This window comes from Vreelandella sedimenti (assembly GCF_013416325.1).
Taxonomy (GTDB): domain Bacteria; phylum Pseudomonadota; class Gammaproteobacteria; order Pseudomonadales; family Halomonadaceae; genus Vreelandella; species Vreelandella sedimenti.
Genome location: NZ_JACCGK010000009.1, coordinates 187,703 through 232,934 on the forward strand (window position 1 = coordinate 187,703; position 45,232 = coordinate 232,934).

At 56.1% G+C, this 45,232-nt stretch carries 39 protein-coding genes (1 of these 39 only partly in view); 25 read left to right on the forward strand and 14 right to left on the reverse strand.

Annotated elements, in window-relative coordinates:
* From HZU72_RS12040 to sucD, 5 genes are all read left to right on the forward strand, one after another.
* A protein-coding gene (locus HZU72_RS12040; protein ID WP_180092297.1) for a 2-oxoglutarate dehydrogenase E1 component crosses the window boundary here: on the forward strand, window positions 1-2,260 show its 3' portion. 575 nt of this gene lie to the left of the window's left edge; only the last 2,260 of its 2,835 coding nucleotides appear in the window; the start codon falls outside the window, past its left edge; the stop codon is at window positions 2,258-2,260.
* A gap of 38 nt (window positions 2,261-2,298) precedes the next feature.
* The gene (gene odhB / locus HZU72_RS12045; RefSeq protein ID WP_180092164.1) at window positions 2,299-3,885 is read left to right on the forward strand and encodes a 2-oxoglutarate dehydrogenase complex dihydrolipoyllysine-residue succinyltransferase; all 1,587 of its coding nucleotides are present in this window, start codon (window positions 2,299-2,301) and stop codon (window positions 3,883-3,885) included.
* A gap of 125 nt (window positions 3,886-4,010) precedes the next feature.
* Complete coding sequence (gene lpdA / locus HZU72_RS12050; protein WP_180092167.1) at window positions 4,011-5,450, forward strand: dihydrolipoyl dehydrogenase; 1,440 nt, start codon at window positions 4,011-4,013, stop codon at window positions 5,448-5,450.
* A 179-nt stretch (window positions 5,451-5,629) separates the two neighbouring features.
* The gene (sucC, locus tag HZU72_RS12055) at window positions 5,630-6,796 is read left to right on the forward strand and encodes an ADP-forming succinate--CoA ligase subunit beta (RefSeq protein ID WP_180092170.1); all 1,167 of its coding nucleotides are present in this window, start codon (window positions 5,630-5,632) and stop codon (window positions 6,794-6,796) included.
* Window positions 6,796-7,668: a succinate--CoA ligase subunit alpha gene (sucD, locus tag HZU72_RS12060; RefSeq protein WP_009287300.1), complete on the forward strand. Its 873-nt coding sequence runs from the start codon at window positions 6,796-6,798 to the stop codon at window positions 7,666-7,668. The genes sucC and sucD overlap by 1 nt, the downstream gene beginning before the upstream one ends.
* A gap of 90 nt (window positions 7,669-7,758) precedes the next feature.
* Here the strand turns inward: sucD and gpgF are convergent, their stop codons facing one another.
* Entirely contained in the window at window positions 7,759-8,781 is a 1,023-nt protein-coding gene (gene gpgF, locus HZU72_RS12065) for a glucosaminyl phosphatidylglycerol flippase (protein WP_180092173.1), read from the reverse strand.
* Entirely contained in the window at window positions 8,759-9,877 is a 1,119-nt protein-coding gene (gene gpgS / locus HZU72_RS12070; RefSeq protein WP_180092176.1) for an N-acetylglucosaminyl phosphatidylglycerol synthase, read from the reverse strand. The genes gpgF and gpgS overlap by 23 nt, the downstream gene beginning before the upstream one ends.
* A 298-nt stretch (window positions 9,878-10,175) precedes the next feature.
* Here gpgS and HZU72_RS12075 point away from each other — a divergent pair, with 298 nt between their 5' ends.
* The 7 genes from HZU72_RS12075 (at window position 10,176) to rfbC (ending at window position 18,250) form a co-directional block, all read left to right on the forward strand.
* Window positions 10,176-10,592, forward strand: a complete 417-nt coding sequence (locus tag HZU72_RS12075; protein WP_180092179.1) for a ribbon-helix-helix domain-containing protein — start codon at window positions 10,176-10,178, stop codon at window positions 10,590-10,592.
* Between the two features lie 23 nt (window positions 10,593-10,615).
* On the forward strand, window positions 10,616-11,737 hold the full coding sequence (locus HZU72_RS12080; RefSeq protein ID WP_180092182.1) for an extracellular catalytic domain type 1 short-chain-length polyhydroxyalkanoate depolymerase: 1,122 nt from the start codon (window positions 10,616-10,618) through the stop codon (window positions 11,735-11,737).
* A gap of 187 nt (window positions 11,738-11,924) precedes the next feature.
* The gene (locus HZU72_RS12085; protein WP_180092186.1) at window positions 11,925-13,550 is read left to right on the forward strand and encodes a methyl-accepting chemotaxis protein; all 1,626 of its coding nucleotides are present in this window, start codon (window positions 11,925-11,927) and stop codon (window positions 13,548-13,550) included.
* Between the two features lie 901 nt (window positions 13,551-14,451).
* Window positions 14,452-15,552 carry an NAD-dependent epimerase/dehydratase family protein gene (locus tag HZU72_RS12090; RefSeq protein WP_180092189.1) on the forward strand — a complete coding sequence of 367 codons (1,101 nt, stop codon included), beginning with the start codon at window positions 14,452-14,454 and terminating at the stop codon, window positions 15,550-15,552.
* 15 nt (window positions 15,553-15,567) lie between these two features.
* Window positions 15,568-16,344 (forward strand): glucose-1-phosphate cytidylyltransferase, encoded by a 777-nt coding sequence (gene rfbF, locus HZU72_RS12095; protein ID WP_180092192.1) that lies wholly within the window; start codon window positions 15,568-15,570, stop codon window positions 16,342-16,344.
* Between the two features lie 7 nt (window positions 16,345-16,351).
* On the forward strand, window positions 16,352-17,698 hold the full coding sequence (locus HZU72_RS12100; protein ID WP_180092195.1) for an NAD(P)H-dependent oxidoreductase: 1,347 nt from the start codon (window positions 16,352-16,354) through the stop codon (window positions 17,696-17,698).
* Between the two features lie 3 nt (window positions 17,699-17,701).
* The gene (gene rfbC, locus HZU72_RS12105) at window positions 17,702-18,250 is read left to right on the forward strand and encodes a dTDP-4-dehydrorhamnose 3,5-epimerase (RefSeq protein ID WP_180092199.1); all 549 of its coding nucleotides are present in this window, start codon (window positions 17,702-17,704) and stop codon (window positions 18,248-18,250) included.
* Between the two features lie 106 nt (window positions 18,251-18,356).
* Here the strand turns inward: rfbC and HZU72_RS12110 are convergent, their stop codons facing one another.
* Complete coding sequence (locus tag HZU72_RS12110) at window positions 18,357-20,297, reverse strand: exoribonuclease II (protein ID WP_180092202.1); 1,941 nt, start codon at window positions 20,295-20,297, stop codon at window positions 18,357-18,359.
* 161 nt (window positions 20,298-20,458) lie between these two features.
* Between HZU72_RS12110 and HZU72_RS12115 the strand changes: the two genes are divergently transcribed.
* From HZU72_RS12115 to HZU72_RS12145, 7 genes are all read left to right on the forward strand, one after another.
* Window positions 20,459-21,256: an HAD family hydrolase gene (locus HZU72_RS12115; RefSeq protein WP_180092205.1), complete on the forward strand. Its 798-nt coding sequence runs from the start codon at window positions 20,459-20,461 to the stop codon at window positions 21,254-21,256.
* Window positions 21,257-21,391: 135 nt separating this feature from the next.
* On the forward strand, window positions 21,392-22,117 hold the full coding sequence (locus HZU72_RS12120) for a response regulator (protein ID WP_180092208.1): 726 nt from the start codon (window positions 21,392-21,394) through the stop codon (window positions 22,115-22,117).
* Window positions 22,114-23,613, forward strand: coding sequence for an ATP-binding protein (locus HZU72_RS12125; RefSeq protein ID WP_180092211.1), 1,500 nt, complete (start codon window positions 22,114-22,116; stop codon window positions 23,611-23,613). The genes HZU72_RS12120 and HZU72_RS12125 overlap by 4 nt, the downstream gene beginning before the upstream one ends.
* A gap of 111 nt (window positions 23,614-23,724) precedes the next feature.
* Complete coding sequence (locus HZU72_RS12130) at window positions 23,725-24,984, forward strand: ABC transporter substrate-binding protein (RefSeq protein WP_180092214.1); 1,260 nt, start codon at window positions 23,725-23,727, stop codon at window positions 24,982-24,984.
* A gap of 93 nt (window positions 24,985-25,077) precedes the next feature.
* On the forward strand, window positions 25,078-26,004 hold the full coding sequence (locus HZU72_RS12135) for a carbohydrate ABC transporter permease (RefSeq protein WP_180092300.1): 927 nt from the start codon (window positions 25,078-25,080) through the stop codon (window positions 26,002-26,004).
* Window positions 25,997-26,875 (forward strand): carbohydrate ABC transporter permease, encoded by an 879-nt coding sequence (locus tag HZU72_RS12140; RefSeq protein WP_009287309.1) that lies wholly within the window; start codon window positions 25,997-25,999, stop codon window positions 26,873-26,875. The genes HZU72_RS12135 and HZU72_RS12140 overlap by 8 nt, the downstream gene beginning before the upstream one ends.
* Window positions 26,876-27,056: 181 nt before the next feature.
* Complete coding sequence (locus HZU72_RS12145; protein WP_180092217.1) at window positions 27,057-28,178, forward strand: ABC transporter ATP-binding protein; 1,122 nt, start codon at window positions 27,057-27,059, stop codon at window positions 28,176-28,178.
* Window positions 28,179-28,274: 96 nt separating this feature from the next.
* Here the strand turns inward: HZU72_RS12145 and HZU72_RS12150 are convergent, their stop codons facing one another.
* From HZU72_RS12150 to HZU72_RS12170, 5 genes are all read right to left on the reverse strand, one after another.
* Complete coding sequence (locus HZU72_RS12150; RefSeq protein WP_180092220.1) at window positions 28,275-29,915, reverse strand: BCCT family transporter; 1,641 nt, start codon at window positions 29,913-29,915, stop codon at window positions 28,275-28,277.
* A 109-nt stretch (window positions 29,916-30,024) separates the two neighbouring features.
* Window positions 30,025-31,062, reverse strand: coding sequence for a YcjF family protein (locus HZU72_RS12155; protein ID WP_180092222.1), 1,038 nt, complete (start codon window positions 31,060-31,062; stop codon window positions 30,025-30,027).
* Window positions 31,059-32,462 (reverse strand): YcjX family GTP-binding protein, encoded by a 1,404-nt coding sequence (locus HZU72_RS12160; RefSeq protein ID WP_180092225.1) that lies wholly within the window; start codon window positions 32,460-32,462, stop codon window positions 31,059-31,061. Before HZU72_RS12160 ends, HZU72_RS12155 begins: the two co-directional genes overlap by 4 nt.
* 77 nt (window positions 32,463-32,539) lie before the next feature.
* Window positions 32,540-32,731 (reverse strand): hypothetical protein, encoded by a 192-nt coding sequence (locus tag HZU72_RS12165; RefSeq protein ID WP_022520445.1) that lies wholly within the window; start codon window positions 32,729-32,731, stop codon window positions 32,540-32,542.
* A gap of 61 nt (window positions 32,732-32,792) precedes the next feature.
* Window positions 32,793-33,662 carry a D-hexose-6-phosphate mutarotase gene (locus HZU72_RS12170; protein ID WP_180092229.1) on the reverse strand — a complete coding sequence of 290 codons (870 nt, stop codon included), beginning with the start codon at window positions 33,660-33,662 and terminating at the stop codon, window positions 32,793-32,795.
* A gap of 137 nt (window positions 33,663-33,799) precedes the next feature.
* On the opposite strand from HZU72_RS12170, the gene HZU72_RS12175 reads away from it, so the two are divergent.
* The 4 genes from HZU72_RS12175 (at window position 33,800) to HZU72_RS12190 (ending at window position 38,631) form a co-directional block, all read left to right on the forward strand.
* Window positions 33,800-34,042 (forward strand): GlsB/YeaQ/YmgE family stress response membrane protein, encoded by a 243-nt coding sequence (locus tag HZU72_RS12175; protein WP_008958536.1) that lies wholly within the window; start codon window positions 33,800-33,802, stop codon window positions 34,040-34,042.
* A 165-nt stretch (window positions 34,043-34,207) separates the two neighbouring features.
* Entirely contained in the window at window positions 34,208-36,685 is a 2,478-nt protein-coding gene (locus HZU72_RS12180; RefSeq protein WP_180092231.1) for a DUF1266 domain-containing protein, read from the forward strand.
* 95 nt (window positions 36,686-36,780) lie between these two features.
* Window positions 36,781-37,413: a C40 family peptidase gene (locus HZU72_RS12185; protein WP_208458060.1), complete on the forward strand. Its 633-nt coding sequence runs from the start codon at window positions 36,781-36,783 to the stop codon at window positions 37,411-37,413.
* A 27-nt stretch (window positions 37,414-37,440) separates the two neighbouring features.
* Entirely contained in the window at window positions 37,441-38,631 is a 1,191-nt protein-coding gene (locus tag HZU72_RS12190; RefSeq protein WP_180092234.1) for an MFS transporter, read from the forward strand.
* A gap of 179 nt (window positions 38,632-38,810) precedes the next feature.
* Here the strand turns inward: HZU72_RS12190 and HZU72_RS12195 are convergent, their stop codons facing one another.
* From HZU72_RS12195 to HZU72_RS12215, 5 genes are all read right to left on the reverse strand, one after another.
* Window positions 38,811-39,425 (reverse strand): ABC transporter ATP-binding protein, encoded by a 615-nt coding sequence (locus HZU72_RS12195; protein ID WP_180092236.1) that lies wholly within the window; start codon window positions 39,423-39,425, stop codon window positions 38,811-38,813.
* The gene (locus HZU72_RS12200; RefSeq protein ID WP_180092239.1) at window positions 39,418-40,242 is read right to left on the reverse strand and encodes an ATP-binding cassette domain-containing protein; all 825 of its coding nucleotides are present in this window, start codon (window positions 40,240-40,242) and stop codon (window positions 39,418-39,420) included. The genes HZU72_RS12195 and HZU72_RS12200 overlap by 8 nt, the downstream gene beginning before the upstream one ends.
* A 65-nt stretch (window positions 40,243-40,307) precedes the next feature.
* Entirely contained in the window at window positions 40,308-41,108 is an 801-nt protein-coding gene (locus HZU72_RS12205) for an ABC transporter permease (protein ID WP_180092242.1), read from the reverse strand.
* A complete protein-coding gene (locus HZU72_RS12210) occupies window positions 41,105-42,085 on the reverse strand; it encodes an ABC transporter permease (RefSeq protein ID WP_180092245.1) in 981 nt (326 codons plus the stop codon). Before HZU72_RS12210 ends, HZU72_RS12205 begins: the two co-directional genes overlap by 4 nt.
* Window positions 42,076-43,665 (reverse strand): ABC transporter substrate-binding protein, encoded by a 1,590-nt coding sequence (locus HZU72_RS12215; protein WP_180092248.1) that lies wholly within the window; start codon window positions 43,663-43,665, stop codon window positions 42,076-42,078. Before HZU72_RS12215 ends, HZU72_RS12210 begins: the two co-directional genes overlap by 10 nt.
* 107 nt (window positions 43,666-43,772) lie before the next feature.
* Here HZU72_RS12215 and nikR point away from each other — a divergent pair, with 107 nt between their 5' ends.
* Window positions 43,773-44,186 carry a nickel-responsive transcriptional regulator NikR gene (gene nikR, locus HZU72_RS12220; protein ID WP_180092251.1) on the forward strand — a complete coding sequence of 138 codons (414 nt, stop codon included), beginning with the start codon at window positions 43,773-43,775 and terminating at the stop codon, window positions 44,184-44,186.
* Between the two features lie 57 nt (window positions 44,187-44,243).
* On the opposite strand, the gene HZU72_RS12225 is transcribed toward nikR, so the two are convergent.
* On the reverse strand, window positions 44,244-44,726 hold the full coding sequence (locus tag HZU72_RS12225) for an FKBP-type peptidyl-prolyl cis-trans isomerase (RefSeq protein WP_071695751.1): 483 nt from the start codon (window positions 44,724-44,726) through the stop codon (window positions 44,244-44,246).
* A 176-nt stretch (window positions 44,727-44,902) separates the two neighbouring features.
* Between HZU72_RS12225 and HZU72_RS12230 the strand changes: the two genes are divergently transcribed.
* A complete protein-coding gene (locus HZU72_RS12230) occupies window positions 44,903-45,184 on the forward strand; it encodes a hypothetical protein (protein WP_180092255.1) in 282 nt (93 codons plus the stop codon).
* The last annotated feature ends 48 nt before the right edge of the window (window positions 45,185-45,232 follow it).

The following is a 45,232-nucleotide window of genomic DNA, read 5'->3' on the forward strand; positions in this document are numbered from 1 at the left end:
GTCGGTACGCAGTGCGCCTGATTTCAGTGCCGACGTGCGCAAGCACGTGTTGGAGCGTTTGACGGCCGCCGAAGGTTTGGAGAATTACCTGGCATCCAAGTATCCAGGTACCAAGCGTTTCGGTCTTGAAGGCGGCGAATCGTTTGTGCCGATGATGGACGAGCTTATCCAGCGTGCTGGCGGTTACGGCACCAAGGAAGTGGTCATCGGTATGGCGCACCGTGGTCGACTCAATCTGCTAGTCAATATTTTGGGTAAAAACCCAGCTGACTTGATTGATGAGTTCGACGGCAAGAAAGTCATCGAGCGCGGCTCAGGTGATGTGAAGTACCACCAGGGTTTCAGTTCGAATGTCATGTCCCCGGGCGGCGAAGTCCATTTGGCGATGTCGTTTAACCCGTCGCACCTGGAAATTGTCGCGCCTGTCGTAGAGGGTTCGGTGCGTGCCCGCCAAGATCGCCGTAACGACGAAGAGGGCAGTAAGGTACTGCCGATCAACGTCCACGGGGATGCGGCGTTTGCCGGTCAAGGCGTGGTGATGGAGACATTCCAGATGTCTCAGACCCGTGCTTATAAAACCGGTGGCACCGTCCACATTGTGATTAACAACCAAGTGGGCTTCACCACCTCGCATCCGCTGGATGCACGCTCTACCGAATACTGCACTGATATTGCCAAGATGGTTCAAGCGCCTATTTTTCATGTCAATGGCGATGACCCGGACGCAGTGCTGCACGCCACCCAGGTCGCTCTCGACTATCGCCAGCAGTTCAAAAAGGATGTGGTGATCGATCTCGTTTGCTATCGTCGCCGTGGCCACAACGAAGCTGACGAGCCGTCAGGCACGCAGCCGATGATGTACTCCAAGATCAAAGATCACCCTTCTGCGCGCTCGCTGTACGCCAAGCGCTTGGTTGATCAGGGCGTGCTCTCTGAAGAGTCCGCTAAAGCGATGATCGAAACCTATCGTGATGACCTCGTGGCAGGCAACCACGTTGCCAATGCCCTGGTGCAAGAGCCCAACGCTTCTCTGTTCGTTGACTGGGCGCCTTACCTGGGTCACGAATGGTCTGGTGATGCCGACACGACGTTTGATATGAAGCGTCTGCAGCAGTTAGCGGCTCGCATGTGTGAAGTGCCGGATGGCGTCGAAGTGCAGCGCCAAGTGGCCAAGATTTATGAAGACCGGCGTAAAATGCAGGCTGGTGGTTTGGCACTTAACTGGGGTTTTGCGGAAACGCTAGCCTACGCCACGCTGCTAGAGCAGGGCCACCCGATCCGGATTACCGGGCAAGACGTTGGGCGCGGTACTTTCTCCCACCGTCATGCGGTGGTGCATAACCAGAAAGATGGCACTACCTATGTTCCGCTGCAGAATATGGCCGATGGTCAGCCGCGTTTCACCATTCATGACTCCTTCCTTTCGGAAGAAGCGGTGTTGGCATTTGAGTACGGCTACTCAACCACTGCGCCGAATGACTTGGTGATCTGGGAAGCGCAGTTTGGTGACTTCTTTAACGGCGCCCAGGTGGTCGTGGATCAGTTCATCTCCTCGGGTGAAACGAAGTGGGGCCGGGTGTGTGGTTTAACCATGCTGTTGCCACACGGCTACGAAGGCCAGGGCCCGGAGCACTCTTCGGCGCGCTTGGAGCGCTTCCTACAAATGTGTGCTGAGCACAATATGCAGGTCTGCGTACCCACCACGCCCGCACAGATTTATCATCTACTGCGTCGTCAGGTGATTCGTCCGCTGCGTAAACCGCTGGTGGTGATGACACCTAAATCGCTGCTGCGTCACAAAGAAGCGATTTCGAGCCTTGAAGATCTCGCCCACGGCAAGTTCCACATGGTGCTCGCCGACCAGGCGGATTTGACGCCGGAGAAGGTCACACGCGTTGTGCTATGTGCTGGTAAGGTCTACTACGACTTAGCCGCTTGGCGCGCTGAGAATGAGCGTCATGACACGGCAATCTTACGTGTTGAGCAGCTCTATCCGTTCCCGAAAGAAGAGCTTCTGGAAGCGCTGCAAGACTATACCAACGTAGAAGACATTGTGTGGTGCCAGGAAGAGCCGCTTAATCAGGGCGCTTGGTACTCCAGCCAGCACAATATGCGTGCAGTGGCCGATATGCTGAAAGATGGCCTTGGTCGCGAGTTGAAATTTGCGGGACGTCCTGCCTCTGCTGCTCCAGCAGCTGGTTATATGTCCGTCCACACTGAACAGCAGCGCCAGCTGGTGGAAGACGCTTTTAATTTATAAGCGACCACCGGATTTAGAGAACATATAAGGGAAACGACATGGCTACTGAGATCAAAGCGCCAACCTTTCCGGAATCCGTTGCCGAAGGCACAGTGGCGGCGTGGCATAAAAAGCCGGGTGACAGCGTTGAGCGTGACGAGCTGATTGTTGAGATCGAAACCGACAAAGTGGTGCTGGAAGTCGTCGCACCGGAAGCGGGTACCCTGACCGACGTAATGGCCGAAGAGGGCGATACGGTTGAGTCAGAACAGGTGCTGGGCAAAATCGGCGAAGGCAGCGCGTCTGACAGCAAAAAAGAAGAGAAACCTTCTGGCGATGACAGCGCTAAAAAGTCTGAAGAGAAATCCGAAGAGAAATCCGAAGGTAAGAAAAAAGAGAAACAAGCCAGCGGTGGCGGCAAGCAACACGACGTAAAAGCCCCCAGCTTCCCTGAGTCAATCCAGGAAGGCACCGTGGCAACTTGGCACAAAAAAGTCGGTGAAGCGGTGAAGCGCGATGACGTGCTGGCCGACATCGAAACCGATAAGGTTGTGCTGGAAGTGGTCGCTCCGGCCGATGGCGCCCTGGCTGAAATTAAAGCCGAAGAGGGTAGCCAAGTTGAATCTGAAGCGATTCTCGCGACCTTCACCGAAGGGGCGGGTGGTGACAGTGGTAGCGAAAGCGGTGGTGATTCAGCGTCCGCTAAAGCAGATAGCAGCGATGACGATGGCGCCGACGAGAAAGTAGGTGACAAAATCCTCGCTCCAGCCGCACGTAAAATGGTTGCCGAGCACGACCTGGACGTTGCCAAGATTGAGGGCACCGGTAAAGGTGGCCGTATCTTGAAAGAAGACGTTCAGAAAGCGGTCAAAGACGGTTCTGCCAAGAAAACAGCAAAATCGTCTGCACCAGCGAAAGCTGCCGCTGCACCGGCTGCCGAGGGTGAGCGCATCGAGAAGCGCGTACCGATGAGTCGTCTGCGTCAGACCATCGCCAAGCGCTTGGTTCAGGCGCAGCAAACCGCGGCGATGCTGACTACCTACAACGAAGTGGACATGACCGAGATCATGGCCCTACGTGCGCAGTACAAAGAGACGTTCTTAAAAGCTCACGATATCAAGCTGGGCTTTATGGGCTTCTTTGTAAAAGCGGCTTCAGAAGCGCTCAAGCGTTATCCGGATGTGAACGCCTCTATCGACGGCACCGACATCGTTTATCACGGTTACCAGGATATCGGCGTTGCTGTATCCACCGACCGTGGTTTGGTCGTACCGGTACTGCGTGACACCGACAGCATGAAAATTGCTGACGTCGAGCGCAAGATTGTCGATTTCGGCAAGCGTGGTCGTGACGGCAAGTTGGGCATGGACGACATGATCGGTGGCACCTTTACCATCACCAACGGCGGTACCTTTGGCTCGTTGATGTCGACCCCAATTATCAACCCGCCGCAAACTGCCATTCTGGGCATGCACAAAATCCAGGATCGTCCGATGGCCATCAACGGCAAGGTCGAGATTCGCCCGATGATGTATCTGGCGCTCTCTTACGACCACCGTATGATCGACGGCAAAGACGCCGTTCAATTCTTGGTCACTCTAAAAGAATTGCTGGAAGACCCGGCACGTCTGCTGCTAGATATCTAAAAAAACGTAAGCGTCATATTGATTCAGTACGCTGATGCTTAACTAGGATATATCTGCAATCGCACACAGCCTCCCGCCCGGTTCGAGTTAAAATGGGGGGAGGCCAGCAAGCTAAAGGAGCCAACATGGCTGATAAGTTTGATGTGATCGTTATCGGTGCCGGCCCTGGCGGTTACGTCGCCGCCATTCGCGCTGCACAAATGGGCCTAAAAGCGGCCTGTATTGAAAAATGGATCGGTAAAGAAGGCAATGTTGTCCACGGTGGCACCTGCTTGAACGTGGGCTGTATTCCGTCTAAAGCGCTGCTTGAAGCATCCCATAAGTTCGTTGAAGCCAAGCACGATTTCGACGATATGGGCATTCAGGCCAGCGACGTCTCCATGGACGTTACCAAGATGATGGCGCGCAAGGACAAGATCGTTAAGAACTTGACCGGCGGCATCTCTGGCTTGTTTAAGGCCAATGGCGTTACTGCGATCGAAGGTACCGGTAAAGTGGTGTCTGGCAAGCAGGTTGAGGTCACTGACAACGACGGCAATACCACCACCTATGATGCCGATAACATCGTTATCGCTGCGGGCTCAGTACCGGTGGAAATTCCGCCGACCCCGTTGACCGAAGGCTTGATTGTCGACTCTACCGGCGCGCTGGAATTCACCGAAACACCCAAGCGTTTGGGCGTGATTGGTGCCGGCATCATCGGTCTTGAGCTGGGCAGCGTATGGAACCGTCTGGGCTCAGAAGTCACCGTGCTTGAAGCAATGGACGGCTTTCTGCCGATGGTAGACGCCACAGTCGCCAAAGAGACGCAGAAGCTGCTCAAGAAGCAGGGACTGGATATCAAACTGGGCGCTCGCGTCACCGGTTCTGAAGTCAAAGGCGAAGAAGTCGTTGTGAAGTACAGCGATGCCAACGGCGAACAAGAGATGACCTTTGATAAGCTCATCGTCTGTGTTGGTCGTCGTCCCTACACCAAAGGCGTCATCGCCGACGGTGTCAGCATTGAGCTGGATGAACGCGGCTTTATCTTTGTCGACGACCAGTGCCGTACCAACGTCCCGGGCGTTTACGCTATCGGTGACTGTGTACGCGGCCCGATGCTGGCGCACAAAGCGTCTGAAGAGGGCATCATGGTGGCAGATATCATCGCTGGCCATAAGGCCGAGATGAACTACGATACGATCCCTAGCGTCATTTATACCTATCCGGAAGTCGCGTGGGTCGGTATGACTGAACAAGACGCCAAAGCGAAAGGCATCGAAGTCAAAACCGGCACCTTCCCCTTCGCGGCAAGTGGCCGCGCGATGGCTAATAACGCCACCGAAGGTAGTGCCAAAATTATCGCCGATGCGGAAACTGACCGTATTCTCGGTATGCACATCGTGGGTCAACACGCTGGCGAGATGATTGCCCAAGGCGTGATTGCCATGGAATTCGGTTCTAGCGCCGAAGACCTGGCGTTAACCTGCTACGCACACCCGACCATGTCGGAAGCTGTCCACGAAGCAGCGCTTGCGGTAGATGGCCACGCGATTCATATGGCCAATCGCAAGAAGCGTAAGTAATTCAGTAAGCAACAACGAAGCGCCACCTTCTAAGGGTGGCGCAAACTTTCGGCTTTGTCTTAATCCACAAAGATCGAAAGAACGGGGATGACCCGTTCTTTTAAGACCGCTCTTGCAAGGCTGCTCTTAAAAGAATACGGGTCATCGTTCGAGTCACATGCAACCAATGGCATGAATCGATGAATCTTCACGAGTATCAAGGTAAACAGCTGTTTGCCGACTATGGTCTACCAGTGTCTAAAGGCTTTGCAGTCGACACGCCCGAAGAAGCGGAAGAGGCTTGCAAAAAAATCGGTGGTGACATGTGGGTGGTTAAAGCCCAGGTTCACGCCGGTGGCCGTGGTAAAGCGGGTGGCGTTAAGCTGATTAAAGACCCGGCTGAAGCCAAAGCATTTGCTGAGCAGTGGCTGGGTAAAAATCTGGTAACCTTCCAGACTGACGAAAAAGGTCAGCCGGTTGCCAAGATTTTGGTTGAGACCTGTACTGACATCGCCGATGAGCTGTATCTCGGTGCCGTGGTTGACCGTACTACCCGTCGTGTGGTCTTTATGGCCTCTACCGAAGGTGGTGTTGAGATCGAGACGGTTGCAGAAGAGACGCCGGAAAAGATTCTCAAAGCCGAAATCGATCCGCTGGTCGGCGCACAGCCGTACCAAGCGCGTGAACTAGCCTTTGCGCTGGGCCTAAAGGGCGACCAGATCAAGCAGTTCACCAAGATTTTCCTGGGTCTGTCTCAGTTGTTCCACGACAAAGACCTGGCGCTGTTGGAAATTAACCCGCTGGTCGTCACTGAAGAGGGTAATCTGCACTGCCTCGACGCCAAACTGGGTCTGGATAGCAATGCCCTATACCGTCACCCTGATCTGCAGGCCATGCGTGACCCTTCGCAAGAAGATCAGCGTGAAGCCGATGCGGCGAAGTGGGAACTTAACTATGTCGCGCTTGATGGCAACATCGGCTGCATGGTTAATGGCGCAGGTTTGGCCATGGGCACCATGGACATCGTCAACCTGAGCGGCGGCAAGCCCGCTAACTTCTTGGACGTTGGCGGTGGTGCCACCAAGGAGCGCGTGGCAGAAGCGTTCAAAATCATCCTCTCTGACGACAATGTTAAAGCCGTTCTGGTTAACATTTTCGGCGGTATCGTACGTTGCGACATGATTGCTGAAGGCATTATCGGTGCCGTTGAGCAAGTGGGTGTCAACGTACCGGTTGTCGTACGTCTGGAAGGTAACAACGCCGAGCTGGGTGCTGAAAAACTAGCATCGAGCGGTTTGAACATCATCGCGGCTACCAGTCTGACCGACGCGGCTCAGCAGGTCGTTAAAGCGGCGGAGGGCAAGTAATGAGCATCCTGATCGATAAGAACACCAAGGTCATCTGCCAGGGCTTTACCGGTGGCCAAGGCACGTTCCACTCCGAGCAGGCGATTGCCTACGGTACGCAAATGGTCGGTGGTGTTACGCCGGGTAAAGGCGGCCAAGAGCACCTCGGTCTGCCCGTTTTCAATACCGTGAAAGAAGCGGTAGCGAAAACCGGTGCGGAAGCCAGCGTTATCTACGTACCTGCGCCGTTCTGTAAAGATTCGATCCTTGAAGCGGCGAACGCCGGTATCAAGCTGATTGTGTGCATCACCGAAGGCATCGCCACGCTGGATATGCTCGAAGCGAAAGTGAAGTGCGACGAGCTGGGCGTACGTCTGATTGGCCCCAACTGCCCAGGTGTTATCACCCCAGGCGAATGCAAAATCGGCATCATGCCGGGCCACATTCACCAGCCGGGCCGTGTCGGTATCGTATCGCGCTCTGGTACATTGACCTATGAAGCCGTTAAGCAGACCACTGATCACGGTTTTGGTCAGTCTACCTGTGTAGGCATTGGCGGCGACCCGATTCCAGGCTCTAACTTCATCGACATCCTTGAGATGTTCGAGAAAGACCCGAAAACCGAAGCTATCGTCATGATCGGCGAAATCGGTGGCACGGCTGAAGAAGAAGCGGCGGCTTATATCAAAGCCAACGTTTCCAAGCCCGTGGTTTCCTACATTGCCGGTGTCACTGCACCTCCTGGTAAGCGTATGGGCCACGCGGGCGCGATCATCTCTGGCGGTAAAGGCACCGCTGACGAGAAGTTTGCTGCACTAGAAGACGCCGGTGTTAAAACCGTGCGCTCTTTGGCTGAAATCGGTGATGCGCTGAAAGAAGTGACTGGCTGGTAAGCCATTGACGTTTAGCTGCACGCTATAAGGGCGCCCCTCGGGGCGCCCTTACTGTTTCTGGTTTCTGCCCTTGTGCCATTACATCTGCGATCACGCCGCAGAACGACGCAGTATGCGATAGCTATACAGTACAAAGAACGGCGCGCCTGCCGCCAAATATAGATGATAGCTGACCAACCGCCACACCAGAACCGCTGCTGCGGCCTGCTCGCGCTCCATCAACGGCAACAACAGGCTTCCTACGCCCACCTCCGCAGCGCCCGCGCCGCCGGGCAGAAAACTAAATTGGCTGGCTGCCATCGCCAGCATCTGGGTCAAGAATGTCCACATCCAGTCCGCATGGCCACCTACTCCCAGTACTGCCAAATAGAGCAAGCTGTAGCGCATGAGCCAGTGCGCCGTCGTCAGCGCTAGCATGGCGATCAGTATACTGCGCGGGAGCTTAAGGGTGACCTTTAATGCATACCGACAGCGCAAGAGGCGCCGTACGAGCCAGCGTCGCTGATATCGGCTTGGCCATGGCGTGTTCACGCCGGGTGAGCGCAATAGGCTGGGTAGATAACGCATTACGACAATCACCAGCGCTGTCATGAACGCTAATCCTACCAGTGCCCACTGTACGAGCGATTGATGTGGCCATTGGGTGTCGCTTAGCATTGAAAAGAGCACCAGACCGCTCAGCATGGCCAGGAAGAAAAGTAAGTCGCAGCCTTGATCAATCAGGAACACCGCCGCGCCCTTGGCAGGCGGAAAACCGCGCCGTGCAAGCAACAACAACAGGGTTGCTGGGCCACCGCTGCCGCCTGGGGTGGCGCACAGGGCAAACTTGGACGCCAGTTCGATACCCAGGGCGCCGCGCTGACCAAGCCTGCCCGCACGGCCCCCCAGCATCAAACGTAGCCTTGTTGCATTCAGGTTCCAGCACAGAAAGGCCATCACCAGCATCAATAACAGCAGCCCAAGTGGGAAGTGTTTGACGCGCTGCAGTGCTTCAGCGCCACCCAGCCAAGCGGTGAGCACTAACGGTGCAATCAGCGCTAAGGCAATCATCACACCATGGATGGGTCGCCACTTCAGTAGCTGACGGCGACTAGTGGTGTTGGTGGAGTGCATACGGTTGGCTGCCGTGGCAAAGCTGCTGATAGTGCTCCAGCAGGGAATGCATGACACCATCCCAGTTGAAATGGCGCTCTACATGGCGGCGCGCATAGCGCCCACTGGCGGCGACATCATTACTGAACAGTGCCACACACGCCTCCGCCATGGCAACGGGGTCGAGCGGTTTGCATAAAATACCCGCCCCCAGCAGCACGTTTTCTGCCAGCGCCCCTGCGTTCGCTGCTATTACTGGAATGCCGCTTGCCATCGCTTCCTGAGCAATTAAGCCGAAGGTTTCGCGGGTGCCCGCATGTAACAGAGCATCGCTACTGGCCAGTGCCTTCGCGACCTCGTGGGCGCCACAGCAGCGATCCACGATGGTGACATTACTAGGTACGTGATGTGGCATGCCGGGGCCCATCAGCAGTAAATGGTAATCGCTACCTAGCTGACGCATCGTCGCCAGTAGCACATCTATATTTTTCTCGCGGGAATTGCGGCCCACAAAGATCAGCAGCTTTTTATCGCTGGGTATGCCCATGGTCTGTCGGAAGGCCGGGTCACACTGCTGGGGATTAAATTGCGCCAAATCGACGCCCAATGGCTGAACCCGAACGTTATCGACGCCCCAGTCATTCAGTCGATTCGCCATCGCGTTGCAGGGTGCCAGCACGCTATCAAATTGGCTATAAAGCGTCGTAACATAGCGGGTTAAGCGTTTTTCAACGTAGCACCCAAAGCGATCACCCATTAAGCGAGGAAGATCAGAGTGATAAAAGCCCACCACAGGCACGCCGAGACGTTGTCCCGCATCGAGCGCAGCCCAGGCCGTTACATAGGGGTCGCCAGCCTCTATCAGATCGGGCTTCAGATCAATCAGTACATCACGCCACGGAGAGCCGCGTAGCGGAAAGCGATAGCCTTGCCCCAAAGGAAGGTGTAACGCCGGTAGCGTGTGGTGATCGCCAAGACTATCCCGCTCCGCCCCCGGCACCAGCAGACTGGTACGCAGCTGTGGAATACGCGAGAAAACACGGTGTTTGGCCTGCAAATAGGTACGTACACCGCCGCTGGCGGGTGCATGGAACATCGTCACATCGGCAATGTGCAAGCTAACCTCCAACCACAAAGATTGTCATCGTTTCACCATAAAGGAGAAATAAGTCAGTTCAGCGACAGTTGAGCCAAGGCTGTTATTTCCTGCTAATCCCTCCCTTCCAGCCCTTTCGCTGATCACAAGCTAGTGAGTCGTGTTCGTCTGTTTATTGGTTGACTCTTGGTCAAGCTGGACTAGTATGACATCCATATGGATGGTGTATGGATTCCAAAAAGATGCCTTCTGGATGTTGGGTAGTTGTTTTAGCCCCATCGAAAGGTGTCCGGTGACCAAGCGCAACGAGGAACGACACATGAGCGTGCACGAACTGCGCCGCAAGAGCGGCGACTCCAGCGAGAAGATCACCATTAACCTGGGGGTCGTTGACCTGGGGCAGATCGACCTGCTGGTTCAGGAAGGCTTCTATTCCAACCGAACTGATCTGATACGCACCGCTATCCGCAATCAGTTGGTGACCCATGCCGAGGTCGTTAGAGAGACCGTTACCCGCAAGTCGTTTGTGCTCGGGCTTGAGCACTACAGTCGCACGGATCTGGAGGCCCTACAGTTGGCAGGGGAGAAATTGCAGATTCAGGTTCTGGGCATGGCCAGCATTGCCGATGACGTTACGCCGGAGTTAGCTCTTGCCACCATCGAGTCGGTGGTCGTACTGGGCGCACTACACGCCAGCAAAGCGGTCAAGGCCGCCCTGGCAGATCGAATCCACTGAATCACTCAATAGGGACATTGATCATGATCGACACCGCTATGTCGAAGCGAATGGAAGAAGCAACGCGACTCACCTGTGCGGGGAAACTGCATGAGGCCATGGCCCTCCTCCAGGGTGGCGCGCCCGAAGAGTGGCGTGAGAAAACGCCGGATAACGCTTACCGAGGTGGTAATACCTTCGATGGAACCTGGCAGGTTAGCGATAAAAAAGACACGGTAACTAAGCCAGCGTCAGAGGCCCTATCTCCTGATATCGGTCACACTCGTCAAACGAACACGGGCACCTTCACGACCGGTAGTTTCAGCAACCGCGTAGGCAGGCGTGATTACAAGCTGTATATCCCCAGCGGCTATCACGGACAAGCGCTGCCGCTAGTGGTTATGCTGCATGGCTGCACGCAGAATCCGGATGACTTCGCTGCTGGAACCGAGATGAACCGGCTGGCCGAAGAGCAGCTGTGTTGTGTGCTCTATCCGGCCCAGCCGATGACCGCCAACAACTCCAAGTGCTGGAACTGGTTCAAGGCCGAAGACCAGCAGCGTGAGGGCGGTGAACCAGAGATTTTGGCGGGCATGACTCGCCAGATCATTGACAACTATGAGCTCGATACCACCCGTGTCTATGTGGCAGGGCTCTCGGCAGGCGCCGCCATGGCGACCACTCTGGCGATGACCTACCCCGATCTCTTTGCGGCGGTAGGCGTGCACTCTGGGCTGCCCCACGGCGTGGCCAAGAGTCTACCCGAGGCCCTGGGGACCATGCAGGGAGGCACAGGGCCCCTGGGTGGCGGTAACAAAACAAAAGGAGCTGCGTGGGCGTCGGATGTGCCAGCCATTATCTTTCATGGCGACCGCGACACCACCGTACATCCCAGCAACGCGGATCGCGTGGCTGCCCAGTACAGCACATCGCGTCAAGCAGGGGCGACGGTAGAGAAGGGGAAGGTAGCCAATGGTCACGGCTACACCTGTACCACTTACCACAATGCCAAGGGCGAGCCGCACCTGGAGCTGTGGCAGGTACACGGGGCGGGCCACGCCTGGTCGGGAGGCAGCACTAAAGGAAGCTATACCGACCCGAAAGGCCCCGATGCCACCAAGGAAATGCTGCGTTTCTTCTTACAACACCGTCAAGCTGTTGCGTAGCGGTAGTAAACGAGAGCATACGGAGTGTTTTGCTCGTAAAGAAGCTATACCGCGAGGCCTTGCCATCACTATTGCTAACGCAAGTTAATACATTATTCGTGTTATTAATAGTTGTTATATGCATAGAGCTAAAGTTTATATTTTATATGCCGACAAACCTACCTCTCTTACTAATTAGGTAGTTTCCATGCTTTCACGATTCAAGATCGGTACACGGCTCGCACTGGCTTTTGGCTTGGTCTCGCTATTTCTTTTGGGTACTTTAATAGCGGGAATTATGGGCATCACCTTCACCAAAGATACTGCCCAAAAAACCTTGGACACGGAGGTAGCACTCGCAAGCAATGCCGCAGAAATTCAGCGTCTGGCATTGCAAGCGCGGCGTTTTGAAAAAGATATCTTCATCAATATCGACAGTAGCGATCGGGTAGCGGCTTACCAGCAAAGTTGGGCGGCGACCATCGAAGAAATACAGGCCGCCTTCCAGGCGGGTAGCCAAATTGCCGATAAAGATAGCCTCAATGCTTTGTACCAACAGGCAGGAAGCGCCCTCCAGGAGTATGAAGAGGGTTTTCTGTCAGTCTATCGCAAAATTGAATTAGGCAGTATTACCGAAACCTCTCAAGCCAATCTGGCTTTCGGTGAGCATAAAGAGAGTATCTACCAGCTTGAGGAGTTGGCTGATGAAATTAGCCTAGTGGCTGTTGAAGGGGTCAAGACGGCTAATGAGGCGATAAATGCCGAGTATCGTTTGGCTATTTGGCAGCTTTGTATTTTCGCGGGGGGGGCGTTGTTGATGGCGTTGGCGCTGGCAATTGCTATTACGCGTAGCATTGTATTGCCTTTGCGGAGAGCGGTTGAGGTTGCAAAGCGCGTTGCGGAAGGAGATTTGCGACACGATATCGTAACCACAGGACGTGATGAAACGGCTCAGTTATTAACCTCCATGGCCGAAATGAGTAAAGCGCTCACTACTCTGGTCGCATCACTACGTGACTCCAGCGAGAATGTCTTGAACGGAGCCAATGAGATTGCCCAAGGTGGGCAGGAGCTCGCCGCTCGCACTGAGCAGCAGGCAGCTGCCTTGCAGGAAACGGCTTCTAGTATGGAGGAGATGACGGCAACGGTTCGTCAGAATAGCGATTCAACCAAAGAGGCTGATGCGCTGGCCCATAATGCTTCACAACAGATGCAAAGTGGCGGTCAAGAAGTCTCCCGTAGCGTAGAGTTAATGCGCGAAGTAACAGCCGCATCGCTAAGCATGGATAAGATCGTTGAGGCCATCGATACGATTGCATTTCAAACCAATATCCTAGCTTTAAACGCCTCCGTTGAAGCGGCGCGTGCTGGTGATAAAGGCCGTGGGTTTGCAGTGGTCGCTACAGAAGTTCGTGCGCTCGCAAGCCGCAGTGCCGCTTCAGCAGGTGAAATACGCACCATGCTCGACGATACGCGTAGCAAAATAAAGCTATGTTCTGACCAAGCGGAGCGAGGCGCTGCGACCATTGGTGAGACGGAAGCAGTGATCCAGCGCTTAGCTATGTTGATGGTCGAGGTATCCTCTGCCACTCGGGAGCAAAGTAGTGGTATTGAGCAGATCAATACTGCTATTACTGAAATGGATTCTACCACTCAGCAAAACAGCACACTGGTTCAGCAATCGACTAATGCAGCATTTTCCTTGGAAGATCAGGCTGGGCGCCTGCGCGAGCTGGTAGCTGCCTTTCAAATAGATGAAGCTGTCGTGAAAAAGGCATCAGTGTACAATCCGGCAAAGGGCTTACCTTTGGCTTCAAGACAAACGGAGTTCTAAAAAGCTGATAACAGCAGCGGCGCCTTAAGAGTGCCGCTGCTGTTTATGGTCTACTAGAGTTTATTCATTAGGCTGTGCCATCAGGAAGCGAATCTCTCTGCGAACTTCGTTGAACACTACGCGCAGCAGACCGGCCAATTTTTAACGCTATTCGTCTTCGGTCCGGATAACCCCTCTGCGTCATTAATTACCACTCTGCTGCGATCGCTGAGAATAAATGCTGTTGGCATAAACGCCTAGGCTCCTGAAAGTGTTCGATGAGCTGCAGGTGAAGTAAATCCTCATAAATCGAGCGTTCTTCGATTTGAGACTGTCATTAGGCTGTTGGCAAAATTCATGTCATGCATATAGATGAAAAAGCAGGAGTATCTAAACAGGTACTCCTTTTTTTGCTTTATTGGATGAAAAAAATAGTACTGCAGACTAGATTTTTAACCCGCCCCTATCCTTGACAGTAAAAGCTGTGTCTCTTATTTTGATAATGTAACTTTTGGTAATTTTTATGTTTCACGGTGTAATTGAAAGAGTTGTGGCTTTTTATTAGGTCAATTATCAAAAGGATAATTTTAATTATAATGCGTAAATTATTTAATTCGCTTTAAAAGCTAATGTTTGAGCTTGGTGTCGTTACTTTGAGAATCTTGCTTTTTTACTTATCAAAACAGAGTTAAAAGATTCGTTGGGCCTGCCTTAAGTTATATCGAATTTGATAGTAGCAATAATTTATTTATTTAAAGAATTTTTGTTTTACCTGCTGGATACGGCCTACATAAGAAAAACTCACTATTTTTTAGCCAGTAATGTGCAGTGCAAGTAGGTATGAAAAAATAAAGATTAAATAAGCTTGAAAATAAGAACATAGGGAAACTTGGTTAATTGACAATAATGGCGAGGTAGTATTTTGAAAATCTTGGTCATAGGGAATATGGGGTATGTTGGCTCCGTTGTGGTGCGAGAGTTAGCCTTACGTCACCCATCTGCCACTCTTCATGGGTACGACGCTGCCTACTTCGCACACTGCTTAACGGGCGCCGAACTACTTCCTGAGCGTTATCTCGCTCAGCAGTTTATGGGGGATGTACGAGATATTCCGACTGACTTCTTTAAAGGTTATACGGCGGTGGTTCAGCTGGCGGCGATTTCCAATGACCCCATGGGAGACCGCTTTGCCGCAGTGACCGCTGAGGTTAATCAGCAGGCGACGGTTGATATTGCCAAGGCAGCGGCTCAGGCGGGGGTAGAGAACTTCGTTTTTGCCTCAAGCTGCAGCATTTATGGCGTCGCTTTAGGGGCTCCGCGCAGTGAGTTAGATCCTGTGGCTCCCGTTACCGCCTATGCCTGCTCGAAAATAGCAGCTGAAGAAGCTTTAGCCAGCATTGAGGGCGACATGGTGATTACCTGTTTACGCTTTGCGACTGCCTGCGGGATGTCAGAGCGTTTACGGCTGGATCTGGTGCTCAATGATTTCGTTGCCTGTGCCTTAAGTCAGCAACATATTACCGTACTTAGCGATGGGTCTCCCTGGCGACCCTTGATCGACGTCTCAGATATGGCCAGAGCTATCGACTGGGCAGTACAGCGCAAGCCTGAAAACGGCGGGCGCATACTCAATATCAATACCGGATCGAACGAACGTAATCATCAAGTACGAGATTTAGCCACTGCAGTGGCCAAGGCCGTTCCCGGCACCACGCTGAGTATCAATACCCAAGCCCCGGCGGACAGCCGTTCCTACCAAGTGGATTTCAACCTGTTTGCCAAATTGGCCCCCGAACACCAACCGCAAACGACGCTTCTGGATTCGATCATGGGGTTGATCAATGGGCTCACAAGTATGGAATTTTCTGATGCCCAGTTCCGAGCCTCACGCTATATGCGTTTGCATGCTCTACAGGGGCATATCACTGCAGGACGCCTATCTGAAAACCTGCGCTGGCGAATTTGTGATGCCAACACCCCGGGTACTTTGCCTGCTGCTACCCACGTAAACCTTGAGGCCTGAAACGGAGGCTAGACTATGAAAGTCGCAATTTTCGCGGGAGGGTTTGGAACCCGCTTAAGTGAAGAAACAGCGATTCGCCCCAAGCCCATGGTGGAAGTGGGTGGTCGGCCGATCCTTTGGCATATCATGAAGATGTACGCCCACCATGGCTTAAAAGAATTTATTGTCCTGGGTGGCTATAAGGTGGAGCACATTCGCGACTATTTTCTCAATTATCGCGGCAATCGAACCGATTACACTATTGACCTGAAGACAGGTAACGTTGACTGGCTTCAGAGCGTCAATGATGACTGGAAAATCACCGTGTTGGATACAGGCGCTGATGCCATGACAGGAGGGCGTCTCAAAAAGGCCATGCCTCTGCTGGCAGATGAACCTTTCTGTTTGACTTATGGCGATGGGTTGAGTGATCTGAATATTAATGCCTTGATCGATTCACATCTGGCTTCGAAAAATTGGTGCACCCTGACGGCAGTAACGCAGCCGGGCCGCTACGGTGCGCTACGTTTGAAAGAGGGCAATAGCCAGGTAGAAGGCTTTCGTGAAAAGGGCGAAATAGATGGAGGGCTGATCAATGGCGGCTTCTTCGTCTGTAATCCAGAAGTGTTCGAGACGATCGACGATAGCCAGACCGTATGGGAAAACGAGCCCATGAACCGGATGATTGAGATGGGGAAATTGGGCTACTTCCATCATAACGGTTACTGGCAAAGCATGGATACGCTGAGAGACAGAATGGTGCTTGAGACCGCCTGGGCAGAAGGTGCCCCCTGGAAGCTCTGGAAGGAATGAACCATCAATGATTATTGTTGATACAGCGCTTGCCCAACGAGAGGCGCAGGGTAATCCCATTCGAGTGGGGATGGTCGGGGCGGGGTTCCAAGCGGGCGGTATCGGTCTGCAGATTATGACCGCTACGCCTGGGATGCGCCTTTGTGCTATTGCCAATCGTCATTTGGATGCAGCGATCAAGGTCTTCCAGCAAACCGGGATTGAGCCAGTCGGCTGTGAGACTCAGCAGGAACTTGAAGCGGCGATCGCGGCTGGGCGACCGGCAGTCACCGAGGATGCCGTGGCACTGGCGCGCGCAGAGGGATTGGATGCAATTATTGAAGTCACTGGCTCGTTGGAGTTCGCGGCGCATGCCGTCCTGGCGGCGCTGGAAAGTGGTAAAGACGTCATTCAAATGAACGCGGAACTCGACGGTACGATCGGCCCCATCTTGAAAGTGAAAGCCGATGCGGCAGGGGTTGTCTACAGCTTTGCCGATGGCGACCAGCCTGGTGTGCAGATGAATCTCTATCGGTTTGTCGCCGGGCTAGGTATTAAGCCGGTGCTGTGTGGCAACATTAAAGGCTTGCATGACCCATATCGTAACCCTGCTACCCAGGAAAGTTTTGCCAAACGCTGGGGGCAAAAGCCGGCAATGGTGGCCTCTTTTGCTGATGGCACCAAGATATCGTTCGAACAGGCGATCGTCGCCAATGGCACCGGCATGCAAGTGGCTCAGCGCGGTATGCTTGGCCCTGATTTCTCTGGTGGTGTAGCCGGTGGGCCCTTAGTGCCCATCGAGCAGACGGTATCGGCGTTTGAGCCCTACCTGAACCCGAAGGGGCCGGGGCTGGTTGATTATGTTGTTGGGGCACGGCCGGGGCCGGGCGTATTTGTGCTGGGGACGACCGACAGCCCCCGTCAGCGCCACTATCTCGAACTCTACAAGCTGGGCGAGGGGCCTTATTACTGTTTCACAACACCTTACCATCTGTGCCATTTCGAAGTACCCACGTCCGTTGCCCGCGCCGTGCTGTTCCGTGATCCCGTGTTATCCCCCATAGAGGGCCCCAGGGTGGGCGTCATCGCCATAGCCAAAAAAGCTTTGCGGGAGGGCGATACAATTGAAGAATTCGGTGGCTTCGAAGTCTATGGGGTAGCGGAAAACATCGAGGTGATACGCAGGGATCGGCTGTTACCTATCGGGCTAGCGCTGGGCTGCCAGGTGGTGGGCCATGTGGAAAAGGATGCAGCGCTGACCTTTGATGATGTGCGTATACCGTCCAGGCGGCTGATCGACCGCCTATATTCTGAACAGGAAGCCATGTTTGCCCTGGAATTGACGTCTGGTGTCGCTACTACGTTCACGGAGTAAGAGATGCATTTTCATCAAACGAACCTCAAGGATGCCCGCCTGATAGAGCTTGAGCCACGTGGTGATGAACGCGGTTTTTTTGCTCGTACCATGTGCCGTGCAGAGTTTGAGCGCCATGGCCTGCTGAGTGACTTCGTGCAGCAGAATACCTCCTTTTCTGCTCAACGAGGCACCTTAAGGGGGTTGCATTATCAGCGGCAGCCCCATGCCGAGGCCAAACTGGTGCGCTGCATTCGAGGCGCGATTGTCGATGTCATCGTGGATATCCGTAAAGATTCGGAAACCTACTTGCACCATCAGTTATTTGAATTAACCGATGCGAACCGGCACCAGCTGTATGTACCGCCAGGCTTTGCGCACTCCTTTCAGACGCTGACCGACGATGTTGAAGTCAGCTATCTGGTCTCGGCTGCCTATCATCCCGAGGCTGAAAGTGGTTTGCGCTATAACGATGAACGTCTCGCGATTGAGTGGCCGATTCCCCCCACGGTGGTGTCTGAAAAAGACGCTAGCTGGCCCTTAATCAGTGAGCGAAACGAAGCGCTTTTTTGACTACTTGCGAATAGCTAGTAACGAATCCAGATATCAACCAAACACACTAAAAAAGGGGCAGCGTGATCGCTGCCCCTTTGAATAATGCCTAGCTATTACCTACCCGTCAATTGGCAGGCTTTGCCACTAGCGAGCGAGTCTCTTCGCGCGCTTCAGTGAGCACTATACGCAGCGGATCGCCAAGTTTGTACCGCTCTTCACCCTCGATCTGGATACGCCCCTCTTTGTCGTCAATGACCACTTTGCTGCGGTCACTGTGCATCAAGGGCGCGGGCACAAACGCCGTTGCGCCGTTTTCCACCAGACGAACACGCATGCCGCCACGGTTGATGGCCATGATTTCGGCCTCAAACGTATCCTGGTTCTGCGCAGCGGGCGTCAGGTAACGCACGTAGAGCCAGTCTTTCACGTCGCGCTCGGCCATACGGTTCAGGCGGCGGCGTTCCGTCAGTTGCTCGGTGAGCTGCTGGGTCGCTTCGGCGGGGGCCTGTTCGCCTTTCAACACGCGTTTGATCAGGCGGTGGTTGACCATATCGCCATACTTACGAATTGGCGACGTCCAGGTAGCGTAGGCGGCTAGGCCCAGGCCAAAGTGCGGGCCGGGCTGGGCCGACATGCTGGTAAACCCCTGGAAGCGCCGCAGGCGCGCATCCAGCCAGGCGTCATCGCGGCTTTCCAGCGCACGCTTAAGCTCGGTGTAGCGGGCAAGCTCGGTGAGCGCTTCGCGCTCAACCACGATCTCCTGACCTGCCAGGAACTCCTGGGCGGCTTCGGCTTTTTCGGGCTCGAATGCACGGTGCACGTTAAAGATACCGTGGCCGATATGCTGGGCCAGGAAGTCCGCGCAGCAGGCGTTGGCCACAATCATCGATTCTTCGATCATACGGTTGGCAATGCGGCGCTCTTCGGTGCGCACCGCTAATACGTTACCGGCGGGATCGAGATCAAACACGTAGTCGGGGCGGTCTTTAAACACCAGCGCGTGTTCATTGCGCCAAGCGGTACGCGCTTCGGTCAAATCACGCAGCGCAGTAAGCTGCTCGGCGATCTCATCCGCGGGTGCCCAGTCGCCTTGACCTTCGATCCAGTCGGAGACGTTGTCGTAAACGAGCTTGGCGTGAGATTTAACGTTCGCCGCAAAAAAGCGGTAATCGCCCATGCTGCCGTCAGTATTAATATCCAGCGTACAGGCCAGCGCGGGGCGCTCCTTGTCTTCCCACAACGAGCAGAGATCATCCGCTAGCTGCTCTGGCAGCATAGTGACGTTTTGGCCGGGCAGGTAAACGGTAAAGGCGCGAGTGCGGGCTTCTAAATCAGCCGCATGGCCCTCTTCCACATAAGCGGTGGGGTCGGCAATCGCTACGCTCAACCGCCAGCCGCCTTCCGCACGAGTAGCCACATGCAGCGCATCATCCATATCGCGGGTCTTCTCACCATCAATGGTGAAGAAGTGCGTGGACGTTAAATCTTCGCGAGTCAAGCCTTCATCGATCAGCGGCCAGTCGGTGCCTGCATCGGGGCACTCTTGCTCCAGCGCATGGCGTGCAAGTGTGACGCGCCAGGGCACTGCCGGATCATCGCTTTTCGCGACCAGCTCATCAATCTGGGCAAAGAAAGCGCGGTCATCGGCTTTTAGCGGATGGCGTACCAAGCGGGCAACGACCCAGTCACCGTCAGCAAAGGAGTCTTCGTCAAGGCTGTTCTTAATCCGTGCCTTGATAACGTTTTTAATCGACGGATGGTCGGGTACCACGGACAGGCGGCCTTCGCGCTTTTGCACGCGTGAAACAAACCGATCCAGCCCAGCTTCAATCAGCTTTTCAGGCTCAACGGATTTTTTGTCACCGTTCTCGTGGATAACCGCTTCTACACGGTCACCGTGAAGCACTTGCTTCATGGCGGGCGGCGGCACGAAATAGGACTCACCGTCGTCGGTTTCGAGAAACCCGAAACCTTTGTCAGTAGCTTTGATCACCCCTTCAGCGCGGGGGGTGGTTTGACGAATCTGTTGCTTGAGCTGGGCAAGCATGGCGTTGTTCTGAAGCATGAGCTCGATCAGTTGGCGAGAGTTAGGGTGCCACTATACGGATTCCCGCAGGCTGCGCCAATCGTCGCTATGCGAAGTTGACCCCGGTGACGGCGCGTCAAAGGCTTACATGCGTTCAAGGGAATCGGTTAAGCTAAATGCTCATACTCATGGAGCGCGCTATGACACCTCGCCTGATTGTTTCTGATCTGGATGGAACCCTATTAGGAAGCGACCATGCCCTGCACGAAAGCACCAAAGAGGTACTGCGGGCATTGGTGAAGCAAGGCCATCATGTCGCGCTCGCCTCGGGGCGCCACTACCATGATATGAAGGTGTTTCGTGATCAGTTGGATATTCCCGCGCACTTGATCAGCACCAACGGTGCCTATGTGCACGACCCGGAAGATGCTTTGCTGGCGGCTAATCACCTTGTGCCTGAACATGCCAAGACGCTAATAGGTCTTCCGCGTCCGCCTCAAGTACGGCTTAACCTTTATAGCGAAAGCGGCTGGCATATAGATGCAGAGGCCCCGCACTTATTATCACTTCACGCCTCCACTGGGTTTGGGTATGAAGTCTTGCCGCCCGCGCAAATGGACACTAACGGTGTAGGCAAAGTGCTCTATCTCGGCGACCCAAATGCACTAAAACAGCTAGAAGCCCAGGCGCAAGAAGCCCACGGCGACGAGCTACATATCACTTACTCCACGATTGATTCTTTGGAGATCATGGCCGGTGGGGTCAATAAGGGCGTGGCGCTGTCATCACTGCTGGAACGCTTGGGCTTAACGCCCGCAGATTGCCTAGCGTTTGGCGATAATCTTAACGATATCGAAATGCTCGATTTAGCAGGGGAGGCCCAGGTAATGGCCAATGCTCACCCTGCGCTATTTGATCGTGTCACCAGCGCTGAGCGTATTGGCCATCATGGTGAGGCCGCCGTTGCCCAGTGGCTGAAAAAGCGCTTTGGGCTTTAAGCGCCAACTAGCGCGTGGTTTTCATCAACAATTAGCGCTAATGCAACCTTGGTCGTATCGCTATTGCTACTGCTTGGCCCCTCGACCATCATCAAGGCCCAATAACGACAATAGCGTAGGGCTGAACCCGCTGCGATGACGACAACCCCTGCTACTTTGATTGTGGTCGACGATGACCCGGAAATTTGTGAATTGCTCGCGGACTACCTGGGGCGCCACGGCTATCGGGTATTCACAGCGGACGGCGCGCAGGCGTTGCACCTTCTGCGTGCTGAACACGCCCCCGACTTGCTGATTGTCGATTTAATGCTGCCTGGTGACGACGGCTTTACCATCTGCCGAGACGTTCGAAAGCACAGCGATGTGCCGATAATAATGCTTACTGCCAGTGCCGATGAGACCGACCGCATTCTGGGTCTGGAGCTGGGTGCTGATGACTACTTAGGCAAGCCGTTTAATCCCCGCGAATTGCTGGCGCGCATCAAAGCGGTACTGCGACGCACCCGCTGTGCTCCGCCAGAGTTGCCTGCGGGGCAGGTGCGCTGGGTCAGTTTTGGTAATTGGCAACTCGACCGCATGACCCGCGAGTTGATTGACCTGCAGGGCGAGCGCGCCGCTCTTTCAGGGGCTGATTTTCAGCTATTGCAGGTGTTTTTAGAGCATCCGGCGAAGGTGCTCACTCGGGATGATCTATACGCGCTTACCCGTGGGCGGGACGCGCCGCCGCTTGATCGCTCCATTGATGTCCACGTTTGCCGCCTGCGCCAACGGCTGGGTGAAGATGCCCAGCACTCTCAACTGATTCGAACGGTGCGCGGGGCAGGCTATGTGTTAACCGCCCAAGTAGATGCATTAACGTGAGACGTGTGGAGTGGGCAACCATTCGTCGATGGCTGGCCCGCTGGCTGCCGGCTTCGCTGCGCGGGCGCTTTGTGATCATTATGATCGCCGGAGTGCTTGTCGCCCAAGGGGCCAGCTACGCGATCTGGACTTCCCAGGTGCGCTCCAGCCACTTGGCACAGCTTGATGAGCTGTCCACCAATATGGCGTTTAGCATCGCCTCCACCATGAAGTTTTTCCGCTCACTGCCCGTTGACTACCGCCATATTGTGCTGGATCAGCTGCGTAATATGGGGGGCACGCGCTTTTTTGTTAGCGTCAACGAACGCAGGCTGGCCATCGACGATATCGGCTCGGGGCCGGAAAAACAGGTGGTGGTGAACAATGTGCGCTCGGTGCTCACCCAGCAGCTCAATATTGACGACGTGATTGTCGAGTTCTCCCGCCCGGAAAACCTGCGAGTGCTCAATAACGAGGTACTGCTTTACGATCTGCCGCCCCGCTGGGGGCAGCACAGCCTGCTGATGGAACCGCTCTCGCCACCGATTCTAGTGGTTCAGCTGGAGCTTGCCCCAGGCACCTGGCTGTATGTCGCCACGCTGCTGGGCGTACCGGATATTTTCAGCGGTTATCGCTGGCTCTCTGAAGAGCGCTTGCTGGTCGGGTTGCTGGTGCTGCTGAGTGTGCTGGCGCTTTCGCTGTTAGGAATTACCAGCGTGACCCGACCATTGGCGCGGCTTTCACGGGCAGCGAATCAGTTGGGCGATGACTTGGATATGCCACCATTACGGGAGAGTGGCCCCAAAGAAGTGGCCGCCACCGCCGCGGCGTTCAATCGTATGCAGCGGCGTATTCGCGAGCAGATTGAGGAGCGAGAACGGCTGTTTTCGGCGATTTCCCATGATTTAAAGACCCCCTTAACCCGCATGCGCCTGCGCGCCGAGATGCTCGATGACGACTATCAGCGCGAGCGTTTTTGCGCCTCACTGGATGAGCTGGACAGCTTGGTTAAAGGCGCCTTGGCCTCGGTAAAAGGCTTAGATCTGCATGAGGAGCCCGAGCCCGTTAATCTAACGCACCTACTTGAAGAGCTGGCCGAAGAGCTTAGCCTTCAGGGCGGTAAGGTCACTATCGAGATTAAAAGCGGTCACCCCACTGCAACTCTGATTGCCAAGCCGCTGGCGCTTAAGCGCTGTCTGGCCAACCTGCTTGAGAACGCGGTGTTCTATGGCAAGCAGGCGGATGTGGAACTCGTTGATCACGGTAATGCGGTCACCATGGGTATTCGTGACCACGGCCCAGGTATACCCGAAGAGCAGTTGGGGCGGGTGTTTTCGCCCTTTGTTCGCCTGGAACCCTCACGCAGCCGACATACTGGTGGTAGCGGCCTCGGGTTGGGCATTGCTCGGCACATTGCCCGTGCCCATGGCGGCGATATCACGCTCGCCAACCATGCTGATGGAGGGCTGGCGGTGACTCTCTCGCTACCCCGCCAGGAAACTATTACAGGTTTGTAATAAAACCCCAACACTATGCAGTACTCGGTAACTCCCGTTGACGCTCACCTTGGCGTAACCTCTTGGATGTCGAACGTCCGAGAGGACAATAACAATATAAGGAGTTACTCCATGTCGACGTTAAAGAAGACGACCCTCGCGCTTGCTCTGGCAGGTGCCACGCTAGCCACCACCGCTCAAGCGAATGAAGTTGAAGTGCTGCACTGGTGGACTTCCGGTGGTGAAGCTCGCGCCGCCAACGTGCTTAAAGAGTTAATGGAAGCTGAAGGCTACGGTTGGCAGGACTTTGCCGTGGCAGGCGGCGGCGGTGAGACCGCCATGACGGTGCTTAAATCTCGCGCCATGTCGGGCAACCCGCCCTCCGCCGCCCAAATCAAAGGCCCCGAAATTCAGGAGTGGGGTGAGCTTGGCTTGCTCGGTGACCTGAACGGCGTTGCCGATGCGGAAGGCTGGGATGAACTGCTGCCGGAAGTCGTGGCCGATATCATGCGTCACGACGGCCAATACGTGGCGGTACCCGTCAACGTGCACCGGGTAAACTGGTTGTGGGCCAACCCGGAAGTGCTTGAAGCAGCAGGGGTTGAGATGCCTACCACGCTGGATGAGCTATTCGAGGCAGGTGAGGCTATCCGAGCAGCGGGCTTCGTACCGCTGGCTCATGGCGGCCAATCCTGGCAGGACGCGACGGTCTTCGAAAGCGTGCTGTTAGGTGGTCAGGGTAGCGAGTTTTATCAGCAGGCATTGGTAGAGCTAGACCCTGAAGCCCTGGGCGGCGAACAAATGATCGATGCCCTTGAGAACTTTAAGCGTACCCGCGAGCTGATGGATGAAGGCATGCCCGGGCGCGACTGGAATGTCGCTACTGCCATGGTGATTGAGGGAGTGGCTGGGTTTCAGCTCATGGGCGATTGGGCCAAAGGGGAGTTCACCGCGGCTGGATTGACCGCCGGGGAAGATTACCTCTGTGCGGCAGCGCCGGGCACCGAAGATGCGTTCACCTTCAATATCGATAGCCTGGCCATGTTCCGGGTCACCGACGACGAGGAGCGCGAAGCGCAGCAAGCGTTAGCCCGTCTGGTGCTTGAGCCTACTTTCCAGGAAGCGTTTAACCTTGCCAAAGGCTCGATTCCTGCGCGGCCTGATCTGGACATGAGCGAATTCGATAGCTGTGCCCAGCAGTCGTTGGCTGATTTCCAGCGTACCGCTGAAGAGGGTGGCCTAGTGCCCAGTATGGCTCACGGTATGGCCGTACGTGCGGATATACAGGGTGCCATTTTTGATGTGGTTACCAACTACTTCAACGACGCCGATATGCCTGCTGAAGAAGCGGCAGAACGTATGGTGAGCGCTGCCGAAGCGGCCTCTTTCTAGGCTTTTCTAGCGTTAGCGTTCTTCAGGCGCCGCCGCAACGGCGGCGCCTTCGTTGCTTGGCAAGGATACTTCTCCATGAGAGATTCCCTCCCCATGAAAAATACCTCTGCGACGCCTTTAGGGGCTGGCGCTAAGCGGTCGACGCCACCCGGTGGTTTGCAGGCGTGGCTGCCTCGCCTGGTGCTGGCGCCGTCGGTGGCAATTTCGCTGTTCTTTGTTTACGGCTTCATGCTGTGGACGTTCGTGCTCTCGCTAACCAGCTCGCGCATGCTACCCAGCTATGACTTTGTCGGCTTTGGTCAGTACGCCCGCCTGATGGCCAATGAGCGCTGGTGGGTCGCCTCGACCAACCTGATGATTTTTGGGGTGCTGTTCGTGGTGATTTGTCTGGTGATTGGCTCGCTGCTGGCGATACTGCTTGATCAGAAAATTCGCCAAGAGGGCGCGCTGCGCACGATCTATCTTTACCCCATGGCGCTTTCATTTATCGTTACCGGGGTGGTGTGGAAGTGGCTACTCAACCCGCAGCTGGGCATTCAGGCGATGGTTCAAGGTTGGGGCTTTGAGTCGTTTCGCTTTGACTGGATTGTTGACCCCGATATGGCGATTTATACCCTGGTGATTGCCGCCGTATGGCAGGCGTCAGGCTTTGTGATGGCGCTGTTTTTAGCTGGGTTGCGGGGTATCGACGACAGCATTATCAAAGCAGCGCAACTAGATGGCGCTAGCCTGCCGCGGATTTATTGGCGCGTGGTGATGCCCTGCCTACGCCCGGTCGTGTTTAGTGCGGTGATGATTTTGGCCCATATTGCGATTAAGAGCTTTGACCTGGTCGTCGCCCTCACCGGCGGCGGGCCTGGCTACGCCACCGATTTACCCGCCACCTTTATGTATGCCCACGCCTTTACCCGGGCGCAGATAGGTTTGGGCTCGGCCAGCGCCATGCTGATGTTGGGCGGCGTGTTGGCGATTTTGATTCCTTATCTCTACTCCGAATTAAGGAGCCGCAAGCATGGCTAATGTGATTCGTCGTCAGACGCCCGCTGCGCGGCTGGGCCGTGGCCTGCTCTATGGTGTGCTGATACTCGCCGCGCTGTTCTATATTCTACCGCTGGTGGTCATGCTGATGACCTCGGTGAAGCCACTGAGCGAAATCAGCGCCGGGTCGCTGCTCTCGTTTCCGCAAAATCCCACTTTCGCGCCGTGGACAAAAGCCTGGGGTGAAGCCTGTACCGGCATGCGCTGCGATGGCGTTGGCGGCTACTTCTGGAACTCCTTTGCGATTGTGATTCCAGCGGTGCTGATCTCAACCACTATCGGTGCCCTTAACGGCTATGCGCTAACCAAATGGCGCTTCAAAGGTTCTGAATTAGTCTTCGCATTAATGCTGTTTGGCTGTTTTATTCCTTTCCAGGTAGTGCTGTTGCCCATGGCGCAAACCCTCGGCTGGCTGGGTATCTCCAGCTCCCGCGCCGGGTTGATCCTGGTTCACGTGGTATTTGGCATCGCTTTCACCACGCTGTTTTTCCGCAACTTCTACGTGGGTATCCCCAACGAGCTGGTATCGGCGGCGAAGTTGGATGGCGCGGGCTTTTTCCGCATCTTCTGGCGCATTCTACTGCCGGTTTCGGCTCCGATTATTGTCGTCTCAGTGATTTGGCAGTTCACCCAAATCTGGAACGACTTCCTGTTTGGCGTGGCGTTTTCAGCCCATAACACTCAGCCCGTTACCGTGGCGCTAAACAATCTGGTGAATACCTCCACCGGCGTGCGCGAATACAACGTGGATATGGCGGCGGCAATGATTGCCGCGCTGCCCACCCTGGTGGTGTACGTGCTGGCGGGAAAATACTTCGTGCGCGGGCTGACAGCCGGTTCCGTTAAAGGCTAATAACAACTAGGTGAGTGGCAACCATTTCTAGAAGGTCAGAAGCAGCCCGTAGCGGGGGTCTTTCGCCAGGGATGGCGAAAGTAGCGCCCAGGGATGGGTTCACAGCGCCCCCGCGGAGGGCAGCTTCTGACCAACCCAGATGAATGGAGTTTGTCAGTCGCTTTAGAATAGGATTTTCATTATGGCAGCTTTAGAAATCCACAACGTGCGTAAAGAGTTCGGCAGCGAGCGGGTGCTCAAAGACGTTAGTATCTCCATCGATTCCGGCGAGTTTTTGATTCTGGTTGGGCCGTCAGGCTGCGGTAAGTCCACGCTGATGAACGCCATTGCCGGGCTTGAACCGGTGACGTCCGGCAATATTTATATCGATGGTGAAGACGTAACCTGGCGCACCCCTGCGGATCGGGATATCGCCATGGTATTCCAGTCCTACGCGCTTTACCCCAGTATGACCGTACGCCAGAACATCAGCTTCGGGCTTGAGATGCGCAAGGTACCCAAAGCCGAGCGGGAAGCCGCGGTGGAGCGGGTAGCCGACCTACTGCAGATCACTCACCTGCTGGAACGCAAACCTGCACAGCTCTCCGGCGGGCAGCGTCAGCGCGTGGCCATGGGGCGTGCGCTGGCTCGGGAGCCAAAGGTGTACCTGTTTGACGAGCCGCTCTCAAACCTGGATGCCAAACTGCGCGTGGATATGCGCACCGAGATTAAAAAGCTCCACCAGCGCCTGGGTACCACCATTGTTTACGTCACCCACGATCAGGTCGAAGCCATGACCCTGGCCGACTGCATTGCGGTGATGCGCGATGGCCATATTCTGCAGCTCGGCTCGCCGGATGAGGTCTACAACAACCCGGTGGATATGTTTGTGGCTGGCTTTATGGGCTCGCCGTCGATGAACTTCATTCGCGCCTCGCTGGAGGACGATAACGGTGGATATCAACTGCGCATTGTTACGCCAGGTGAGGATGAGCTGGTGCTACCCTGGCCGGAGGAGCGCATCGCCGCAGATATGGCCGAGCGGCTTAACCAGCCGGTCATTCTTGGTCTACGCCCAGAGCACTTCAGCGAAGAGGATGAGCGATTAACGTCCCAAGCCGAAGGAACGTTGCTGAGCGCCAGTGTGGCGGTGGTAGAACCTACCGGGGCGGATATCTTGCTGCGTTTACCCCTGGGCGAACAGGAAGTTACCGCCCGTGTTGGGCCTAAATGCGCGGTGGTTGCAGGGGAGCGCTTATCGCTGCGTGTTGATATGGGCAGAGCGATTCTATTTGATGCCGGGACCGAGCAGCGTATTGCGTAAGCGGCTTGACTTGAACCTGTTGTGAAATAGTAGGCCCCCTGCTGGTTTCAGCAGGGGGCCTCTTTTGTAGTTGCCTAAAGGGTTCAACTGCAGGTATTACTTACGAATAAGCCGTAGCTCGCCATTGAGCGCCTTGATGATCGAGTAGCACATCAGCAACATCACAATCGAGAACGGAATAGCGGTGGCGGTGACACCTGCCTGAAGGGCGGTCAGACCACCACCGATAAGCAGCACAATCGCGATGAGGCCCTCGACGACCGCCCAGAACATACGCTGTGGCCGCGGAGCATCGATTTTACCACCGGCGGTGATGGTATCGATGACCAGGGAGCCGGAGTCCGAGGAGGTGACAAAGAAGATCAGCGCCAGGACGATACCCAGGGTCGACATCAGGCCCGTCAACGGTAGTTCGTTCAGCATGCCGAACAGTGATAGCTCGGGTCTGTAGTTGTCGATTACATACTCTTTAACCAGGCTGCCCACCGGGTCAGCATAGAGCTGTTCAAGGGCGGTCGAGCCAAACACGCCCATCCAGATAAAGATAAACAGACTGGGAACGAGCAAAACGCAGAGGATAAACTCACGCACCGTACGGCCCCGGGAGACGCGAGCGATAAACATCCCCACGAAAGGTGCCCAACTAATCCACCAAGCCCAGTAGAAAATCGTCCAGGACTGGCGGTAGGCATCGTCGTCACGACCAAAAGGTGCGGATAGAGGAATAAAGTCCGTGACATAGGTGGTAAGCCCCGACCAGAAGCCGGTTAGTGCCAAAAGCGTAGGGCCAGCGAAGAGCACGAAAAAGAAGAACAGAACGGCCAGGATCATGTTGATCTCGGAAAGCTTCTTCAAGCCACCCTCAAGACCGCGCCAAACCGACACCAGCGCCACCGCCGTCACCAGAATGATGACAATGACTTGGGTCAAGGTGCTTACTTCCAGACCGAAGACAAAGTTCATCCCCGCATTGGCCTGCTGTGCCCCAAGCCCAAGGGACGTTGCCAGCCCGAAGAGGGTGGAAAACACCGCCAATATGTCGATGACGTGCCCCCACCAGCCCCAGACACGCTCGCCGAGAATCGGGAAAAAGGCCGAGCGGATCGAGAACGGCAGCCCCTTGTTATAGGTAAAGATGCCCAGCGCTAACGCCATGACCACATACACTGCCCAGCCATGGATTCCCCAATGGAGATAGGTGCCAGCAAGCCCTAAGGCGCTGGCATCAGCAATAGCGGCTGGGTTTAACTCACCGTCAGCACCAAACGGAGACTCGACGCCCAGGGGCAGCGAGACGTTGGCGTGATAAACCGGTTCGAGTACACCGAAGAACAGCAGGCCGATACCGATGCCCGCCGTAAATAGCATGGCGAACCAGGAAAGATAGCTGTGATCCGGCCGGGCATCGGCCCCGCCCAGTCTGACTGAGCCATAAGGCAGCACCACCAACGCCAAGCAGAACAGAATAAAGAAATCGACCAGAATCATGAAATACCAGTCCAGTGTTCCTGTCGAGAAAGAAACAATGGACTGAAATGTGCTCCCCGCTCGCTCTGGGAACAGCAGGGTGAGGACGATGAAGATAGCCGAGGCAAGCGCTGAGACAACGAACACACGGTTGTGGATGTCGAAGCCGATAGGGCCAAACTGCCCCTTGATATTGTCCTGACCGACGACATAGTCGGTCTGCATGTCGCTCGTTACCGAAGGCGACTCAGGATCATTGGGATTGTTCATACACTACGTCTCCTCAGTGGAGGATGCCATGTCAAACCTCCATCATGAGGATAAATAGCGTTGAATCCCATCTTGTGGCCGAAAAGGAGGGTTGCCGCCGTTTAACCCCTTAGCGATTCTGCGGCACTGCCTCTTTGTCTAGCCGCTTGATTTGCCGCCACAGGTCTTGGCGTAGATCGGCGATCTTGGGCTGCTCATCGGCAGTGAAGGGCACCGGACGACAGAGCCGCTGGGCGCGTAAACCAAGGCGCGCGCTAAGCAGCCCGGTGGCGAGGCCTTGACCCGCACGGGCGGAAAGGCGGCTGGCTAAATCCAGCGAGAGCATATCCATACTGGCGTCGGTGGCCAGTTCGCTGGCACCGGCAAAAGCCATGTTGTGCAGCACGTTACGAAACAGCCGCAGGCGGCTGGCGTAGCCCAGCTCAAGACCATAAAGGCGGCAGAGCCGATCCACCATCGCCAGGCTGCGCCAGGCCACCAGCGCCATATCCACCAGCGTTAGCGGGCTGATCGCGACCATGATGGCGGTTTCACCGGACATACGCGTAATCAGGCGCTGGGCCTCGCGGTCACGCGGGGCTAGCAGGTGGTAACGCAGAAGTGTCTGGATTTCCTCTCCGCTATGGTGGGGTTGGCTGGCGCGCTGGAAGGCCAGCCAGTGTGGGTCATCATCGGCTAGCTTAAGTTGGCGCCTCAACTGCTCGGCCATGACCCGGGCCTGTTTTGGAGAGCGTAGCGGTAGCTCGGCAAGATCGCCGCGCAGTTTGTCGTGGCGCTTGAGACGGCGTAAACGGCCCACCTCTTTGAGCAGGGAGAGGCCGCCCAGGCCAATCAGGCTGATTCCGAACAGCTGCCAGGCCATGGCGAGCCACTGCGACTGAGCGATCGTATCAGGAATGCCGGTGACCAGCTCTGCCGTGCCTAGCCCGGCACCACCCACCAGGGCAAATAGCAGCCCCCAGCGGCGTTTACGCGGCGCACCTAAACTGGCAGCAGGCAGCGCTTTATCTTCTGGTAGAGGCGCCAGTGGATGATGCTCGCTGGCGCCAGCAAAGGCTTCGCGCTGACGTAGGACTGTCTCTGCATCAGCGGCCTTTTCGGGCTGGTCATCCAGCGTGAAGTGGCGGCGTGGCTGTGGGGTGGTCATGTCAGTTTGTCTCCAATCAGCCAGTCGATGGCGGCATCCATGCGAATATGATCCAGCGCTTCTGAGCTGGTTGGCATCGGGCGAAAGCCGGGGAAGTCGAAGCCCTGCTGCTGCCAGAAATCTGCAGCGGGCAGCCGGGCGGGCACATCGCCAGGGTAAACCAGCACCTCTTCGCCCTCTAGTGTGGTGCCTCGCAGTGCAGGTGAACGCTTACCCTCATGGGTCACCTCACGGGCTTCAGTGGCACGAATAGCTGCCAGCGAGAGCGCTTTAACCGGCACGTTGGCAAAGCGAAGGTCTTTGAGAGGCTCTGCCAGCAGGGCCTCTAACAGCTGCACCAAGTGGCCGTGTTGATCGGGAGTGACGTGATCGGCTTTGGTGGCGGCAATGGCGAGCCGGTCAATTTTCGGTGCGAAGAGGCGCGTAAGTAAGCTGCGCTGGCCATAATCGAAGCTGTGCATTAACTGGCGTAGCGCACTGGAAAGGTCTTCAAAGCGCTCCGGCCCGGCATTGAGCGCGCCCAGCACGTCCACCAGTACAATCTGGCGGTCAAAGCGACGGAAGTGATCGCGATAAAAGGGCTTGACCACTTGCTGCTGGTAGTAGCGAAAGCGCGCTGCCAGGGTAGCGTAAAGGCTGTTGGCGGGCAGTGCCTCAAGCGTTTCTCTAGAGGTATTGTGTTGAGAGGTGTCGAGCTGCGGTAGCGGAAAAAACTGCAGCACTGGCGCTCCTTCCAGTTCGCCAGGAAGTAAAAAACGCCCGGGCTGCAGGTCGGAAAAACCGGCCTTTTTGGCGCGGCGAAGGCCTTGAGCGTACTCCTCGGCAAGAGCCGCAAGCTGGGCTTCATCCGCTTCGCCAGCGGGGTCGAGCTGTTCTACTGCGGCGAGCCATTCGCTAAACAGGCTGCGGCGCTGTTCGCCCTCGTGTAACGCCTGGGCCTGGCTCCAGCTATAAAAGTCGTGCTGCAGCAGCGGCAAATCGAGCAGCCACTCGCCAGGGTAGTCGAATAGATCCAGAGTAAGGTGAGCGATTTCAGGGGTTAGCCAGCCGCTGCGGGCAGGGCGGTAGCGCAGTTGTAAGCGTAACTCACTAATGCCGCGGGTGGGCTCCGGCCAGCGCGGTGGCGTATCGCGCAGTGCAGCCATGCCGGGGTCGTAGGGAAAACGAGGCACGTCCAGGTCGGGCTGATTAAGCCGCTGGGCACCAAGCAGGCGACCTTCCCGGGCAGCGGGCAGCAAATCGAGCCGCGCCTCAACGCCCGCGTGACGCAGTTGATTGACCAGCGATGTCAAAAACGCGGTTTTCCCCGCTTGGGAGAGGCCGGTGACCGCTAAGCGCAACTGGCGATCCCGCCCCCGCTCTAACAAATTGCTCAGTTCGCGACTTAACGGCTGACGCATCCTTTCGATCCCTTTGTAGGAGCCTGTCTGACTTAGCTTCTCGCGACGATCAGCCAAGCCAGGCAGGCTCTTAGCCTTTATTGGCTAAACATTAATACCAGTTGTGAAAGCATCGGCAGGGTGGCAATCAAAAAGCCAACCCCCGCCAGGGTGTAGCCTGGCCAGCGTCGGGTCATCTTCTGCGCCAAGGTTAGCCCCACTAAGCACACCACCATACCGATTAAATTAAACGCCAGTGTGGCGGCTTCTAGCCATTGTTGCGGATCCATTGGATCTCCCTAGCTCTAATGCCATTGAGCACATGATAGCAAAGCATTAATGAACCGAAGATTAACTGCGGCTGAGGGTGGTGCCTAACAGGTGCTGGGCGCCAGGCACTAGCCAGACTGGGTCTAGGCGCGTATTGGCGGCTTCAACGCAGATAAAGTGTCGTGCCACGTCGGCGGGGGTGTCGCTGGGCAGGTCGTTGTTGGGGTGCCACACTACCGTGGAGTCGCTAGACTGCTTGCCGATGCGCAGGCTGCGCTCGCCATCGTTGAGCAGCACGGCTTCATTGGTGTGATAAATGCGGTCAACGGCGCCCTGAACGGCCAGCGTGCCCTGCTGTTCGCTCTCAGCAAAGTCGCGCAGTTTGTCGAGATAGCGCGCGCCGGAAAGGCCTTCCAGGCGACACTGGTGAGTATCGGCAACGGCTAAATAGGTATGCAGCGCACCGCTGGTTTTAATCGGCGTTTCGCCGATGTTTTCGCTAATCAGCTCAACGTTCAAGCGCTGGGCGTTTGCTTGTACCACTAGGCGCGCGGTAAGCAGTGTATGCAGGGGCTGTGCTGGAGAGAGGTGGAGCTCAATTCCCTCGGCGTGCTCATCAACAGCGTCTAGACGCCACTCCGCATGGCGGGCAAGGCCATGGAAAGGGCCGTCGTGGTTGGGGCTCTCATCGGCATAGCGTTCGTCGGCAAACCACGGCCAGCAGAGCGGAATACCACCCCGGATAGCCCCTGGCAAGGCCTGGGGCGTAGGCGTCAGCCATAACCAGCCGGTATCACCAGCAGGGCAGAAGTGCAGCACTTGAGCACCCTGGAGACTAACCACCAACTCGCCCCAAGGCATATTGAAAAGCACCACTTCGCGGCCTTCCCACTGCGTCGTTTGCTGTCCTTGAGTGCTTTTAACCAGTTGATTGAGCGAGTCGGGGATCATGAGTTTTCCTTTAAGAGTTGCCAAGCATCGATACCGATAGGCGCCGAACACTAACGCTGTGTGCTATGGTAGAACAAGCGTGACTCGAAGGTAAAACGCGTAACTGCAACCCGTAATCGAAATAGTAAGGAGACTATATGGGCTTTATTGCATGGTTAATCATTGGTGGCCTGGCTGGTTGGATTGCTGGCAACATCATGCGCGGCGGCGGTTTTGGCATCCTGGGTAATATCGGTGTCGGTATCGTTGGTGCGGTTATAGGTGGTTTTTTGTTTAGCCTTCTGGGCCTCTCGTCCGGTGGCTTTATTGGTTCGCTAGTTACCGCGATCGTGGGTGCCGTGGTGCTTCTTTGGGTAATCAGTAAGGTTAAAAAAGCGTAGCGATTGAGTTGCTACCTGTATGTCACCGCCCGGCCTTTTGCCGGGCGGTGTCGTTTTATGCATACCGAGGCCTAAGGCTATCGGTGTTCGTACCACTTTCCGTTACACTAGGCAGCTTTACTTCCGGCTATTTGCTGGTGTCATTGTGCTTTTTCGAGGTGCCTCTTGATCGACGCGTTAAATGCCTGGTGGGCCCAACAGCTAGTGCTGTGTGATTGGGCGTTTACTCCTCATCCGTTGGCGGTCGATGCAGGGGCGGCAGAGCAGCGCCTGTTACAACTGGGCATTACCAATCGAGGCGAGCTGGCCGAACAGCTCTTCCACGGGCTGGGGGCTCCCGCAGGTAGCGCTGACCGTTTGCTAGGCGCTTTGGAGTGGGCCGCGTTGGCGGGAGCGGCTGGCTGGTTAGACGCTGATCAAGCCCGTCATTGGGCGCACCACCTAACCCGCCGCATCACCAGCGATTACAGCGACTTACGTGCCTGGCTAGCGGATCTGCGCCGTGCGCTAGGCGCGAGGGGCTGGGAAGTGGGGGCCGATGACCGATTTATTGACGCTTGCCAAGCGCTGGCCAATCTTGAAACCGATGGCGAAGGCATTACCTGGGATACGCTTGAAAATGCCCTGGCTGAACTGCCGGCTCCCGCTTCGCTATGGCCCCAGCAGCCCGAAGCGCAGAGCTGGCGGTTATGCGCGCTGTTCCGGCCGATTATTGTCTATCCCGCCAGCCACACCGACTGGCCCGAGGCCACCGAGTGGTTGGCCCACGTGTGGGATGTCCATGACCGTGACGCGCTAATTGGCGTGATGCTTTGGCTAGGCGCTCAAGGCGAGCGCCAGCGTTGGGATATCGAAGCACGCGAATTGCTCAGTATGGACAACGCCCAACGCATGGAGTGGCAGCGTAGCGTTGTGGAAGAGTCGCCCTATGCGCCGGTGCTGAATAAGTTCGTCACTCAAGGCGAGCCCCTGGAGTGGGCGGCTTGGGATTGGCTGCGGATTGTGGAACTTGCCTGGGCTGGCGCCTGCTGTGGCTTGCTGAGCCAGGAAGAGGCTGATGACCTGGCGGGGCACGCTGCTGATTTGCTCAGTCGGCGCTACCACGACTGGTATGCCGTGCTGAATGCGTACGGGCGCGGGCAGAGTCTATTTGACGGCATTGACCGGCGGGGTAAAACACCCAGCGAGCGGCATCAGTTGTTGCTGCACAGCGCCCATAGCCTTTGGAATAGCCCCTGGAAATGTCCCCCAGGGGAGTTATTGGATGAACCTACGCGCAAGGCATCCCAAGCGCGCATTCAGCAGTGGCGCAATACGCCCCATCACTGGTTGTTGGCGCTGGCCAGCGTGCGCGAACCGGATGCCATGCTGCGCCAGATAGCCCCCTCCGCGGCGCTGCCGGAAGATCAGCGTGCCGATGCGGCGCTCTATTTGCAGGAGTCACTTGGCTTACATGCCGATGAAGGCGCTCATGCACTGGCGCGCTACTGGCTGCCCGCTCAGGCGCACCATCTTAATCAGTTGGCGGCCGACGCCGTGCATGGCGTTTTACCCCCCTCGCAAAGCTGGTTTGGCCAGCCGACCCCGGAAGAGCTGAAACAGCGCAATGCGGTTAAAGGGGTAAGCCGCCATGCGGCCACGATCCATATGGCCGAAAAATTCGCCTTCTATCTGCATATGTCCCTCGACAGCGGCTTATTCGATCGTGCGCCGTTAATGGAGTATGCCAGCGCACTGCGAAGCTGCCTGTGCCGTTTTTACCCCAATGCCAAGCGGCTGTTAGAAGCCTGGTTCGCTTGGGAGAGCTGTCTGCCCGAACCTGAGCACGCCTCGTTGGTGAATGAAATTATTTGGCACATTGAAGATCCTGGCAGTCTGTTTCACTGGCTGGATTGGCGTCACGACGCCTGGCGTGAACCGGGTAGCCGCCCCACCTTGAGTCACTTCACCGCTATGTCGCTGGTGGGTCCGTTGAACAGTGCAGTATGGAGTGAGCCCCAGCCTGAGAGTGCCCGTGAGTGTGCCGAGATTCGCGAGTGGGTGGAGAGCCACTACCACTTGAGCAACGCCGGGGATATGCAGGAGTTTTTGACCTACATGCTAGAGTCGGGGGATCGTCAGGAGTATCAGATTAACTACGCGCCCTATACCCTCAATACTGAACGCTTAAGCGCTGAGATAGCCATTCTTGAATCCGGCGACTGTGCTGAAGATGAACGCCACCACCTGCTTCGCTTACGTCGTGTCCGCGACAACGAAGATGGCTGTAATGAGGTGGATATGGCTGCTTGGGATATTGCCCAACTGGTCGATTTGGCCATTGCCGCGCGGCAGTTAAACTGGCTGGATAGCGCCGCTTTCGCTAAGGTGTTGGATCGTGCTTACCAACTGGCGGCAGATCACTATGCCGGATGGCAGGAGTACGCCATGGGTATGTACGCAGGCTTCTCGTTTTTTATGGGCGAAACCCCTGAGCGAGAAAGCTTTTTAGCTGGTTTTCGTCAGGCGCTGGTGGCTTGGATATGCGGCGCGCCGGTCTTGGCTGGTCCATGGGTGAGCTTGGATTTTCCGGGCAATAAACCACGCCATTTTGCACCACTGCATATTGATACCCTACCGGGCGATCAGCGCACATTACATTGATGCTCGCCAAACATATGATAACTAGCTTATAGTCGTGCTTAGAAAAAATGAGTTTTGTCATACCGCCTTCTTATTAATGTCACGAGGTTAATCGCATGGTTGCGTTGCCACGCCCCGCTGTGACCGCTGTCCGTGTCGTAAGTGTCTGTTTTTTAGTTACATTGGTCGCTGGCTGTGCAGGTTCAGCGCGACAAAATAATATTCAGGCCCCCGAGAATTATTTCTCAATGGCGTTGCCGGGAATGGGGGCGAACCCGCAAATGTCCCCGGTTGATCCCATCGATGCGCATTTGCGCAGTTTGCAAGTACCGCCGCCAACAGTGGTTCGCGAGGCGCTGTTGGCGCAACACCAGCGCTGGGCAGGAACGCCTTACCGAATTGGCGGCACCTCAGAAAGAGGCATCGACTGTTCGGCCTTGGTTCGCAATGTTTACCGTGACACCTTTAATTTAGAGCTTCCGCGCTCTACCCGTGGTCAAGTACACGAGGGACGCCCGATCGACCGCCAAGAGCTGCAGGCGGGCGATCTGGTGTTCTTCCGACCACCGGGTCGTTATAACCATGTAGGGATCTACGTGGGCGATGGGTATTTTCTCCACGCCTCGACCTCAAAAGGGGTCATTATCTCCAGACTGGATAATAGTTACTGGCAGCGCTACTACTGGCAGTCACGTCGTGCGCTGGAGCCAACGCATTTGGCCCAACTGGGCGGCAGCGTTTTCCAGTAGCCAGACCGACCACGTTTTAGGAACGGCATGATTGAAGCCAAATCGCGCGCCTGGTGGCGCGCCACCTTGGCGCTTTGCCTCGGCTCATTTCTTGTTTTTATCAACTTGTACGCACCACAGCCGCTGCTGCCGGGGTTAAAGGAGACCTATCAGGTCTCGACCTTAGGTGTCAGCCTGCTCATGTCGGTGTCGACCCTCTCCTTAGCCATTGCGCTGTTGGTGTTCGGGCCACTCTCGGATGCTATTGGTCGCGAAGGCATAATGCGCATCACTCTGCTGCTTGCAGGCGGCTGTTCTATTGCCTTGGCATTCGCACCCACCTTTGAAAGCTTGCTGTTTTTGCGCCTGGTGCAGGGCTTTGTGCTGGGCGGGCTGCCAGCGGTGGCGATCGCCTGGATGGGCGATGAGTTTGAGAAGCCTGCGTTATTAAGCGCTGTAGGACTCTATATCGGCGCTAATTCACTTGGCGGAATCAGTGGGCGTATCGTCGGTGGCGGCGCCGCTGAAATTGGCGGCCCCACGGCGGCATTTTTAGCGGTCGGTATCATGACGTTAATTGGCTGTGGAGTGTTTTGGCGCCTGTTGCCCAATAGCCGCGCCTTTACTCCCCAACGCTTTGAGCTGCGCAAAGCGGCAAGCGATTTAGTCAATCATTTGCGTAACCCGGTGCTGCTCGCCGCTTACTGCCTGGGGGGTATCAACTTCCTGATTTTTATCAATCAATACAGCTATATCACCTTTCGGTTGGCGGCAGCGCCGTATCAATTAGCCGCCAGTGGTCTGGGGCTGATTTTTTTGACCTATCTCGGCGGCACCTTCGGTTCGATGATTTCCGGGCGTTTGGCTGGACGGTTTTCTCCTGCGGCATGCATGATGGTGGGGGGCGTGATTTTAATGCTGGGGACAACGATTACCTTAGCGGATTCGCTGCTGCTGATTATCGTTGGTTTAACCGTTAATGCCTTTGGCTTTTTCCTGGCTCATTCGTTGGCCTCCAGCTGGGTAGGGCGCTATGCCCAGGGCGCGCGGGGCAGCGCTTCGGCGCTCTACCTAGTGTTTTACTATGTGGGAGCCAGTTTGGGCGGCTTCTGGCTGGAGCCGTTCTGGCGCTGGGCCGGTTGGTTGGGCGTGAGCGTCGGTTCGTGGCTACTGCTGAGTATCACGCTGCTAATTGCTTCCGGACTATGGCGCTTTGAGCGTCGCCAAGCGGTTGGCTAACCTTCACCAGTTGCACGCATTGATGCCGAGCGCAGGTTTCCGCAAGGGCGCTGTGACCCCCCTCCCTGGGCGCTACTTTCGACATCTGACCGCCAGGGATGGCGGAAATGCCGGAATGGTCGGGAACATTTTTTCCGGCCATGTCGAAAGACCCTCGCTTCAACCTGCCCTGGCATCAACTACCATGGCTTCAGCTGCCCTTCGCTTAAGTGCAAGCGCTGTGGGCAAAGCCGTTCCAGTAGGGCGGTGTCGTGGCTAATCACCAGCACGCCAAGCTGGCGTTGTTCGGCCTCTCGTTTTAATGCCTGCCAAAGCTCAACCTGGGTAATGGGGTCGAGCATGGTGGAGATCTCATCGGCGACGAGAAAGCGTACTCCCGGCGCGAGCGCCCGCAACACGCATACCCGCTGCAGCTCTCCCCCTGATAACGATTGAGGGAAGCGCGTCAGCCATTTTGCTTTCACGCCAAACGCTTGGCACTGTGCGTCAGAAGGCGTCCAGGCTTCACGCAGTATCTTACCTACCCGCCAGCGTGGATTCACCGCGAGCTCCGGCGATTGCGGTAGCCACTGCACGGGCTGCACACCGCTTTTCGGTAACGCCTCGCCATCCAGGGTGACATCACCTGCCTGGGGTGCTAAGTAGCCCGCCAGCAGTTGGCCTAGCGTCGATTTACCCGCCCCCGAGTCGCCGCTTAATCCTAGCCACTGACCCGCGCACAGCGTTAGCGAAATGTTCTGAAGTAGCGGTACCTTGGGGGCAAAGTGAAAACTCAACTGGCGTGCTTTAAGCAACGTGCGCCTCCTGTTCAACCCTGCGGGTGGTGGTCGCTGCAAAAGCATTGTCCGGCAGCGCCAGCCACAATGCCTGTGAATATGCGCTGAGAAGCATAGATCCGGTGCCTTGAAAAGCGCAGGAGGGCGCAGTTTCGACCCGCTTGCCGTCACGCATAATGGTGACGTGGTCGGCGATTGGCAGCGCATGGCGCAGATCGTGGGTAATCAGAATCACGCTTTTGCCCTGGTCGGCCAGTTCGCGCAGCGCATCCAGCACCCGCCGACGCTGGTGAGGATCAAGGCCTACGCTGGGTTCATCGGCAATCACCAGCTTGGCCTGGCTGACGTGGGCCATGGCCGTCAACACGCGCCGGGCCATGCCGCCGGATAGCTCATGGGCATAGGCCTGCTGTGCGCGGGCGTCTAGCTGATAGTGATCAAGGGCTTGTTGGGAGGCGTGCCAAGCATGTGCTGATGGCTGGCCTGCGCGCAGGGCCGCCCAGGTCACCTGGCGCTGAGTACGCACGAGCGGATCTAAGGCGCTTAGTGATTGGGGTATCAGCGCCAGCTCCCGGCCGCGAAGCTGGCGTTGGCGTGACGCGTTAAGCGGTTTGCCTTGATAGTAAAGCTGGCCGTTTAAGCGTGCAGGTGTTGGAAGTAAATCCATAATGGCATAAGCCAATAGGCTTTTTCCAGCACCGGAGGCGCCCACCACCGCATGAACCTCGCCAGGGAAAACCGTTAGTGAAAATTCATCCAGGCAGGTGGCCCAGTCGCGCTTCCACCAGGAGGTATACAGAGGTAGCTGTAGCGATAATTGATCAATCGTTAACACGGCAGACCTCCCATCAATAGTTTTATAGCCAGTGGTTTTTACAGCCAATGGTTTTCTGAAAAGTGCTAAAGCGCACGGCGTAGGTGACTTGAGAGGCGCTCAAAACCCAGCACCATCAGTAACAGCCCCAAGCCGGGAAATATCCCCAGCCACCAGTAACCGCCGCTTAAGTAGCGCATGGCGTCGGCCAGTAACACGCCAATAGCGGGCTGGCTGGGGCTTAAGCCAAAGCCCAAAAAGGTCAGTGCGGCCTCGTGAAGAATGGCGTGGGGAAACAGCAGTAACGCGCCAACCAGGCAATGCGGAATAAGATGGGGGAGCAGGTGGCCGTGGAGCACAAACCAGCGCGATTTACCTAGAGCACGGGAGATGCGCACATAGGGCGCCTGCCGTAACTGCCATAGCTCGGCGCGCAGCACCCGGGCTAGGCTTGGCCAGTGGGTCACCGCAACAGCAATAATCACTGCCTGGGTACCGCCACCTAAGGCAAAAGCGATCAGCATTAATAAAATCAAATGAGGCACGCTAAGCAGCGTATCAATCAGCAAACTAACCAGCGCATCCAGCCGCGCTGACAGCGTGGCTATTGCTGCCAGGCTTAATGCAATCAGCGTGCTCAGTAGCGCTGCCAAGCAGCCTACCCAGAAGCTTAGCGCTAGCCCCGCAAGGGTACGCGCCCAGAGCTCCCTGCCCAGCGCGTCTGTGCCCAGCCAGTGTTCAACGCTAGGCGGGGCCAGGCGGGCATCAAACTGCATCTGTTGCGGTGAATCACCTAGCAGCCACTGGCTAGCGACTAGCCCCATGACCAGCAGGGCGGTGACTCCCAGGCTGAAGGCGGCACGAAGGCGCGGTTGAGCCTGACTCATAAACCACCTGGCTGGATGCGTGGGTCAATAACGGTGTAGAGGCTATCGGCGATCATATTGCCAACGCTGACAAACAGAGCGGTAAATAGCGCAATGCCCAGCAGCAGGGGGACGTCACTGCGCAGGCCCGCTGCCACTGTGGCTTGACCTAAGCCGGGGTAGGCAAATACCTGCTCGATTAAAATGGAGCCGCCAAACAGTTCGCCCAGCGAGGCAAACGCTAGCGTAATCGCCGGTACACTGGCGTGGCGAAGACCGTGGCGCCAAGCCACATCAAGACGGCTGGCACCCTGAGAAAAGGCGTGAGTAGCAACGTCTGAGCGCATTAGCTCAAGCATGCGGGTGCGGGTGTGCAGGGTGATACTGGCGATGCCCAGCAGTGCCAGGGTCGCCACTGGCAGCAGTAAATGGTGCAACCGCGTGGCGAGGGTGACTTCCTGGTTTAACGCCCCGGCGGGGCCTGCGCAGCAGGTGGGTGTCCACCCCAGGGTTACCGAAAATAGTAGCACCGCAAGTAACGCCAGCCAAAAGGCGGGCGTGGAGGCGGTAATAAAGGCATAGGTGCTGATGATGTTATCCAGCTTGGAGCCCTCTTTGGCACCCGCCATAACACCGAGGCTAAACCCCACCAGCGCAGAGAGCAGCCAGGCACTGCCGAGTAGCGCAATGGAGCGTTGAAAACGCTGAGCGATTACCTCACTAACCGGCTGGTTATACACGTGGCTCCAGCCTAAATCACCACTGACTAACTGGCGCAGCCAGTGGCCAAACTGAACGACAGCTGACTCATCAAACCCCCAGCGCTGGGCAATCAATGCACGCTGCTCTGGGCTCACTTGGGCCATTTGCGGGCCTAGGTAGGCATCAATGGGGTCAACGGGAGATGCCATCATAAGCCCATACGACACCAGGGCCACGCAGATTAATACCAGCGCTAGGCGAGCCACGCGCTTGGCGATAGGCGCAATTAGTCGCACGTCCAGCGCCACTCAAGCAGGTTGGTGGTGATCGGCCAGCCGTGGCCATGAGGCGCTAAGCTCAGATCGCCGACATCTAAGCAGGTATCGGTAAAATAGACATGCTCAAGATTGACCAGCCAGGCCCAGCTACTATCGCCGCGTACTCCGTAGCCGGTGGTGCCGTCCCACTGCGCTGCCTGCCACTCGCGGTTGGCTTGTTCAAGGCCAGACGCTGCCTGGGCGGCGTCCAAGTGGGCATCCACCGCTGGATTAGCGTAGAAACCGCTGTTGTAGAAGCCGTTGCCCGCATGCTGACTGTGGAAGAGGTAGTAAACTTCCTGGGGGCTATGGCTGCCAAAACCGAACATAATGGCATCCTGGTGCAGTGCTTCGCGCTGGATTTCGTCCCAGTGACGGCCGGTGGGCTGTATCTCAATTCCCAGTGGACGCACCATCTCGGCACTGACTTCCGCAAGTAGCTGTCGGGTGGTATCGCTGGAAGGGTAGGTGAGTCGAAAGCTAGCGGGCAACCCATCTTTATAGCGCAGGCCATCATCGCGTAGCTGCCAACCTGCGGCGTCGAGTATCTCTTCCGCCTGGTCAAGGTCGGGAGCGGCAAAGCGCTCATCGCTATTGCTCCAGGGAAGGCCGTCCGCCGGGCCAAAGGCGGGGCGCCCATAGCCGTGAAGCGCCACCTCTACCAGCGTATCGCGGTCAAGGGCAAGGTTAATTGCCCGACGGACAGCAATATCAGCGGTCACGTCGTTGCCAATCGGTGCGCCGGAGCCGGCGTGTTCGCCATTGGCAGACTGCATGGGGAAAAGAATGCCGCGATTATCGACACTCTCCATAATGACACGCTGCATATGTGCTGGCACATTGGCCGCCAGTGCAGGGGGAACCGAGGCGACATCCACTTGGCCGGCATGGGCGGCACTTAGCGTGGCGTCTTCACCGGTAAAGAGAAATACCAGCCGTTCAAAAGCAGGCGTAGGGCCGTAGAAGTAAGGGTTACGCTCAACAATTAGCTGCTCTCCTTCCTGCCACTCTACCAACTGATAGGGCCCAGACCCCAGGGGATGACGACCATACTGATCACTGTAGCCGTTATCACGCTCGGCGCGGGGCACAATGCCCAGCGTCAACAGTTGATCAATAAAGGTAATGCGCGGGGCCTTCAGGCGGAGCGAAACAGTGTGCTTATCAAGTGCGGTTGCTTCAGCCAGGGCGCTAAGATCCGCCCGCCCGCCTGCCCGGGCCGCCGCATTAAAAGTATAAGCCACATCTTCAGCGGTCAGCGGCGTGCCGTCGGCAAAGCGGGCGTCCTCGCGGAGTGTGAGTGTCCAGGTCATGCGGTCTTCAGAAAGCCACCACTCAGTGGCCAGCTCTGGCTGCGGCGCAAGATCCTTGCCCCGTGAGAGTAGCGTCGACTGAAACAGTGGATTGCCATACTGCCCCCAGCCCAACAGTGGGTCGAAACCCTGCTCGGGTTCGCCGCCAATGGCAAGTACCAGCTGTTCTTTTGCTTGCACAGTGGTGGCTACGACTAAACAACTTAGCGCAATACCCAGTAAGATAGGCCGAGTTGGTTTAGTCATCGCTTTATCCTTTATGCTGTTAGCGTCACTAGTATGATGTTTTTACAATAACATCATACTACCGGTGGTGGCAGCGCATGAAAAGTTAATCAGTACAGGGGGCGTGAATGCAGCGTGTAACGGTAACGCTTGATGAGGAGCTGGTGGCAGAAGTGGATGCATTGATGCGCGAGCGCGGCTATCAAAACCGCTCAGAGGCGATTCGCGATTTGACCCGCAGTGGCTTAAAACAGGCGAGAGAAGAGGCTGCACCTGACTCGCCCTGCATGGGCGCGCTGGTGTATGTTTATGATCATGCCGCTCGGGAGCTGTCCAAGCGCTTAACACGCCACTCACATGACCATCATGACCTGACGCTTTCGACTCTGCATGTACATATCAATCAGGACAGTTGCCTGGAAGTGGCGCTGCTCAAAGGTCAGGGGCGGGCGCTCAAACAATTTGCTGCTGAAGTCTCTTCGTCGCGCAGTGTGCGTCATGGGCAGTTAGTGCTGATACCTGACGAGGAACCTACTTTTTAAGCATAAAAAAGGGCAACCCGATGGGGTCGCCCTTTTTGCAGCGGTTACGCGAGCGTCTTAGTGCTCAACGCCGCCTTCGCCGTGCACGTGGCCGTGCTCAACTTCTTCAGCGCTAGCTTCTCGTACTTCAGCGATCTCAACATCAAAGTTGAGCTGCTGGCCAGCTAGCGGGTGGTTGCCATCGACAACGACCGTATCACCTTCGACTTTCTTGACGGTCACCATCAGAGGACCGCCTTGAGTCTGGGCTTGGAACTGCATGCCCGGCTCAATGCTTTCAACGCCCTGGAACGCATCGCGGGGTACTTCTTGCATCAGCTGCTCTTGCAGCTCGCCGTAACCTTCTTCAGGAGAGACGCTAACATTCAGCTTTTCGCCCGCCGCACGACCTTCAAGCTCTTTCTCAAGACCCGGAATGATGTTGCCGGCGCCGTGGAGGTAGGTAAGCGGCTCACGGCCTTCGGAACTGTCTAGCACTTCACCTGCATCGTTGGTCAGAGTGTAGTGAAACGCGACAACCGAGTTTTGCGCAATTTGCATGGAATAACCTTTCGGTGAGTGCATGTCCCAATATGGTAACGCGTGTGCGCTGGCTTGTCAGGGGGTAGCGACGCTTTTTCCTACTCATCACTTTTGGCGGTATTGCGCGGCAAGGTGACCAGGGATACCCTACGACCATCACTTTTTCCTTTGCCCTATCACTTTTGGAGCATGCAATGACGATCTTGATTATTTGGCTTATCGCATTTTGCCTGATTGCTTATTTTTCCTATCAGCGCTGGAACAGCGGCGTCAGCCAGGGGTTGGATAAGGTGTTGCCAAGCTTTTTGAAAAGTCATGGCGACAATCGCTATCTATGGGTGATTACACTGGCAGTGTTGGGGGCCACCACCTTGGTTCAACCGGTTGAAATGCTGTTGGTCGTCATCCTGCTTGCCCTGATTGGCTGGGCAATCATGGCACTGGCTAAATGGGCTGGGAATAAAACCCACCACTAATCTGTTCGCGATAAAATAAAAAGCCCGGCCATCACATGTGATGGCCGG

What these genes read in the sequence shown, in the direction of transcription:
- odhB (WP_180092164.1), top strand. Translation starts at nt 2,299, where the DNA reads ATGGCTACTGAGATCAAAGCGCCAACCTTTCCGGAATCCGTTGCCGAA.
- lpdA (WP_180092167.1), top strand. Translation starts at nt 4,011, where the DNA reads ATGGCTGATAAGTTTGATGTGATCGTTATCGGTGCCGGCCCTGGCGGT.
- sucC (WP_180092170.1), top strand. Translation starts at nt 5,630, where the DNA reads ATGAATCTTCACGAGTATCAAGGTAAACAGCTGTTTGCCGACTATGGT.
- sucD (WP_009287300.1), top strand. Translation starts at nt 6,796, where the DNA reads ATGAGCATCCTGATCGATAAGAACACCAAGGTCATCTGCCAGGGCTTT.
- gpgF (WP_180092173.1), bottom strand. Translation starts at nt 8,781, where the DNA reads ATGCACTCCACCAACACCACTAGTCGCCGTCAGCTACTGAAGTGGCGA.
- HZU72_RS12075 (WP_180092179.1), top strand. Translation starts at nt 10,176, where the DNA reads ATGAGCGTGCACGAACTGCGCCGCAAGAGCGGCGACTCCAGCGAGAAG.
- HZU72_RS12080 (WP_180092182.1), top strand. Translation starts at nt 10,616, where the DNA reads ATGATCGACACCGCTATGTCGAAGCGAATGGAAGAAGCAACGCGACTC.
- HZU72_RS12085 (WP_180092186.1), top strand. Translation starts at nt 11,925, where the DNA reads ATGCTTTCACGATTCAAGATCGGTACACGGCTCGCACTGGCTTTTGGC.
- rfbF (WP_180092192.1), top strand. Translation starts at nt 15,568, where the DNA reads ATGAAAGTCGCAATTTTCGCGGGAGGGTTTGGAACCCGCTTAAGTGAA.
- HZU72_RS12100 (WP_180092195.1), top strand. Translation starts at nt 16,352, where the DNA reads ATGATTATTGTTGATACAGCGCTTGCCCAACGAGAGGCGCAGGGTAAT.
- rfbC (WP_180092199.1), top strand. Translation starts at nt 17,702, where the DNA reads ATGCATTTTCATCAAACGAACCTCAAGGATGCCCGCCTGATAGAGCTT.
- HZU72_RS12110 (WP_180092202.1), bottom strand. Translation starts at nt 20,297, where the DNA reads ATGCTTCAGAACAACGCCATGCTTGCCCAGCTCAAGCAACAGATTCGT.
- HZU72_RS12115 (WP_180092205.1), top strand. Translation starts at nt 20,459, where the DNA reads ATGACACCTCGCCTGATTGTTTCTGATCTGGATGGAACCCTATTAGGA.
- HZU72_RS12120 (WP_180092208.1), top strand. Translation starts at nt 21,392, where the DNA reads ATGACGACAACCCCTGCTACTTTGATTGTGGTCGACGATGACCCGGAA.
- HZU72_RS12130 (WP_180092214.1), top strand. Translation starts at nt 23,725, where the DNA reads ATGTCGACGTTAAAGAAGACGACCCTCGCGCTTGCTCTGGCAGGTGCC.
- HZU72_RS12135 (WP_180092300.1), top strand. Translation starts at nt 25,078, where the DNA reads ATGAAAAATACCTCTGCGACGCCTTTAGGGGCTGGCGCTAAGCGGTCG.
- HZU72_RS12140 (WP_009287309.1), top strand. Translation starts at nt 25,997, where the DNA reads ATGGCTAATGTGATTCGTCGTCAGACGCCCGCTGCGCGGCTGGGCCGT.
- HZU72_RS12145 (WP_180092217.1), top strand. Translation starts at nt 27,057, where the DNA reads ATGGCAGCTTTAGAAATCCACAACGTGCGTAAAGAGTTCGGCAGCGAG.
- HZU72_RS12150 (WP_180092220.1), bottom strand. Translation starts at nt 29,915, where the DNA reads ATGAACAATCCCAATGATCCTGAGTCGCCTTCGGTAACGAGCGACATG.
- HZU72_RS12155 (WP_180092222.1), bottom strand. Translation starts at nt 31,062, where the DNA reads ATGACCACCCCACAGCCACGCCGCCACTTCACGCTGGATGACCAGCCC.
- HZU72_RS12160 (WP_180092225.1), bottom strand. Translation starts at nt 32,462, where the DNA reads ATGCGTCAGCCGTTAAGTCGCGAACTGAGCAATTTGTTAGAGCGGGGG.
- HZU72_RS12165 (WP_022520445.1), bottom strand. Translation starts at nt 32,731, where the DNA reads ATGGATCCGCAACAATGGCTAGAAGCCGCCACACTGGCGTTTAATTTA.
- HZU72_RS12170 (WP_180092229.1), bottom strand. Translation starts at nt 33,662, where the DNA reads ATGATCCCCGACTCGCTCAATCAACTGGTTAAAAGCACTCAAGGACAG.
- HZU72_RS12175 (WP_008958536.1), top strand. Translation starts at nt 33,800, where the DNA reads ATGGGCTTTATTGCATGGTTAATCATTGGTGGCCTGGCTGGTTGGATT.
- HZU72_RS12185 (WP_208458060.1), top strand. Translation starts at nt 36,781, where the DNA reads ATGGTTGCGTTGCCACGCCCCGCTGTGACCGCTGTCCGTGTCGTAAGT.
- HZU72_RS12190 (WP_180092234.1), top strand. Translation starts at nt 37,441, where the DNA reads ATGATTGAAGCCAAATCGCGCGCCTGGTGGCGCGCCACCTTGGCGCTT.
- HZU72_RS12205 (WP_180092242.1), bottom strand. Translation starts at nt 41,108, where the DNA reads ATGAGTCAGGCTCAACCGCGCCTTCGTGCCGCCTTCAGCCTGGGAGTC.
- HZU72_RS12215 (WP_180092248.1), bottom strand. Translation starts at nt 43,665, where the DNA reads ATGACTAAACCAACTCGGCCTATCTTACTGGGTATTGCGCTAAGTTGT.
- nikR (WP_180092251.1), top strand. Translation starts at nt 43,773, where the DNA reads ATGCAGCGTGTAACGGTAACGCTTGATGAGGAGCTGGTGGCAGAAGTG.
- HZU72_RS12225 (WP_071695751.1), bottom strand. Translation starts at nt 44,726, where the DNA reads ATGCAAATTGCGCAAAACTCGGTTGTCGCGTTTCACTACACTCTGACC.
- HZU72_RS12230 (WP_180092255.1), top strand. Translation starts at nt 44,903, where the DNA reads ATGACGATCTTGATTATTTGGCTTATCGCATTTTGCCTGATTGCTTAT.